Below are 46,173 nucleotides of genomic sequence, written 5' to 3' on the forward strand. Positions count from 1 at the left end.
AAGGGAACCACGTGAGGCTCACCAGTAGGTGTCTCCACCACTAGGTGTCCACCAGGGGTGCCATGCCCACTAAAGTGGATGACTGCAGGCTCGCGTTCATCCAGAGCTTGGAGTATGTCTTCAGCTTGCACTGCCCAGTGCGAATCTACTTTTAGGGCGTCGCGGTGTTTCGAGGCGCGAATATAGGCGTTCACCTGACGAATCTCGTTTTGCAGATCCAAGGCTTTCTGAGATTTGCGGCCGGGATCAGCACCGAAGAACAGAATCTGGATTTGCTCAGGTAGTTCCTGAAGCTTTGCCAACTCGCGTTCAAGCTCTTCTGCCCGAGCCACCTGTTGGGCGAGACCAACTTGAAGAGAACCGAGCTGGCGACTCTGCGCTTGGGCTCCCTGGAGGGTTTTCCGTTGAAGACGTGCCTGCTCAGCCTTGAGCTTACGAGCTTCGTTAATCTGCTCACGTTCCAGGGCCTTGTCTAGTCGCTGCTGATCGGCAGTGAGGCGAACCATCTCGCGGTTAATCTCTGCGATGATTTTTGCAGCATCTGTCTCGGCCTTGGTTCTTTGACCGTCGTACCGTTGAGCCTGCTGTTGCTTTGTTTTGGCGGTCGAAGCAGACTGAGCCCGGGTAGCCTCCACCGCGGCCTTTCGTGCGGATTCACCATGCTTCGCCGCTTCATGGATTTTTCGCGAGTGTGACTCTCTCAGGCGAGCGATTCGCTGCTGGTGGCCACGCACTAAACTGCGATAGTGATTTGAGCTCATGACTTCCCCCAACCCCATGGCGTTGTAGTGGCAGCTTGGCTTATCCGCGCTGCGCTTGACCAGTATTATTAAGACCCGCCGCCTCCAAATTGAAGACGGCCAGACGGACACCTTCATGGACGACACCCTGGCTTACCTGAAAGATCGTTACAAGGACGAGCAAGCCCGGTTCGATCACTTCGAAAACAAATGCGCTAAGTTCCTGACCGCTGTTTCGGTGGTAATCGCCGCATTGACGGCACTCGTCAGCGCCAAGGGGAGGGTGCTCTTCACTCTCAACGGCCCGTGGGACTTCATTGCGCTTGGGTGCTTTTTCGCTGCAGCTTTCTGTGTGGTGTGCTCGTGGGGCCATGCCCTGAGCGCCTTGAGGATTCGAGACTGCCCAACGCTACCTTCCAGTCGTACGACTGTAGAATGGCTTAAAGCGGCTGATGCACCAGATCACCAGCAGCATGTCTACAACTGCTACACAGATACGTTGGAAAAATTGAAGTCAGCCATCGACGAGAAATCCATACCTCTAGATTTTGCCTACAACGAGATGGTCTGCGCCGCCTGGGCGTTGTCACTGTTGGCAGTAATCAACATCGGCAAGGAGCTATTTGCATGAGCAATGATCAGAAACCCAAGAATCAGGAAAACAAGACACCGCCGCCGCCAACCACTGAGTATCACCGACGCTCTGAGGAACGCCCTGTGAACCGAAAAGATCAGACAGACCGGCGGTAACCAACAACTCCTGCTGAATCGGGTGCTGTGGGCCAGGGAATACTACTACCCAATCCGCCGTGCCCTCAGCAATCTGCAATCAGCCGAGGCAGCCAAGTCGTCGGCTGGTTGTAGCACATCTGACCCAGGCAAAGATTTCCCTTGATGGCGATCGTAAGCGGAGCGCGCAGGCGTGAGGATGTAAGCCCGCCAGGGTCAAGACGCGCGCCCAGCGGGCGGCTTGATTCACGACAGCCGTGCTCGTAGAGCCACGCCAATTGAAGGCAGCGAAGCCATATCTGGCGATCTCTCATGAAGATTCAACCAGTGACTACCTGGAACGTTTGACCCATTCGCGACGACGCTGAGCAACGAACTCGGCCCCATAGGTCTTCCAAGTAAATATCGTAGATCTTCGAATCGTGGTGAATGTCATGCCTGCGAAATTAGTTTCGGCTCTCGCGATCGCCGAGTCAGCACAAACGCTAGCCGCACTTGATAGCCGTTTGCGAAATTGTTTGAGGTGCGACTCGAGCGTATCAGTCGCATAACTGATGCTGCCGTCATTCGAAGGGAAAGCCGGTAGTACTGGCAATGGTTCACTAAAATCAATTGAGTACCATCCGAGGTAACGCTCCAGATGAGCCGAAAATTCGGAGGTAAGTTCCATTACAGCGCCAGATGGCAGACCGTTCGCGAAAGTCCAGCCACTTTCTGAGTTCCTTTGAAACTGGCTCAAGGAGTGTACATGCGAAATTTTTATACGGGAAAATCGGGCAATTGCCATGTAGAAGAGTATCTGTTCTGACCGTAATACCGGAACGACACCGTCCATAAGTTGCTGGAATGCCCATTCCAGCTCGTGAGGCTCGTGGGTCACTAATGGCCGGCTTTCAGCTAAGGTTTTGAAGAGACCAGTCGGGGCGGTTTGGGCGCAGTTCACTCTTAGCTGGGAAGTTGAAGCATTGCCTGTGTGGCTATTTTTAACGTCGTTTTTGGCGCTATTTCTGGCTGTCGTTGGAGCTTTTCCTACAGAACGGGCTGATGAGCCCCTGTCCGAAAAATTTGCCGAGCGATTGTCGGAGACGGTTTCGGCGGTGGTATCCGAGATGTAGAAATCGAAGAAATCCCTCACGATCTTAGCGCACCGCTGCATGTCTCTGCGGGTAGGCTTGGCAGCGCCGGCACTGTCAATATGTCGGTAAAAGAGCTTCCATCGCTCGTTGATGGGCCGGGTTTTGAAGGCCTGTCCTGCAGTCCCTCCATATTTGGTGTGTGACGCTGTTGAACACCATGAAATCGGGGGATGGCATAGGAATTCGAGAAACTGCAGGAAATGCGGCGTCTCCCAGGCCAAGAGTGAAATGCCAGCATTAAAGCTCCAATTCAGCATCTGCTCGAGGAATCGGCAGGTCTGGGTATAGAGAGACTTGGCCCAAGCTGGGGCCCACCGGTGTGATGAATATTCCAGGAAATGCGAGCAGTACAGGATGCTCAGGTACGCCTGGCAGGCTGGATCGACGTCGTCGAGTCTACGTCGGACGGCTAGGTTTTCCGGAACATCGGTTGCGCCAACAGGCTTCCAATGTTCATACGGCGCGAAAATAGGGAATGGAGTGAACGGTACCGCCATAAGCGCTCCCACGAGCTACAATCTCGTTGAGGTATTCGGGATCGGTTTGAAGTTGGCTTCAGGTTAGCAAAGAAAAATGAAAGGGAAATGGATGCTGTATTTATAGCGTTAATCTAGTTCGGCAGTGCGTGACCTGATCAGTGACATGGAGTGGTAGCTAAGTTGGTGATGGTCACTGTTTTGGTGAAGATGTTTAGGTCATTAGTCCACCAGCGTCGTGATGGGAAAGCGGTATAGGAATGAATTGGGCGGCGGTGAATACTGATAGTGCTTCGCAGGTTTGAGAAACGGGAGATGACAAAATGCTTGAGCTCTGGGTGCCATGGATGCTGATTTGCAAGGAGTACGGGGGTTTGTGGAATCGGTTGCGTAGGTTAGTGGAGACAGACAGAGAGGTTGTGAACACCATTCCGTAATACATGATTTAACATAATATACATTACACGTAACAAAGTATTACGAGGTTGGGGTGGTTGCGCACAGCATTTCAATCTCCAGCATCGCTCAGCGCTCTGAAGTAAAAGTTTGAAATTTTGGGAAGTAAATGTTTGAAACGATGGTTTCGTCTCCATTAAAAAAAATTACTTCCTCGTGGTCTAACCCGCGCATTTAGCATTCTATCTGATGAGTTTAGGGTCAGTACGATCGCCCGATGATCTGCACTGGTTCTCCATACCGTGTTCATTTTTGTCTCCATTAATACTCGCGGTCTCCGTTTAAAGGTTTTACTTGCTGGGCCCGCGCGGGTCTATTTCCCCAAAACGACGCTGCGTGAAATCTGAAGCCTGCAGCGCAGAGTTGATGCTCGGATTTCACCGGTTGTCTCTCGTGGTAAGGATCAACGGCTGAGACATTCCATTCAGTTAAGGTCATAGAGCTAGTGCGATTACCTGGCAGCCTAGGGGCTGCAATGCTTACGACACATCCCCACCTGCAATCACGTCGCTGTGTGAAATCTGTAGCGTTCAGCATGGAGTTGGTGCGCTGGTTTCAAGGGCAGCCACTACCGGTATGGGGAAAAGGCAAACGTCGGCCGAATTACATGCAGATACGGAGGGTTTTGCGGTGTTCACCTTGGGCTTGAGGGTTGTGCAGCTTTCCTGCCACCAAATATCCTGGAAGCTCGCCAGAATTCGGCAGATTCAAAAGCTCAGCAAATTGATAGTCCCGTACCGCTGTAAACCACAATTTTGACTTGTTAACTACCGTAGTTAACAAGTCAAAAAACGAGTTAACAGAATGGTACTGAGCCTGCGTACAAGCGTTGATTTGCCTAGCGCCGCTGGGGTTTCAATGCTCTGTATCGCTGCTCGAACTTTTGGGGTTCGCGTTGAGATGGTTAGATCTATTATTGCTTTTGATGCACTGTCGATGATGACCGTAATCATCGGTTTCGGTAGGTGTTGTCCCTCTTCATCGACCATTAAAATATCAAGGAGAAACGTATCAATCACTACGGATTTTTCCAGTTTTGCTACTCCGCAAGATTAGGTTGATGCCACATCAGAGCACATAGCGCAAGTTGCCTGATGGGTGATTTTTGCTCTTGAAGCTAGACTATGTACTACCAGTCGTGATGCCTTCCTAACAACCTCAATGGTAAAGTCATTTGCCAACTCAACTAAACATCTATTTAGTTGAGTTATAAGTCAATATTGAGGCGCCCTCTTTGGTGATCTTCAGGCATTAGCCTTTTTCCGATATCGTCCCGAGCTCTCCCCTGTCCATTTCTTGAACGCACGGTGAAATGCGCTTATCTCTTGGAACCCGACCAGCTTGGCGATTTCGCCGATGCTTCTTGCGGAACTCCGCAGTTGTTTGAATGCTACGCCGAGACGCACTTCATTTTTAATCGCTTGGTAAGCGCTGCCTTCGCGCTCTAACCGGCGACGCAGCGTAGCGTTGCTGTCCAGCGCTGCCTGTTCGGCCATGTCGTGGAGAAATTGCGCGGCCGGGGTCAGCAGAAATTCCGTGTGATACACCGAAAAGTCGGATACGTGCCTTCGATCACCTTCACGCGGATGCCGGGAAAGCGCCGGCGAAACCGATCCAGTGTCAGGGGCCGCAACCCCATCGATGCCGCGCCTGAACAGGCGATCACGATAGAACCCTTGTCCATGCGCGGCTGCTGCCACGGATTGATAGCCTGGAAAAGCATCCGTGCCGGCAGTGGCGCGTTGTTCGGGATGTCTGTCGAGCGGTTTTAAGCGTTTGAGCCGCGACGTAGTTCGGCAGCGGATCACGTTGTGTTGGTGATCACGCTACTGGGAAACGTCTGAGAGCATTTTTCCTAATAGACTCTCTAGGCACTTCAGCTCCTCAGTGGTGAGGCAACCCGTGAATTCATTCATCGCGACGGCCTCCATCGGCGGGAACATCGATCTCAGTGATTCGCCTTTCTCGGTCAGCATCAGACGCACCTGGCGTCGATCCTGACCATCCTGTGTGCGGACGATCAGGCCTTTGCGTTCAAGGCGATCAAGCATTCGCGTCATCGACGCGCTGTGAATGGACAGGTGTCGACACAACGCCACCGCCGTGTCATCGCCGCGACCTACGATCCGCAACACTTTGAGTTGTGCGGCGGTGATGCCCAGCGGCACCAGGTGCCGATCTAATAGCCGGTCTTTCAGCGCGGCGGTCTGTCCGAGCAATATTCCGAGGTGGACTGTTTTGAAACTGGCGGCTGAAAAATTGGCCATGTGCTCCCTCCTCTTTCAATGCATGGGCAGATCGTTGTGGATTTTCCCGCCGCGCTCAATCAATCAGCTCTCGGGTACCAGAATCTTTTGAATGGCAGGACCGATGATCCTCACCAGTTCTTCTGGTTCTGCGGCAACCATCATTGGCACGCCGATGATGCGTCGGCTGACCACCATGCCGACCAGCAAGGACGCCGCGAGGCCGGATCGCAGCTTAGCTTCAGGTTCGAGATGCTCGTGAGTACCACCCAGCAATCGCGATTGAATGAAGGCGCGTAACTGATCGCGTGCCTGGTCATTGACGAACGCGCCACGAAGCGTGGCCATCAACGGTTCCGATTCTTCCGGGATGCCCTCCCACGCTGTGAGAAACGCACGCACGACCCGCTCGCCCAAATGCTCGTCCGGTCCTTCATAGAGCGCATCGAAACGCTCCAGCGCCGACGCAGGGATCGCCATCACAGCGGCAAAGAGTTCGTCCTTGGAGCGAAAAAACTGCATCACCTGAGCCACATCGACCCCAGCGTCAGCTGCCACAAGTCGGATAGTCGTGCCGGCAAACCCGTCGCTGGCAAAACGCGCACGTGCTGCTTCGAGCACCAGATGCCGCGTGCTATTGGGGCCTGGCCGACGCCCACGACGCGGCGCAGGAGTGGTTTCTTTCTTCATAGTCATATCCAAATTATTACGAAACATCGTCCATATCAACGAGTGTTGAATTATTTTCTCGTCCGCCGTACCTTACTGGAATCGATCCCATAATCAAGAACAATAAGGAATCCAGCATGAGTCTGTCTCCTGCACCTGCACTGAGCCCCGTATTGACAGGTATTTTTGCCGGCCCGATCGCCGGACTCAAATATCAGACCCCCACCCTATCCGGCGTGACCTCCGACAGTGGTGAATTCCACTACCGCGCCGGCGAAGCCATCAGCTTCGCTGTCGGCGGTATCGTGTTGGGCGCCATGCAGGCCGCACCACGCCTGAATCTGGCGCAACTGGCCAATCGTGTCGACGGCAAGATCGATAAGCTGCTCGATCCTTCGGTCACCAACCTAGCCCGTTTCGTGCATACCCTGGATCAACAAGGCAGCATCGAGTCAGGCGTAAAAATTGCGCCGGTTGTGCATGAGCTGATTGGCGCTAAGCCGATCAATTTCAGCCCACCGGTGATGCCGATGGGCCAAGGCGGCGTGGTCGATTTTGCCAACGATCCGAACCTGCTGCAGATTCTCGAAACACTCAACGCTACGCCCGGTGTGTTCACAGACAAAACGCCGCGTACACTGTGCGATGCCGCCACCAGCCGTAACGAATTGCGCCGCAATATTCGCGGCATCATCAAGATGACAGATGTGCGCATTCCCTTGCGCGACGGTTCATACGTTTGCGCCGACGTCTTCCGGCCTGCCGAGTCGGGTAAATATCCGATCGTCATGAGCAAGGGCTTTTACGGCAAGAGCTTTTATCACGACTGCATTTGCAACGAGGCCGACGTTCTGCGCAAGGAGCAGATGGAGGATCGTTATTTTTCCGGCAATCCGGATGGCGCCCAGTACGAAAATCACGAGACCGTCGACACCTCGGTGTGGGTTCCTGAAGGCTATGTGTGCATCCGCGTCGACGCGCGTGGCGTGTGCAAAAGCCCGGGCCTGCAAGCGCCCTTCAGCGTTCAGGAAGCCGAAGATTATTACGACGCCATCGAATGGGCAGGCACTCAGCCTTGGTCCAATGGCAACGTCGGTTTGTGGGGCATGTCGTACCTGGCGATGGCCCAGCACAGTGTGGCCAGCCTGCAACCTTCGCACCTCAAGGCGATGATTGCGCAAGGCACCGACGCGGATATCTACAACGAAGCCCTGTACGGCGGTGGCATCTTCGGCTCCGGCTTCTGGAACTGGTGGTGGAAGATCTGGTCCGGCAACAACCACTGTGGCGAACGTCCGGAAACCGACTGGATGGCCCGCGTGCTGGCGACGCCGTTCAACGACATCAACGCCTATGGCCCGCGCGGCAGCATCTTCATGCGTCCGGACATGAGCAAAGCCACTGCCCCGGTGTGGATCGTCGGCCCGCAAGTCGGTGCGATCATTCACCAACTCGGCAGCAGCGAAACTTACATCCGTTCCACCGCTGCCAAAGCGCGCAAATTCGATTTCGCAGATGCCTGGTTCCCGGACTCCTACAGCAACAAATCGATCGCCGAACACATGCGCTATTTCGATTACTGGCTCAAGGGCATCGACAACGGCGTGATGGATGAAGCGCCGGTGCGAGTGCAGGTGCGAACAGGCAGCGGAGCTCACTTCGTCCTGCATGAAAACGAGTGGCCGATAGCGCGTACAGAATACCGTCGCTGGTACCTCGATGCTCGCCCTTCAGACTGGCAAAACGACGGTCGTCGTCCCAATGCGCTGCGCATCACCGAGTCACTGCCCACCGAACAAAGCCGCGCCGAATACGATGCGCACCTTGATCTGGGCACGCCAACCCTCGCACCGGCAGGCTCCAGTGACGGCACGCCACGCTGGTCGACCGGCATCTCGTTTGTCAGCGAGCCGATGAGCGAAGACATGACCCTCGCCGGCTACATGAAGGTCGGGTTGTGGGTGGAATCGACCAGCGAAGATATGGACGTATTTGTCTCGCTGCGGGTTCTTGATGAGCAGGATCGCGAAATCCGTTACGAATCCGTGGTGCTGCCGGTGGATCCGGTGCACATCCATCCGGTCGGGCATGGCTTGTTGAAAGTGTCCCGCCGTGCGCTGGATGCCGAACGCACTACCGAATATTGGCCGGTGCACACCCACCTGGAGAAAGACTGCGCGCCGCTGCAGCGAGGAGACATCGTGCCGGTTGAAATCGGTCTGAACCCGAGCACCGCGAGGATCCGCAAAGGCTGCCGTTTGCTGGTGGATATCCAGCCTTATGCGCCGGCCGGCGTACCGGTTCGTGCCTATGACAAGAGCTACCACGTCGATGCCGTGAACCGCATTTACACTGGGCCGGAGTACCCGAGTTTCCTGCAACTGCCGATCGTTCCCTGACCGGTCAAGCGTTGTAGCCTTGAACGGAACCATGGTGTTCACCTGACGTAATGAGGTGAACACCATGCCCCCAATCAATCAGTGGCGATTGCACACTTTGGCGGTGGCAGCAGCGTGTGCTGAATCGCCGGGGCAACCGCCGCCACCAGCGTCTCCCGATCGGTCGCGGCAAGAATCGGCACGCCGATGATTTGTCGTCCGGTCACTATTCCCACCAACATGGACAACGCCAGGCCTGCGCGCAGGCGCGCGTCTTGACCAAGCGATTCGCCTGCGCCTGCAATCAATCGCGACTCAATGTAGTCGCGTAGTTGATGACGCGCCTGCTCGTTGACCATCGCATTTCTGAGCATCGCCATCAGCGGTTCCGACTCTTCTGGCGCTCCCTCCCACGCCTGGAGAAACGCGCGAACCACGCGCTCCCCAAGATGCTCGTCGGTGCCAGCGAAAACGGCGCCGAGCTTTTCCAGAGCCGATTCCGGAATATTCATCACCGCCGCAAACAGCTCGTCTTTTGAACGGAAAAACTGCATGACCATGGACACGTCAACGCCGGCATCGGCGGCCACGCGGCGCATCGTGGTCGCACCGAAACCGTCGCTGGCAAAACACGCGCGTGCCGCTTCAAGCACCGTTTGGCGGCTGTTGCCCGAGCCAGGACGCCGCCCGGTTTTGATTTCTCGGGCATCCGCTGTGGTGAGTTCTTCATTGATTTTCATGGCGCCGATATTTCCCTGTGCGTGGTCATTTTTCTTTGTTCAGTGTGTCGAGATACATGCTATACATAAAAACTCAACACGTGTTGAGTTAATCAAAAATCAGACCTACACTCGCGCCGCTGCACTGCGCAAATCCAAGATCTGCACTACAAGAGGACCTCTTCATGAGCGATACCCTGCAGACTTTTACCCACGCCACAGCGTTGTTTGCTGGCGATAGCGGACACGATGCCTGCACGCTGCATACCGGTGTGTTTTCCGGTCCGGTTGCCGGGCTCAGATATCAGACTTTTACCCTTAACGGGATGACGAACGAATACGGTGAGTTCCACTACCGCAAGGGCGAGCGGGTTGCCTTTCTGGTGGGCAACACACCGATCGGTTCCGCACTCGGCGCACCCCGACTCAATCTGGCAGACATCGTCAGCCGCGTGGACGGCAACATCAACAAGTTGCTCGACGCTGGACTGACAAACATTGCACGCTTCCTCTGCTCGCTCGACCGCGATGGAAACCTGGACGGTGGCATCTGCATCGACCCGGCAGCACACGAAATTATCGGCCAGTATCGCCTCAATTTCCGCCACGATATTTCCTTTGCCGGCCTCGCGCTGAACCCGGTGCTTGAGTTCGAACAGGATCCTTTGATCGCATCGGTGCTCGCCGAGCTTTCGGCCGCCGGCGTCTTTACCGATCGCACACCGCGCCAGCTCTGCCATGCGGCGACGGCACGCAATGAAGTCCGGCGAAACATACTCGGTATTCTGCGTTTCAAGGACGTCAGAATCCCCCTGAAAAACGGCCTGCACGTGTACGCGGACGTGTTCCGTCCGGCCAAGCCTGGCCGCTTCCCGGTCATCATGAACTGCGGCCCTTATGGTCGGGCGTTCTACCATCACTCGATTGCCGACGACGCCGATTTTGTCGCCCACGAGGACATGGAGGAGCGCTATTTCCACGGCAATGCCGAAGGGCAAGTGTTTGAGAATCACGAAACAGCCAACTCGGTGGATTGGGTGCCGCATGATTATGTGCTGGTGCGTGTGGATGGCCCGGGCTCAGGCAAAAACCCGGGAACACTGGCGCCATTTGGCATAGAAACCGCCGAAGCCTTTCGCGATGCGATTGACTGGGCCGGAATACAGAATTGGTCAAACGGTAATGTCGGGCTGTGGGGGATGTCGTACTACGCGATGAGCCAGCACGCAGCGGCAAGCCTAGAGCCGCAACATCTGAAAGCAATGATCGCCATCGGCACCGATGTTGATCTGTACGACGAGGTCGCCTATACCGGCGGCATCCTCAACGAGGAGTTCTTCAGCCACTGGTACAAGGCCGGCGTGCTGGCCGCGGTGTGTGGCGAGCCCAATGCAGTCGACTTTATCGGCATGCTCAAGCAGGCCACGTTCAAGGACTCGGATACCGCCAAGGCGTTCGGCCCACGCTCGACGATTTTGATGAACCCGGACATGAGCAAGGTGAAGGTGCCGCTATGGGCCATCGCCTGCACAACGCACATGGCGCACTTCCATCAGCTCGGCAGCAGCGAGGCTTATCTGGCCACGAACACGGCGTCGAAGAAGATCGATTTCTGGGAAGACTGGTTCACCAAAGCCTATTCGCGCACCGCGATCGCCGATCATCGGGCTTTTTTTGACCATTGGTTGAAAGGCATCGACAACGGCATCATGGACACCCCGCCGGTGCGTCTTGAGATTCGAAGTGGCAATGGCGCCTCCTATATTCAGGAAGAACAAGAATGGCCAATCGCAAGAACGAACTATCCGCAATGGTTCTTCGACGCCACGCCATTAGACTGGCAAGGCGACGAGCACCGCGACAACTTTCTGCGTCTGTCGTTGACCCCTCCGGTCGTCAGCGGGCAGGCAGATTATTCCGCGCAAATTCCTCTTGAACTGCGCACGGGCATCCCGCCGTGCTTTCTTCCCGTCAAACCCCCTTCAGTACTGGAAATATGGAAAACCGGGATTTCGTTCATCAGTGATCCCGTGACGCAAGACATGGTGTTCGCGGGGTATGGAAAAGCGCGGCTGTGGGTGTCTTCCACCAGCGAGGACATGGACATCTTCGTGAGCCTGCGTGTACTCGATGAAAACGGCCTGGAAGTCGACTACGCCGGCCCGACCACAATGGGCATGAACGTGCCCAACTATCCCTTGGCCAAGGGCTGGTTGAAGGCGTCGCATCGCCAAGTGGATGCATCTCGCACGACCGAGTACACGGTCAAGCACACACACCTCAAAGCCGACCATGCACCGCTCGAAAGCGATGAAGTGGTGATGGTGGAAATCGAGATCATTCCCAACACAGCGTTGATCCGCAAGGGTTACCGGCTGCGTGTGGACATACAGCCTTTCGACGGCGTCGATCATGGCCCCCGGCACGGATATGACAGTGCCTGCCACGACGGCGCGCGCAATACGGTCTACACCGGGCCGGATCGCCAGGGTTTTATTCAGCTTCCGATTGTTCCAGCGAAAGCACCATTACACCTCTAACAACAATGAGTACAGGAGATAACCATGACGCTCGAAGAACTTGCCGCGCGCACCGAAATTCACGATGTCCTGCTGCGCTATTGCCGTGGCCTCGACCGGATTGACATGTCACTGGTGCGTGGCGCTTTCCATAAAGACGCCTACATCCACTTTCCCGAAAGCCTTCATGTCGGCGGCACCGAGGGATTCTTTCAGTTCCTGACTGACGAAATGCCACGGTTCAACCGTACTCAGCATTTCCTCGGAAATAGCCTGGTCGAATTCGACGGCCCCGAGATTGCGTTCGTTGAAACCTACCTACAGGCTGACCACGCCGCTTCAGAGCGTCATCACTGGAACGGCGATACGGTTAAATTATGGGCGCGCTATTTTGATCGATTTGAACGTCGTGACGGTGTTTGGCTGATTGCCGAGCGGCGTCTTATGGTCGACTTGATGTACCGCTATCCCAAGGGAAACTGGTTCGACGATCATCCAGACGCTTCCGGCAGTCCGCGTGACGGCACCGATCGGGTATTGCGCAAGGTGGCCGGTTATTCGGGCACCCCGATCGGGCAAAAATCACTCGCAGACGCTTGATCGACGAACTCCAGAGGGGCAATGCCCCTCTGCACCCTCCCCCGTAAAACCGCCGCGATTATTGCAACCTGCGAACGGCCGGCTGGTTGCCAAACCGGAAACGGCTGAGCAACTGAATGTGCTCCTGAGTCACCTGTTGGATTGCACTGATCGCCGCCATCATCAGCGCTGAAGGCGTTGGCCGCGCCGGTTGCACCAACAGCAGCTCCAGCGTCAGGCCGGCACCAGCAAAGGGGTTGATCCTGAAGTCCCGCTCTGCGGGTTCAACACTGAAATCGTGAACGAATAACAGGCCTGGAAGAATCGCCATCCACTCGCTCTGCCTGATCAGGTCGAGCGTGGCCAGCACCGCATCGAGTTGGTAACAGGGGCCCGGCCCCGAAAGAGCTTCCAGTTGTGATCCGATCCACTGCGCATACTCGCGACTGTCAGGGGCCAACAGCTTGAACCCCGTCAGCTCGTCGAGCTCAATCAGTTCGCCATGCTCGAAGCCACTGTCATGGGTAATTGACGAAACCAGAAACGCAGGCGTGGCGGCAAATACTGTCGTGGACAGATCCGCCGGTGGCTGCGAAATCGATGGAATGATCGCAAAGTCGAGTTCGCCGGCCCGCACCATGTCGATCAGCATATTGCTGGGGGCGTCGATCACCGCGATTGACGCGTTAGGGTTCTGCGACATCAGGCGCAAATAGGCCGGCGCGAGCTGATAAGTCGCCAGTGTCGGCGTTACCCCGAAACGAACTTCGCCGGCCAGGCCCTGCTCGAAGGTGTCCAGCGCCTGCAGTGCCCTGGAATTGGCTGCCACCACCTCCAGGCAATGCTGGTAAAACGAGGTGCCTGCTGCGGTAGGTTCTACGCCTTTCTGTCGGTCAAACAGCTGCACGCCAAGCATTTCTTCGATCTGTTTGATGTGCTGGGAAATGCCTGACTGAGTGGCGAACTCACGTGCCGCCGCCGCGGTGAACGATCGAGTCTCGTACACCGCCACGAACATTTGCATCTCCCGCAGACCGGGTAGCGAGTCATTCATGGCGCGATATCTCATTGAAGTCTGCGTTTGACGACTGCTCGCCATGGGCGATACGGATCGGTATCGCGTTGATGTCTTCGGTGGCCTTCTTCAAAAACCCGATGAAGTTCTGGGCAATCGTCGACAAGGGTTTGCGCGCCGGCTCTACCAGCAGCATTTCGTTCCAGAGAATTGGATCGGCCAGCGGGTTAAGCGTGAAGCGCTTGCGCCGCAGATCGTCGGCGATAAACAGCCCGGAAATAATCGCCGCCCAGTGGCTGGAGCGCACCAGATCCATGGCGCCCAGCATGGACTCGAACCAGTTGAGGCGCTGCACGACTTGCACCTTGTGATCGATCAGGTACTGCTCCAGCAGCGGTCGTCGCCCGATCGGCAGCACCAGATGCAAATCCTTGATGTCGCTCAGGCGCACCGGTTCGCAGTGCGGTAAACCTGAATCAGGTGAGGACACCAGAAACGCCGGTGTTCTCGTGAACAACGATGTACTCAACCCGACCGCCCCGCCACCGCCGTCGTAAGACATGCGTTGGGTGATGGCGAAATCCAGCATGCCACGGCGTACTGCGGTCGCAATCACGCTGCCTGCGCCTTCGGTAAGGTGCACGGAAACGTTGGGGTAAGCGGCTTCAAAAGCCAGCAGTGCGCGGCTGAATACCGAACGCGTCATGGTCGGAATCATGCCTATGCGCAGCGAACCGTCCGACGGCTCTGCGCGATGACCGACCGCGTTGCAGGCGCTTTCGTGCTGACGCAGCAACTGCACACATTGTTGGTAATAGGCATGCCCGGCGGGCGTGGGAATAATCGTGCGATCGCGGGCGAACAGGCGCACGCCCAATTGATTTTCCAACTGCCGAACGTGCGCAGACACGCCGGACTGTCCCAGCCCTTCGCGGCTGGCAGCGACAGTGAAGGAGCCTTCCTCGTACACGGCAACAAACATGCGGATGTGCATCAACTTGGGGAGCATCATGCGCGAAATCGTCTCTTATTATTGCTTGCTGAACACCGTCAGCAATTTATAGGTGGCTCGTACTCTATCCATATCGGGAATGGCTTGCCAGCCCTGATCCAACCTCGATTAACGGGCGCAAAATCACCGGTTGTGGACAGGCGAAAGAAGGGATTAACGAGGATGACGACGGCAAGACTGCGCTTGCCGATCGCCCATCAACCGGAGGGTGACGCGGCTCAGCAGGTTTTCATCATGCCGCCATCGACAGCCAGCACCTGTCCCGTCACGAACTGTGCGTCCTCGCTGGTCAAAAACAGCATCGGCCCGACAATATCGTTGGGCACCGCCATTCTCTTGAAGGCCTGTAAATTGACGATGCTATCGCGTACGACGTCGGGTATATGGCTGGTGCCCGGTGTCGCGGTCAGTGCGGGCGCGAGCGTATTGACGGTAATGAAGTCCTTGCCCAGATCATTCGCCAGTCCTCGGGTGAAGCCAATGATGCCCATCTTGCTTGCCATGTAATGGCTGACGCCAACGGCGTTGGTGACGATCGATGTCGAAGACACGTTGACGATGCGCCCCCAGCCATTAGTGCGCATCATCGGTACGAAGACTTTTGCGCTCAAAAACATACTGTCCAGATTGATTTCAAAGGTGCGTCGCCAGGTTTTGAAGTCCAGCGCATCGAAGTGCACATTGGGGTAGATCCCGGCGTTGTTGACCAGAATGTCGCAGCGACCGTAGTGGTTTTTGACGACCTCGCCGGCAGCGATCCAGTCGGTTTCCTGGCTGACATCACAATGAATGGCAATGGCTTGGCCGCCCGCCTCCTCAATCAGCTCGCAGGTTTGCGAAAGATCGGCGATGTCCAGCAGGGCCAGAGCGGCGCCTCGTTGTGCCAGTTGAATCGCCAGTTCCTGGCCAATGCCCTTGGCGGCGCCCGAAACAACGGCAACGCGATTTTTATGGGTTTGCATGGTTTTTTCACCTCAAGCATCTCGGGATTCATTGCAAAATGGCCAGCGTAAATTGCTCACTCTTCTGATTTCCAGATGATGCTGGACATTCCACCGTCTACCGCTATATCGGTTCCAGTGATATACGACGCTCTGTCGGATGCAAGAAACAGAGCGGCTTCAACAATCTCCTCAGCTCGGGCCGGGCGGCCCAGTGCCGCGTGTTTCCACAGTTGTCGCGCTGTCGGTAAGCCGTATTCATCAAGCGCTGGAGAGGGCTGCGCGTCTGGATTAGCAATCAGCCCTGGACTGATACTTACCGAACGTATGCCGTATGGTGCGCCTTGGGCGGCAAGCATACGCGTAAGTGCGTGTACGCCTGCATTAGCCACACCGTGCGCAACTGCAGGAAAACCGGATAGCTCAAGATGGCCGGCAATCGACGCCACGTTGACTATTACTCCTTTTTGCTGTTTCAGCATTTGCGGCCAAACCGCGCGAGCTGCCACGTAGGCGATCGTCAACTCGTTGCGAATGGTGTAATTCCAATGCTCAATCGAGGCATCTTCAAAAGCGGCAATGCTGACACCTGCGGCATTGTTATAGAGGACATCGATTCGCCCCCAGCGCGATATGGCTTCATCTATCCATCGTTGTGCATCAATGGGGCTGGCCAGATCGAGAGGTTCCAGCGAAAAAAAATCTCCACCCTCCTCTCTCACCAGTCTGCAGGTTTCTTCAGATCGCTGGATTGCGACATCGCAGCCAAGTACTTTCGCGCCTTCTCTGGCAAACATTTGGGCAGCTATCCGCCCCATACGCCCGCCGGTTCCTGAAATCAGTACGACTTTGTCTTTGAACTCAGGCATCGCAACGATCCTGTAACGGTGGAAATTTCAATTTCGAAGCAGCTCCGAAATCGCGTTCGACGGACTCGTATTCAGCCACCAAAACGCGGCTCTGGCAGCCCTTGCACACCCAAACCACGAACCGCGAAAAGACTCCCGCGCATCACGTTGTCACCCGGATAGCGCGGCAACGGTGGCTTGGCCATCGAAGTGACAAATAACGTGTCCATGTCAGGCCCGCCGAAGTTGACGCTGGTGACCTTCTTCACCGGCATTTCGATAACCCGATCGAGGCTGCCGTCCGGCGCAAAGCGGCACAGCTTGCCGGCGTAGACCTGAGCATTCCAGAGGTAGCCTTCGGCATCGACCGTGGAGCCGTCGGTGGTCGTCGTTTCGGTGAAGCCTGCTTTGGTGAACGTGCGACGGTTGGCGATGCCACCAGTTTCGAGGTCGTAGTCATACGCCCAGATTTCACCGGAAAAAGTATCGGAGAAATAGAACGTCGACCCGTCGGGGCTCCAGCACGGCCCGTTGGAAATCGCAAAACCTGAGTCGAGCGTATGCACCGACAGATCCGGGTCGATGCGAAACAGCGTGCCATCAGCGAAGCCCTCGCGGGTGTCCATGCTGCCGACGATGAAACGCCCACGGGCGTCGACCTTGCCGTCATTCAAGCGGTTATGCGGCTTGTCAGCCTCGGGATTGACGATCAGCTCGGTCTCGCCCGTGTCGAAGTCGAGGAAGTGAAACCCCGAACCCAGCGCCACAATGGCACCGCCATTACGACGCAGCGCCATCGAACCGATGGTGTCGGGCATTTCCCACGTACGCACCTCGCGCCCGTCAGCGGTGCAGCGATAAACGCGACCGCCGACGACGTCGATCCAGTACAGGCGCTGCTCCTGCACATCCCATACAGGGCCCTCACCGATGGTGGTTTTTACGTCCACCAGAACATCGATCTGCATGTTATCTCCTGGATTTTCCTGAACTGGAATGAGGCGATCCGACCCAAGCTGAACCGCGATATTGAACGGAGCTGCTTAGGCTTTTGGCGGTTCGGCAATTGTGATGAACACGCCGTAAGGGTCTTTGAAGCTGAACCAGGTCATGGTCAGGTTTTGCCCAGGCTTGCGGATGATGATGTCTTTGGGCTCGCAAACCACGTCGACACCTTCGTACGCGCTGATCTTTTCAAAAGCTTCGCGAGTGTTTTCAACCAGCAGTGCAAGACGGGTAATCCCGACCTGATTCATCAAGTCATACGGGCCATCGCCGATGATCGTTGCCGGTTTGGTGTACTCGATCAGGTTGATTTCGGTGGCGTGCTTGGCATCGGCGCCTGCGGTGAGGATGTGATGGGCGTAAATGCTGATCTCATCTTCGGCGAAACCCAGCAGCGGGCCATCCGCTTCATCGGTTCTGGTTTCGAAGGTCGAAACAAAACCCAGTACATCGCGGTAGAACTTGAGGGCCTGATCAACGTCCGGGACGGTGATGCAAACGTGAAGCAGTTTTTTAACCAGTGCGTTCATGACTTTTACCGCCCTTTAATTAGCCGTTCCAGGTGTTAGTGAGGTCGTAACGCGTTGCCCATTGGACGTCATACACCTTGTCGCCCCAGGTCTTTGTCTTGTCTTCACCGGCTTCAATGCGCGACGGGCTCTTCATCCAGTCTTCGAATTTTTCCTGGCTGTCGAATTCATAAATCGTCAGGTACGTCGGGCACGGCTGGGTGGTTACGCCGACGTGATAGGTCTCCTCGGCCAGTTTGAAGCGGCTGACTTTTCTCACGCAGTCGCCCTGCATCAACATCGGTACATGCACGTCGTCGTACCAAACATTGAACTTGTCTTCGTCTTCCGCTGAGCAATTGATGCCCACTGTCCAGATAACGCTCTGGTCATTCATGGTTAAGTTTCCAATATAAAAAGTTGCTCTTCGCCAGAGCCCCACAGTGGAATTTCGGGCAATAGAAACCCCAGACCACTTCCGTCAAACAATCGGAAGTGGATCCGTCGTTGCTATTAACTGATTACTTTTTGGCGATGGCTTCGAAGAACCGGACCTTGCCTTCTTCGCGATGACTGCGCAGCGTGTGGGTGGTCATCACTGGATGCTGTTCATACGCGGGTTCAGGCACATTCGGGTTGCCTGTCCAGGAAATCAGTCGGCACACGCGATTGCTGATGCGCCAGCCCTTATCGGTGCGCACCAGAATATCGTCGTACCAGCCACGGCCAACCCAGTCAGGGCCACCCACTGCCGAATCACGGGACAGCAGCCAGTCACCGTAGGTCAGCGCGTAGGCCGTATCGCCCTCCACGTGTACGCAGGAACCGGTCATGGTGTGCATGTGATTGGTCAGTGTTTCGTGGAAGTCCTTGAAGGCGAACTTCAGCGCACCGACCGACTTCCAGACCGCGCCGGCCGGCCCGAAATCAGCGTGGGCATCCTCGGTAAACACCTCGTCCAGCAAGTCCCAGGCGTGAGCGTCCAACGCGACGCCATACAGGTTGATGACATCAATAATTTCGGACTTGTCTTGTGTGACACTCATTTAAATTCTCCGATTTTTCCGAGTAATAAATTCTACAAACACGGGTTACTTGCAGTACTCAATCACTTCCAGAACGTTGTCGAACGGGTCTTTAAACGTCAGGATCTTGAATTTGCCGCCGGTTGGCGCGATCACCACTTGTGGCTCGCACAGGAAAACGATGTCGCCGCGCGCCTTGAGCTTCTCATGAATGGCATCGGTGTCGTCTACACCAAACGCCATACGGTTAATGCCAGCGTGGTTCAGCGGCGCGGAAGCGTTTTTGTTGACCACGGTTTTTGGCTCGACGAACTCGATCAGGTCGATAACGGTGGCGTTGTCCTTGTCTTTGCCGACGAGGTGGTCGGCATGGATTTCAATGATCTGGTTCGGGAAACCAAGGATTTCACCGGGCGCCCTTTCGTGGCGCAATTTGCCGATGGACTCAAGGCCGAGCACGCCACAGTAGAACTCAAGTGCAGCATCGATATCAGCGACGGTGATGCACACGTGAAACAGGCGATTGATATAGCGATCCATGGTGTTTCCTTATTTTAGGTGGTGTGAAAAACAGGTTGATGGGTTACGGCAGGCATCTTTCGAATACCGGCTTCTCGGGTTTGGTTGCGGATAAGGGTGCTGAGGCCGCTGGCGGCGGTGCTTGTTCGGTGACCTCGACGACGGCTCCGACGCGTGCGCCGGGCAGCAGAAACCGCGCCAGTGCCGGGATCAGTACTAGGGCGCCGAGCATGTTCCACAAGAACATGAACGCCAGCAGCAGACCCATGTCGGCTTGGAACTTGATGCTGGAGAAATGCCAGGTCGCGACCGCCGCCGCCAGGGTGATACCGGTCAGCAACACCACTCGGCCGGTGAACTGCAGCGCCGTGGCATAGGCTTGTTTCAACGTGGCACCGGCACGCATTTGCGCAAGCGTTACGCTCAATACGTACAGCGCGTAATCCACGCCGATGCCGACGCCAAGGGCGATCACCGGCAAGGTCGCCACCTTGACGCCCATGCCCAGCGCGACCATCAAGGCTTCGGCCAGAATCGAGGTGAGCATCAGCGGCAGCATCGCCACCAGCACCGCTCGCCATGAGCGGAACGTCACAAAGCACAGCAGCGCCACTGCCCCGTAAACCATGAACAACATCTGGTACCAGGCCTTGTGAACCACGATGTTGGTGGTCGCGTCGATCCCGGCGGAACCGGCCGCCAACAGGAAGGTGGCGTCCTTGTCATTGTTTTTGGCGGCAAAGCGCTCGACCAGATCGACCACTTGCTGCAAGGTCTCGGCGCGGTGATCACGCAGGTAGGCGTACACCGTCAACAGGTTGCATTCTTCGTTGTACAGTTCACGTGGCGCCCGGGCGGTGATGGTGTTGAGCATGCTTTGATTGCTCGACAGGTCGTACCACAGCGGACTGCCCTCGTTCATGCCGACCATCAGGCGCCGTTGCAGCCGCGCAATCGACTGCGTGGATTCGACGCCGGGCAGATCCATCAACGCCCATTCCAGTTGGTCGACCCGACGCAATACGTCGTACTGGCTGCAGTTGCCTTCGGATGTCTTGACCATGATCGCGAAGAGATCATTGCTCGCGCCGTAGTTTGTAGTCAGGTAGCTGACGTCGCGGTTGTAGCGCGAGTCGGCTTGCAGCTCCGGAGCGCCAGGGTCGAGATCGCCCACCTTCAGTTGCGTGCCGACGGCAACGCCGACCACCGCAAGCACCAGCGCCGTGACGATCGCCGCCGTGGCACGACGGCCTTCGGTGAAACGCACCAGCCAGATAAAGAACGCACTGCTCTCCCCGGCGGCGGTTGCCGATTCCCGGCGCACGGCGCGCTCGGCGGCTTTACGGCTGACACCGACGTAGCTCAACAACACCGGCAGCAGGATCAGATTGGAAATCACCAGCACCAGCACGCCGAGGCTGGCGGCGATGGCCAGTTCGCGGATCACCGGAATGTCGATCATCAGCAGCACCGCGAAGCCGACGGCGTCCGCCAACAGTGCAGTCAGGCCCGCGAGGAACAGGCGGCGAAAGGTGAAACGTGCCGCGACGTAACGGTGTGTGCCCCGACCGATGTCCTGCAGGATGCCGTTCATTTTCTGCGCGCCATGGCTGATACCGATGGCAAAGATCAGAAATGGCACCAGCATCGAATACGGGTTCAGCGAGTAACCCAGCAGCGGCAGCAGGCCCAGTTGCCAGAGCACGCCGGTCACCGAGGTGATCACCACCAGCGCGGTGCTGATCACGTCACGGTTGTACAGAAAAACCATTGCCGCACAGATGATCAGTGCGATGAAGAAGAAGCCGATCACCTCCTGCATGCCATCCATGAGGTCGCCGGACAGCTTGGCAAACCCGGTGATGTGAATGGCCACCTCGTCACTGCTGTACTTGGCGCGCAACTGCTCAAGCTGCTTGGACAGCGCCGCGTAGTCCAGCGGTTTGCCGGCCGCGTCATGTTCCAGCAGCGGCACCTGAATCACCGTCGAGCCGCCGTTGACCGCGACCAACTGGCCGATTTCGCCCGAGCGCTGCACGTTCATGCGCAACTCTTCGATTTTGGCTGGCGAGCCGTCGTAGTGCGCAGGGATCACCTGACCACCGTCCAGTCCGTCTTCGGTCACCGCGGTCCAGCGTACGTTTGGCGTCCACAGCGATTTCATGAACGCGCGATCCACGCCTTGCAAGGTGAATACGTCATCGTTGATCTGGCGCAGCGTTTCCAGATAACGCGCGTTGTAGATGTCACCTTTGCGTGCCTCCACGGCGATGCGCACCGAGTTACCCAGGCCCGTCAGCTCTTTTTTGTGTTCCAGATAATTGGTGATGTACGGGTGGCCGGTCGGAATGGTCTTTTCGAAGCTGGCATTGAGCTTCAGGCTCAGCGCGCTGAAGCCCAGCAGGACGGTGACCAGCACGCACAAACACAGCACCAGGATGCGGTGGTTGAACACGGCGCGTTCGAGCACATTGCCCGAGCGCGGATCAAAGTCTTCGAGCCGGCAAGCGCCGGTCTCAGCAAGTTTCACTGTGGTCATGTCATTGAACTCTTATAAGGCGCGTCGAGTGAGCGTTCAGGCGGATGTCGTCAACCAAGCCGGGAGACTCCACCCATGCTGGTGGCCACCAACCCTCCGTCTGCAGCTTCGACCAGCGAGGTCAGCGGCACGCGTCGCGGCAGTTGCTGTTCGGCGAAATGGACACCACCGTCGCGACTGGCAAGCACTCGCCCACCCTGCGCCAACAGCATCACCCGACCATCGCGCAGCTCAACGCTTGAAAGAATCGTCAACGGCGCCGCCAGCTCGATGGCGTTCACGGTTGGACTGCCCGAGTCGATGCGACACGCAGCGCCCAACAGCCCGGCAAAGACAAAACTTCCACCGCGCGTGGCTGTTGCGGTGAACAGAGTGCGTTCGGAAGGTGCCGTCAAGGCCGTGAAGCTAGAGCCATCGTCGTCGCTGCGCATCAGCACGCCCTGCTCGCCCGCCACCACCCAGGTCTTGGCATGGTGGGCAACCACATACAGATGCATGCTCATGGGATTGACCAGACGCTCGCGACAAGGCGTCCAGGTTTTACCACCGTCATCGGTGCTGGCGGCGAGGCCGAAGGCGCCCACCACCATCCCGTGCAATGCGTCGGCAAAACAGATCGACAGCAGCGGTTTGTCTGCACCGTCATCCACCAGACGCTGAGCCTGCTGGACGCGGTGTTCGCGATCGGCATCGGTATCGGGCAACGCCTGCGCCTGAACGAGACTGGCCTGTGCCAGGGCGATTCCATCGGTCTGAATGGACCAATTCTCACCACCGTCAGAGGTATGCAACACAACGCCACTGTGGCCAGCGATCCAGCCCTGACGGGCATCGACAAAACTCGCTGATGTCAGCGTCACACTGACCGGTACGCGGGCCTGGCGCCAATGCCGGCCGCCGTCGTCGGACAGCACGACCATGCCGCGTTCGCCCAACGCCACCAAACGCTCACCGGCCACCACCACGCGGGTCAGCACTGCCTGTGCTGCCCGTGGGGTCATGGTCGCCGGTTGGCCGAGCAGCCCAGGCATGGCTGCCGAAGCGAACGCTACCGTGGTAGAGGCCAGAGTCGGGGCCAACAACACTTGCAAACCCAGGCCCAACCCCACCAGCAACAGCCCGCGACGGGATACGTCGACGCCTTCATTGTTATTGTTATTCATACCGGTCATCTCATCAGGTTCATCGTTCAAGCCAAATACAGTCTTTAGCGCACGCCCTCTCCAGACAGGGACTCAGGCGTGAAGATGCGGTCTGGCAACGTGGCCTTCAGGTCGACTTGTTTGTCACGCGGGAAATAGGCCGAGGCGAAGTAGCCGCCGCCGATCAGGTCGTACGACATATAGCCTGCGACGATGGTGCCGGGACCTGCCGGGAACACGGTTGGCAAGTTGTACGTCACTTTCCACAGTTGCCCCTGGGCGTCCCAACGTTCGCCGGCGACAGCGATCCAGGTGTCTTCATCCAGATACACGCGCAGACGCGGAATCACGTGGCGCTGACCGGCCTTGAGCGTGCCCTCCACCACCCACACCCGATGCTGCTCGAAGCGCACGAAGTCCGGGTTGACGGTCTTTTCAGACATGAGCTTTTCCAGCGACGGCGCCTGGTGATAGCTGTTGGTGTTGTACGGCACGTACATTTCTTTCTTGCCGACCAGCTTCCAGTCGTAACGTCCGATGGACGAGGAATACACCTCGACTTCGTCGAAATTGAGGATGCCGCCCGCCACCGGGTTCGGTACATCGCAGCAGGTCAGCGGCAGACGACGGACGCGACGCTGGCCGGTCAGGTAGACCCAGGTTTTAGACTCGATGTCGTTGATGTTGACGCGTTGCAGCAGGATCTCGCCGGCACGGATCGGCGGGCCGGACGTGTCGACGCGACGCACGACAATGTTGGAGCCGGCGGCCTGCCATTTCTCCAGGTTGCTGTTCTGGTCGTAGTAAGGGAACGAGCTCTTGGCGACGTTCTGCGAGACCGGAATCACTTTGCCTTCTGGCGTTACGCGAGCCAGGCTAGGCGTGGTCTGGTAGCTGGGGGTTGTCCATCGCAACAGGTGGTTCCAGATCGCCTCTTCCCCGTTTTTCGGAATCGGGAACGGGATGCCGCCGTAGGTGCCTTTCGGGAACGGACCGAGTTCGCCAGATGGATCCATTGTCGCTCGAGTGGCGTTGGCTAAGGTGTTGTCGTATACCCACTGCGGCGCCGCTGCGGTGCGCCGGGTTGGGAACACCTGAACATTGAAGCTCGGAAACTTCTTCAACAGGCCCAAGGTGCCTTCGGTCAACTTGTCTTTGTACTGATCGGCATTCTGCGCCGTGATAGTCAGCAGAGGCTTATCCTTGAACAGATCCGGAATCGCCGCTGAGTTGTACGAGTTGTCGACCGGATACCCCCCCTCCCAAGGCGGAATCGTCCCGTCCTTGTTGCCGGCACGCTCGGCGCCCAGAGGCGTCAGTGTGGTCTTTAGCTTGGCGGCTTCGTCTGCCGAAACAGCGGCCTGGACAACCGGTGCCGTCAGTACGGCGCACGTCAGAGCCAGCAAGGTCATGCGATTGAACATGGTCATTATTGTTTTCCCTTAGAAGGTGCGACGCAGCGAGACTGAGACGAAATCACGATCTTTCAAGGTCTGCGCGAAGGTGTACGTGCCGTTGACGCTCGGGTCGCTCGAGGCATACGTGGCGGTGTTTGCGCCGCCGTAGTAATGGGTGTACGCCATCGTGAAATCCCACACGGTCAGATAGTTACCGGCCAGCGTGAAGGTCATGTCGCCGCCATCGTCTGGCCCCATGATCGCCACCGGGGATTTGCCATTGTTGTAGCCAACGGTGAAGGAAGGCGTGAGGTCGAGGCCGTCCATGACGTTGCGCTGCGGTATCGCGTACAAGGCCCGCACCGCAGCAGCGCGTCGATCCAGATCCGGATCCATGGCCGAGCAATTACTGGTGCAACTGGTCAGTTGGTTGTAGGCCACTTCCATGCTGAATGAAGGTTCGTCGGACATGAAGTTGCGCGGCATAGTCCAGATCATCGACACGTTGGCATGCGCCGAATTACCGATGGCATAAAACGCGTGGTTGTTGTTGTCCGCCTCTTGGGCTCCAACCTCCACCGGCAGGCTGGTCAACGGCGTGTCGCGACGTACGGAGATCTCTCCGGCGTAGTTGATCGTATCCACTGTCGTGGTGGCACTGATACCGAACGCCTTAATGTCCTCGGGGTACACCCATTGGTATGTTCCGAACCCGGCACCTGTGACAGGGGTGCGTCCTGCGTGTGAATAAAGCACAGGCGTTTTGGCGTGGTAGCGGATCGCGTAGGCACCCAGTTCCCAGTCGCCCAATTGCGTGCGCAGTCCAAGACCGAACTGGCCGCTATCCTTAGCCTTGATGTCAGCACCGCGCGACAAACCGATTCCCGGTAAACCTGGTGCGAAACGAATTCGTTCGCCGCCATCGGCGATGAAGTCGTTGACCGAGAAGTAGCTACCTGCGGCCGGCAAGCGAGTAGCTTCCCAGTCGTATTGGTAGTAACCCATCAGGGTCAGCGCTGGGGAAAACTGGATCTGCCCGGAAAACTGGCCCACCGGCCTGATGATTTCTTTGGTGGTCGATCCAGGTACCGAGGAAGCCTTGACCGCGTCCACCGGAGACTGGGTACCGGCAATGGCATTGGCGCCGAAGAACAGACTCTCGCCCCACAGCACGGTGTGTTGGCCCAAACGGCCACTGACTCGCGCGTCTCCGACGTCAGCACCACCAAAAACGAAGGCATCGAGAATCTCGGCCTGACGACCGTGCAGATCGCGGGTGTCGTGGGTGAAATGGTCACTGGGCACCGACAACGAGTTGTTGGTCGCTGGCGAGTTGTTATCGTTTTTCTGGTTATAGACGTCGTCGTACCAGGCCGCGCCGCTCACGCGCAGGCCGTAATCGTCGTGAATCACCAGATCCATCTCGGACAGCACATCGAGACGGTTGGAAATCAGCCGGCCTTTCTTGAAGTTACGGTCGCCATCGTCAGCGTTGAGCGCCGCCGGTCCCTTGCCGCCACCCGGCGTGGCAGGAACGTTTTGGGTCAGCGTGTCATCCTGATCCTTGAGACGCATACCGGCAGAGTATTTGAACGTGTTGTCCCAGCGCAGTTTGATGTCAGGGTTACCCACATCAATCGGTGCGGCCAGCGTCGAGCCTGCCGCCATCAGGCTGGTGGCAACCAGCATGGAGCGAAGACTCTGGCGATACAAAACGTCGTGCGGCACTGCAAATCTTATTTTTATTATTTGCATTTTTGCTACCTAGAGGGATTGTGTGACGCATGAACTCCGGTTGCTGATCTGCCCGATTACATGAACGTTGGCCAGTCACAGCGACCCACAAGAAAAACCTCCCATGAAGTTGTGGTACCGGTTGAATTCATGCACGGACGAATCATGTGCAGGCAACACAGAGTCTTGGTTTGAGATAGTTTTATTGTCCTCAACCCTGACTGTGTATCTGTGTTGGCCCGAGTATATGCAGGCCCTTTTCGGCCTGAACAATGATAAAACCCGCTACACCGCAGCCAGAAAACTGATGGTGCAATGAAGGCGCGGATTCTTTGGGGGAAGGCGCAAAGAGGCACGGCTGCGAGCGCCGAAAAGGCTTGCAGACAAGGGGGAAAGACGCAGGAAATCTGATCGGGATCTGGCAGGACTGGCAGAGATGGCAGAGATGGCAGAGATGGCAGGGAAGAAATTGTGGCGAGGGGATTTATCCCCGATGGGCTGCGAAGCAGACCCAAACCCTGCCAATGCGATGTCTCTGAAAAACTGCGGTGGCTGATTCAGGGCTGCTTCGCAGCCCATCGGGGATAAATCCCCTCACCACAGGATTCGCTTTAGATGTTGTCGGTAGTCAGGTGCAGTGCCATTTTGTCGAAGAGCAGCTTCACCCGCGTCAGCTCCAGTCGCGCCGTCGGCACCATGATTTTCACCCAGCGTTCCACCAGCGGGAATTGCTCCAGCACAGGCACCAACTCCCCCGCTGTCAGAGCATCGGCAACGATCGGCAAGGCCAGTTGCACAATCCCCTGGCCATCGCGGGCGGCGGCGCACAAATAGCCTTCATCGTTGGTGATTAGTCCCGGACGCACGTCCACTTCTATGCGCCCCTCGGGCGAGTTGAACGCCCAGATTGACCCGGCAAGGGAAAACGACAGACAGGGATGATCGACCAGGTCGCGGGGATGCAACAGCGCTTCACATCGCGCGAGATACGCCGGCGCCGCACACATCACCCGAGGAAAGGGCCGGATGACCTGCTCGACCACATCCGAGTAGGCCATCTGATCCATGCCGACCGAGATATCGAAGCCCTCCTCCGCCGGATTTCCGCCTCGGTCGGACGCAACTATTTCCAGCTGCACCATCGGATGCTCAGCACGGTAACGGGTAAACAGATCGCCAAGGCCCTGGCGGATCAACACCGCCGGGGCTTTGATTCTGATCGGGCCTTCGATGGCGCCGGGGCTCAAGATCGCGCCACTGGCCATGTCGCTGTATGAGCGCAACAGTTGCCGGGCATGAGTCAGGTAGCTTTGCCCGGTGTCAGTCAGGGTCAAACGGCGGGTTGAGCGATCGAAGAAGGTGGTTTTGAAATCCCATTCGAGCTCGTCAACCCGCTTCATGATGACCGAGGGTGAGGTGTACAAGGTGCGCGCAGCGGCTGAGAAGTTACCGGTGTCGGCGGTGACGACGAAAGCCTTCAGCTTCAACAGCATGTCCATGGTGGAGCGCTCAATATCAAGTAATGAGTTCGGACTCAATCGCGCGACGGATTTCAACGTTCGCCCACAGACGATCGTGGTGCGCCTGACAACTTTGCCCCAGCTTTCCGATGCCGTTGACCACGCACCAATGCTCCAAATAGAAGAGCGCGAAATCGGCGATGGTCATTTTTTCGAAAAGCCAGTCTTTGCCGTTGATCTGTCGTTCTGCCCGGTCGAGCCCGGCCTGGAATATCTTCAGACCCTGCGCTTTCACCGCCGCATGATCTGCTTCGCTCGGCGCAAACTTCTCTGGCCGGCGAGCGCGAGTGTAGCCTTGCATGTGCACGGTAGATACCAAATATTCCGTCATTTCCAGCACACGAATCTCGCCTTCGATGTCCGTCGGGATCAGCTCTCGCTCAGGGTTCGTCCGGGCGAGATAGAGCGCGATTACAGGGAATTCGGTGAGCAGCGAACCATCGTCGCGAATCAGCGCGGGGACTTTGCCCTTGGGGTTGATCTGCGTATACGCCGCAAATTCTGGCGTACCTGCTCGCGCTGCTTTCTCGATTTCGAACGGCTTGCCGATTTCAGCAAGCAAGGCGTGGATGCCGATCTGGCAGGCTCCGGGCAAAAAAAACAGCTTCATAACATGTTCCTTATTGTGAGGTCGGCGTGGCAGCGCGGTGACTAGACGATGAACGTTTCGAGGACGCCGATACCGTCGATGCCCGCCTCCACCCGGTCACCCGGTTTGAGGTACCACTCACGCGGATCGGGCTTGTGGTGCAAAGCCACGCCTTCTGGCGTACCGGTGCTGATCAAATCGCCGGGCACCAGACCGAAACGCGACCAGAACGCGACCATTTCGGCGAAACCGAAAATCAGATCGCGGCAGTCGGAGTGCTGGCGCAACTCGCCATTGACCTTCAGCCACAACACCAGGGCTTTGGGATCCGGTACTTCGTCGGCGGTCAGAATGTAGGGGCCGATCGGACCAAACCCTGGAAAGTTCTTGCCGAGCATGATCATGCCGTTCTGCATCTCGCGCAGTTGCCATTCCCGTGCCGACAGGTCATTGAAAATGGTGTAGCCGAAAATCGCGCTGGCAGGATCGATGTCGCGGCGCGCGTCGATCGCCTTGCCGATCACCAGCGCGATCTCAACTTCGTAGTCGAAATCGAGCACATCGTCGGGTCGCTTCACCTGACTTTTATGCGGCACCAGCGTGCGCCCGAGTTTGATGAAACCGGTCGGGAAATCGCTGTGCAGTTTGCTGGCGTTGTCGGCATTGCCCTTCATCGACTCCAGCTTGTGCCGGCCAAAATTACGCCCGGCGCAGAAGATCGATTTTTCCGGCACAGGCGTAAGCCACTCAACGGTATTAGGGTCATCCAGCCACAGCGGATCCTGACGATCCGCCGCCCACCGGAGCAAGTCGCGGGTGGCGTCCATCGCGGCTGCGCCGCCCTCGATTAGAGCCATCACCGATGTAGGTGTGGTTGGGCCGTCTCGCACCGCCGCCGCCTTGGCGACATCTACAAGAAATTCAAACCCCGACGCGGCAGTGACGATCCCGAGCCGTTCGGGCCCTGCGGATGATTGATAGCGTGCGATCTTCATGCGTCGAGCCTGGCCAGAAGATGCTTGAGTAACTGCACTTCACTCGGGTCGAGCTTGCCCTGCACATCGGCCTCGCTCGACTTGCGGATGGCGATCAGTTCCAACACCGCGTGACGGCCATCGGCAGTCAACCTGACGGCAATACGACCGTCACTTGCGTCCACCTCCTCCAACAGGCCTCGTGTGATGAGCTGTTGCACGATCGCAGCGGAAATGCCCTGACCGCGTAACTTCTCGCTGCGCGCAACGATTTCCGGCATGCACAAGCCATCTTCACGACCGATGATGCTCAGCACCGCATATTCCTCGGCCGTCCACTGCCGCGATTCGAGCTTTTCAATCACGCTTTGGCGCGTGCGCAGGTAAGCATTGGAAACCTGATACAGCAGATCATCAGACGACAGGTTGCTGAACTCGTCTGCCGATTCAACGGCGGCGACGGCTTGCTTTGGCAGCAACATGCCGTAGCGGCCGCCATGGAACACCAGTGGCTTGCGCGCCGAATGGCCGAAATCGACAATCTCGCCGACAAAAATGACGTGATCACCGCCCTCGTACTGATAAGCGAGTTTGCAAGTGAAGCGCGCCATGCAGTCGGGTAGCAACGGCACGCCGTCCGGGCCACGATCCAGCGTGAGTCCTTCGAAACGGTCAATGCCTTTGCTCGCAAAGCGCGACGACAGCGCTTCCTGGTCCGCGGAGAGGATGTGCACGGCGAAGTGCCCGGTGTTGCGGAAGGCATCCATGTTCAACGAGGTGCGCGCCAGGCTCCAAAGCACCATCGGCGGATCCAGCGACACCGAAGAAAAACTGTTCGCGGTCAAACCAATATCGACGCCGTCAGGCCCGGCCGTGGTGACAATCGTCACGCCCGTAGCAAAGGAGCCAAAAGCGTCACGCAGCGCACGGCTGTCGAAGCTCGGCCCGGCTTTGGAAGGATCTGTTTGAGTTGCTGTCTGTGTCGTCATGGTGAATGCCTCCAGTCTTCTTATTATCCAAACCGTCACGCTGCGAAGGGCCACCGAAGTGGCCCTGCTCCGCTACTTGGCGGCTCTGACGCGGGCTTTGTCCGCCAGATAAGTTTCCAGGGTGACCAACGGGCCGCGCTCGTGATCGAGCTGTTTGGTCGCAATGCCGCTGAACGCGGTGGTCTCGTTGAACCAGCATTCCTGCGGCGGCATTCCCCAGCGCAGCGCCAGGCCGGGCTTGCGCACGTCCCACGCAACAGGCTCGACCTCGATATCGATCAGCAGGTAGTGATCGCAGAACAACTCGACTCGATGGCCATCGGGATCGCGCAGGTAAACGAACAGCACACCGGCCGGGCCATGCCGACCCGGGCCTCGCTCCACGACATCGCCCATGCCCAGATTGCCGGCGATATCGCAGGCGCGCAGGATGCTGTGGGAGTCAGATACGGTGTAAGCAAAGTGGTGCAGACGCGGCCCCGGGTTTTCCAGAAACACGATGTCTTGGGTGCCGGGCTTGCGGAACATGAAAGTCGCAATCAACTTCTCGTCCAGCGCCATGTATTCGGAGATGCGAAAACCCATTTCTGCATAGAAATCGGTCTGCTCCTGCACGTTCGGCACTTGAATCTGGTAGTGGTCGAAGCGCATCGCCGCACCACCCTTGAAGTCCTGAAATTGTGTGTACACGCGCGGCGTCGTGGTCATCGTGGCGCAAAGCTGCACCGGGGTTCCGGCCGGGTCGTTGACCAGCAGCGTGCGGCCCTGATGCGGCACTTCGATCCAGCGTGCCGGCAGGCCTTTGGACTTATAGAAATGCGCGGCCTTGTCCAGCTCTTCTTCGGTGTACACCCGGAAGCCGATCGCTTCGGCAGAATGCTCGCCGTCGTGGCGCTTGATCACCAGACTGTGGTGGCAAACCTCTTCCAGACCGCGGAAATACAGGGTGTCGGCATCGCGTTCGGTCAGTACCAGGCCAATGACCTGCTCGTAAAAATCGCGACTGGCTTCCAGGTCACGCGAAGTAATGACGGCGTGACTTGAGCGGGTGATATTGAACGGCGGGTAATAGACCGGTGTTGGCAATGGCATGTTAATTCTCCTGATGTCTTTTCAGAGCCGAGTGAAATCGGCCTCGTTGCTCAACTCGAGGGGGCCAGTCAACCGACCGGTCATGTTGTACCAACCAATATTGAACAGCAGCGCCACGCTCTGCTTTTGCCCGAGGCCGTGGTAAACGTCCTCCCAGACCTTGTCGCTGACCTGCGCCGGTGCGCGGGTTGCGTCCCGGGCCAGGCGCAGTACGGCCTTCTCCAGATCGGAGAACAGCGCGCTCTTTTCAAAATCCCACAGCGCTTGCATCTGTTCCTTTAGCACGCCTTCCTTGAGGGCTCGATTCCAATGCGGATCGTGTTCGTAATGGGTGCCCATGGTCTGGCACGCCATAACGATGGCCATCTCACGCAATTTCGGATCAATGCCACAGCCGTTGCGCACCGCGTCGGCCATGGGAATGAAAACCTCGAGAATCTCCGGGCAAGTCGCCAGAGTGCGAAAGATCTGCGCATTCGGCGCGTGGCCACGCTTGGCGCGCAGCAGGGCAAAGGCTTCGGGTTCGTCGTCGGGGGTGGGCAGCTGGATACGAGGCATACAAAACTCCGCACATTATTGTTTTAGTCAGCCGCCGCAGCGTGGCTATCAAGACCGCTGCGGAAGCTTTCGCTTATTGGCCGTTGATGCGCTGATCCCATTCGCTATTGCGATCAAGGAACGCCCACACACGGTCTTGCGCCTCGCGCGCACCGGGATAACGTTCGCCACGCATTTGCGCGTTGCGCCATGGATCGCCCGAAAAAAACTTTTCGTACAGGTTCTGGCGTCCCGCGAACGATGAGCAGGACGCGTCCCAGGCCAGCCGCAACAGCTGCATTTTGCGTTCGGCGGGGATATCGGCCCCAGCGCAATAACGTTCGATGGCCGGGCCGTTTTCGCTGTAGAGATCCTCGACCGTTGGCGCGACCACCACGTTGCCAGCACCCAACAATTGCAGGATTTCCAGCGCTCGCGCATGCATCGCCGGGTATTGCGCGCGCACCACATTCAGCGGTTGCTCGTACGGCACGACGGTGCCGCCGGGGCCCGGCACGCAGTCGATTTCAGCGACGCGAATCATCGCGCGCAGGGTTTCGACGTAAGCGACCAGTTCCGACAGTTGCACCATGACGTTGGGGAAACGGCTGTGGTTCACTTCGGTCAGGTTGTAGGCGATGCCCAGCAGGAACTCCATCTTCGCCAGTGAGCGCGTGGCGGACTGGTGCGAACCGTGCGGGCCGGAAGGCGACTTCATCGCCGATTCAACCGCTTTGATGCTGCGATACATGAACACCCGTTCCCACGGGATAAACGCCTCTTCGAACCACAGCACGGCGTCCATTTCGTCCATGCGCCCGGTCAGCGGGTCGTTAGCGAACCGGCCCTTCGCTGGCAGCGAAGGACGGCAAATCATCTTCATCCCGGGGGTGTCGATCGGTGCTGCGAAACCCACCGCGTAGGCTTCGGCATCCGCCACCAGCGGGAATTTCGCCGCCGCCGGCATGATCAGCACTTCGTTGGCCAACGGGCCGAGGGTGGCCACCGAGCGTGCGCCGGACACGTAGATGCCGGCATCGGATTCGCGCACCACGCGCATGACCATGTCACCCGGCTGCTCGAACATTTGCAGGCGCTTGTCGATGTCCGGCGATACCAGCGAGTGCGTCAGCGCGAGATCGTTTTCGCGGATGAACTCATGGTATTTGAGAATGTTCTGACCGAATTGCTCACCGCCGGCAGCGAACAGTTCGTGCGCCGAGGCATGCGCGCTGACCATGACGTTAAGGAAGTCCGGTGTGCGGCCCATCATGCCGCCGACCGCGTCCATCCAGGTCTTCATCATTTCCCGGCGCAGACGCAGATCGTCAGCCGAACGCGGCAGCATGAACGAGCGACCAACACGCGCACCTGAGGTCGGTGATTCGAAGGTCATCTTGTCCTGCAAGGCTGGATCGCACTGGATGTCATACAGATCAGCGATGGATTGAATCGCGCCACGGAAACGGCGATCCACCGTCACGTCCTTGATGCGCTCGCCATCAATCCACACGGAGCGACCGTCTTGCAGCGAGGCGATGTAATCGGCCCCGTTGCGTACTCCGTTGCGGGCTCCACTCATGGCCATCGGTTTTTTGTTTGCGTTATTTTCCATGGGTCATGCTCCTGCATTTGAAACGTTTGGCCTGCGGCGGGACTACCCGGCGCAAGGCGAATTCGGCTGCGGTTGCCACACCTCGATAGTATTGAGATGGGCCGCTTTTAAGAATTTGTGAATGGGCCGAAGAGTTGTTCCGAAATAGAAAAGAACGACGCTTCAGGTAGCGAGGCCAAACTCCGCCGCCAAGGCAAGAATGTTCCGCGCCCGCGCGATCACCGGGGCATCGATCATCCGGCCGTCGAGCACCACCACCCCGCCGCCGGCGGCGTCACCGAGCTGGCATACGGCTTGCGCCCATTCGATGTCCTGCGCCGAGGGCGTGAAGGCCACCGCGGCTTCGGTGACCTGGCTGGGATGAATCAACAACTGGCCACTGAACCCGTGTCGCCGCGCACGCGCGGCGTAGCGGGCCAAGCCTGATTGATCACCGATGGCGGTGAACACGCCATCGACCGGCGCCGGCAATCGCGCCCGTTTACTCGCAAGCACGAGCATTGCGCGCCAAGGCAGAAACACCAGTTCTTCAGGGTCTGATTCGTCGGGAATCAGATCGAGTTCGACGGCCAGATCCAGCTTGCCGAACATTAACCGCGCGCAACCCGGTGCGCCGGCGATATGGGCCAAGGCGTCAATGCCTTGCACGGTCTCGATGATGCACAACTGCGGTTTGCCGGTGACATGATGGGCATGCTGCACCTGCGCCGCGTTGTCGGCTTTTGGCAGCATCACCGCAGCGATGCCGGTGTGACGGCAGGCGGCCAGATCATGCTCATGCCACAGCGTGTCGGCGGCATTGATGCGCACCGTCACGCGCTCATCGGGATGCTCATCCAGCCAGGCCAGCAAGGCCAGACGCGCCGCCGGTTTGTCGACCGGTGCCACCGCATCTTCAAGATCGACCACGACGATGTCGGTGCCGCTGGCTAGCGCTTTACCAATGCGTTCCGGACGGTTTGCGGGCACGAATAGAAAGGTGCGTGCCCGCGCCAGATTCAATTGTCGAATCGCCATCACACCACCGTCCTGTCATGCAGTTCATCGGCACGGTCGGCGTAACCCAGTTCACGAAGAATCGCCGCGGTATGTTCCCCGAGTGCCGGCACCGGGCCCATGCGCGCGGGATGCTCACCGCCCATGCCCGGTGGTTGCAGTGCAGGTATCGGGCCTGCGGGCGTGTTCACGGTAGTCCAGCGCTGACGCGCGGCGAGTTGCGGATGGTTCCAGATGTCGTTCATGGTGCTGACGTTGGCATTGGCGATGTCAGCGGCATCGAGGCGAGCCATTACATCATCAGCGCTGAGACTGGCAAAGTTGTGCTCGATCAATTTGCTCAAGACTTCGCGGTTGGCAGTGCGCAGCGCATTGCTGGCAAACCGCGCATCCGTGGCGAGTACTGCGTCACCCAACAACTTTTCGCAGAACACCGCCCATTCGCGTTCGTTCTGCAGGCCGAGCATGACGGTACGGCCATCGCCGGCGCGGAACGGCCCGTAAGGGTAAATCGTCGCGTGCGAAGCACCCGTACGGCGCGGTGGCTCCTGCCCTTCGTAGGCGTAGTACATCGGGAAGCCCATCCACTCGACCATCGCATCAATCATTGCGATCTCGATGCGCCGGCCACGGCCGGTTTTGCCGCGCTCGATCAGCGCCGCAAGGATATTGGTGTAGGCGTACATGCCTGCCGCAATGTCGGCGATGGAAATGCCGGCCTTGACCTGTTCTTCTGGTGTGCCGGTGATCGACAAGAAGCCGGCCTCGCTCTGAATCAGCAAGTCGTAAGCCTTTTTCTCGGTGTACGGGCCGCCCTCACCGTATCCCGAAATGTCACAGACGATCAGCTTCGGGTTTTTCGCAGCCAGTGCTTCGTACGAAAGCCCCAATCGGCCAGCCGCGCCCGGTGCAAGGTTTTGCACCAGCACATCGGCTTCGGCCAGAAGCTTCATCAGAACCTCCTGTGCCTCGGGTTGTTTCAGGTCGAGCGCAAGACTCTCTTTCGAGCGATTGACCCAGACAAAATGCGAGGCCAGCCCATCGACACGCGCGTCATAGGCACGGGCAAAATCGCCGCTGCCCGGACGCTCGACCTTGATCACCCGTGCGCCCTGATCAGCCAGATGACGCGTGGCCAAAGGTGCTGCGATGGCGTGCTCGAGCGAGACCACCGTGATCCCTTCTAGCGCAAGTACCGGTTGGGTAGATGCCATAACGGAGTCCTCAGAAAGAACGCGGCAGCCCGAGCAAGTGCTCGGCGACGTAGGAATAGATCAGGTTGGTCGAGATCGGCGCGACCTGGTACAGCCGGGTCTCGCGGAACTTGCGCTCAATGTCGTATTCATTGGCGAAGCCGAAACCGCCGTGGGTTTGCAGACACACGTTGGCGGCTTCCCACGAGGCCTTGGCGGCGAGGTACTTGGCCATGTTGGCCTGGGCGCCACAGGGTTGGTGCGCGTCGAATAGCTGGCAGGCCTTGAAACGCATCAGGTTGGCGGCCTCGATCTCGATGAAAGAGTCGGCAATCGGGAATTGCACGCCCTGGTTCTGCCCGATGGGACGGTCGAACACCACGCGTTCGTTGGCGTATTTGACGGCGCGCTCCATGAACCAGTAACCGTCACCGATGCATTCGGCAGCGATCAACGTACGCTCGGCGTTAAGCCCATCGAGGATATATTTGAAGCCCTTGCCCTCCTCGCCAATCAGGTTTTCCTCAGGGATCTCCAGGCTGTCGAAGAACAGCTCGTTGGTCTCGTGATTGACCATGTTGGGGATTGGCTGCACGGTGAGGCCCTTGCCGATGGCGTCTTTGAGGTCGACGATGAAAATCGACATGCCTTCAGACTTGCGCTTCACCTCGGTCAGCGGCGTGGTGCGTGCGAGCAGGATCATCAGATCCGAGTGCTGTACCCGCGAGATCCAGACTTTTTGCCCGTTGACCACGTAGCGGCCGTCTTTCTTCACGGCGTTGGTTTTGATCTTGGTGGTGTCTGTTCCCGTGGTTGGCTCGGTGACCGCCATCGACTGGATGCGCAACTCGCCGGCGGCAATCTTTGGCAGGTATTTTTCTTTCTGCGCGGTGCTGCCGTTACGCAGCAGCGTGCTCATGTTGTACATCTGCCCATGGACTGCGCCGGAGTTGCCGCCGGAACGATTGATCTCTTCCATGATCACCGACGCCTCGGTCAACCCCAGTCCCGAGCCGCCGTATTCTTCCGGGATCATCGCCGAGAGCCAGCCCGCGCTGATCAGTGCATCAACAAAGGCCTCAGGGTAGGCCCGCTGCTCGTCGATCTTGCGGTGGTATTCGTCTGGAAACTCACTGCACAAGGCACGGACGGCGTCGCGGATTTCCTGGTGTTCATCGGGGGCGTAGAGCATGGTCATGTCGGTTTCCTGTCTTGTTTGTGGTGATCGCGGCGCAGCAGTGCTCTTGGCGCTCCTGCACAGCGGCACCTTTTTTGAAAACGCTTGGGTGTCAGTCGAACGTGACTTCAGCTTTCATCGTCGAGCGCCTGTTGCAGTCAGTCCAAAGATCGGCGCTGCCCGGGCCGGTGAGCTGTCCGCACACTGCAAAGTCCGCCGTATCGAACAGCGGGCCGATCGCGCGGAAAGCGAAGCGTCGTATACGCTTGTTCGGGTGCGCCGCGCGAAAGGCTTCGAGCAGCAATGTCGCGGCCAGCGGGCCCTGCACGATGAGGCCCGGATAGCCTTCTTCCAGCGTGGCGTAGGGCTTGTCGTAGTGAATGCGATGGCCGTTGAACGTCAGTGCCGAATAACGGAACAGCAACACCGGGTCGGGATTAATCAGTCGTCGGAATTCGCCTTGGCGCTCCGTCGCTTCGCCGGCAAGGGGCGCTCCTGCAGGCGCTGGTTGGCGGTAGACAATGTCCTGTTCCTCCACCACGCACACACCACTTTCACCAGAAATTTTGTGTTCGACGGTGACAAACAGCAGCTCGCCATTGCGCCCGGATTTGCGTTCGCAGCGCAGGATGCGCGAAACCCTGGTGACGGCTTCCCCGACGCGCAGCGGCTGCTCGAAGCTCAAGCGTCCGCCCGCCCACATACGGTTGGGCAGGTTCACTGGCGGCAGGAAACCGCCGCGTTGCGGATGGCCGTCGACGCCGATTTCGCTGTGTCGGGCATTTGGCGAGAAGTACACCCAGTGCCACAAGGGCGGCAATTCACAGCCTTCCTGCAGGGTGTCGGAATCGAGGTCGAGCGTCGCTGCCAGAGCTTGCGCAGTGCGTTGATCGATACGATCGCTACGCAGTTCCTCGCGGCCCACCCAATCGCTCAAGTCCGCGAGAGTCGCCTCATTACAGGCATTCATGGTCATCTCCTTCACGCCTCTTTACGCCGTGCCGCCGGCAAGTCGGTGCAGCTGCCGTGGGCAACCTCTGCCGCCATCCCCACGGTTTCACCCAATGTCGGATGCGGGTGGATGGTTTTGCCGATGTCCTCGGCGTTGGCGCCCATTTCGATAGCGAGGCACACCTCGCTGATCAGATCACCCGCACCGGTACCGACGATGCCGCCGCCGACCACGCGATGGGTGTGTGCGTCGAACAGCAGCTTGGAGAAGCCTTCATCGCGACCATTGGCAATGGCACGGCCAGATGCCGCCCATGGGAAAACCGCCGTCTCGACCTTGATGCCTTGGTCTTTGGCTTCTTGCTGGGTCAGGCCGGCCCAAGCCACTTCGGGATTGGTGTAGGCCACGCCGGGAATTTGCAACGCATCAAAGCGGCTGCGGGCCAGTTCGGCATTGTTCAAGGCTTCGCCTGCCGCGACTTCAGCGGCGACATGGCCCTCGTGAACGGCTTTGTGGGCCAGCATCGGTTGGCCGACGATGTCGCCAATCGCGAAGATATGCGGCACGTTGGTGCGCAGTTGCTTATCGACGGGGATGAAACCGCGCTCATTGATATTGACGCCGGCCTTGTCGGCATCGAGCTGGTTGCCATTGGGTTTGCGCCCGACCGCGACCAACACCAGGTCGTAGCACTGCGGTTCTGCGGGTGCTTTTTCACCCTCGAAGGTCACCCAGATGCCCTGCTCGCTTGCCTCGGCTTTCAGCGTGCGCGTGTTCAACATCAGGTGATCGAAACGATGGCTGTTGTGCTTTTCCCAGACCTTGACCAGGTCGCGATCCGGGCCTTGCATCAAGCCGTCCAGCATCTCGACCACATCGATACGTGCGCCCAGGGCCGAATAAACCGTGGCCATTTCCAGGCCGATAATCCCACCGCCGACCACCAACATGCGTTTAGGCACAGACCTGAGTTCCAGAGCACCGGTTGAGTCAACGATGCGCGGATCCTGGGGCATAAACGGCAACTTCACGGCCTGACTGCCGGCGGCAATTACGCATTGTTTGAAGCGAATTACCTGTTTCTCGCCCGTCTGCTCCTGCCCGGAGCCGGAACACAGAGCGACCTCGATGCGCTGCGGATCGAGGAATCGGCCAACGCCGCGCACGACCTCGACTTTGCGCCCCTTAGCCATGCCGGCAAGGCCGCCCGTGAGCTTGTTGACCACCGAATCTTTGTGCGCGCGTAACTTGTCGATATCGACCTTTTGGGCACCGAAGTCGATGCCCAGTGACGCTAGATGCGGGACTTCCTCCATGACCGAAGCGATATGCAGCAGCGCTTTGGAAGGGATGCAACCGACGTTCAGGCACACGCCGCCCAATGAGGCGTAGCGCTCGACAATGATGGTTTTCCGGCCCAGATCGGCCGAGCGGAACGCGGCGGAGTAACCGCCGGGACCGCCGCCGAGCACCAGCACGTCGCACTGCAGCTCTGTGCCGCTGGCGGTTGCGGCCGCTGCTGTTGTTGGCGTTGGCTGAATCGCCGACCCATTCGATTCCAGCGTCAACAACACCGCGCCTTCACCGACCTTCTCGCCAACCTTGACTCTAATTTCCTTGACCACACCGGCGGCAGAAGACGGTACATCCATGGTCGCCTTGTCGGACTCCAGCGTGCAGAGCGGGTCATCGACGGCCACCACATCGCCAATCTTGACCAGTATTTCAATCACCGGCATGGCAGCGGCATCGCCGATGCCGGGCATCTTCACTTCAATAAGCTGACTCATGGGCATTCCCTCACAGCGTAATTCGACGGAAATCTGCCAACAGAGCCGCCAGGTGCTGAAGGAAACGTGCCGCCGCCGCGCCATCGACGACGCGGTGATCCCATGACAACGCCATGGGCAAAATCAGCCGCGGCGCGAAGGCGTTGCCATCCCACACCGGTCTGATTTGCGCGCGAGTGACGCCGAGGATTGCCACTTCCGGCGCATTGATAATCGGCGTAAAACCGGTGCCGCCAATGCCGCCCAGGCTGGAAACGGTGAAGGTGCCGCCGCTCATGTCGGCGGGCCCCAACTTGCCGTCCCGAGCTTTTCGCGCCAGTTCGGCGCATTCCGTGGCGATTTGGCCGATGCCCTTTTTGTCAGCATCGCGAATGACCGGCACCACCAGACCGTTCGGCGTGTCAGCGGCGAAACCGATGTGGAAGTACTGCTTGAGAATCAGGATCGGCGCGCCGTCTTCGTTGCCCAGCGAACTGTTGAACGACGGGAAGGCATTCAAGGTGGCGACCGCGGCCTTGATCAAAAACGCGAGCATGGTGTATTTGATCGCGTCCTTGCCGCCTTCCAGATTGAGCTGCACGCGAAATGCTTCCAGCTCGGTAATATCGACTTCTTCGTTGTTGGTGACGTGGGGGATCATCACCCAGTTGCGCGCGAGATTTGCGCCGGAGATCTTTTTGATACGCGACATCGCGACCTTCTCGACCGTGCCGAATTTGGCAAAGTCGATGTCCGGCCACGGCAGCAGATTGAGCCCACCGGATTGATCGGCACGCGGCGCGGAACTGTCCAGACGCAGCAGAGCGTCTTTGACGAAACGTTCGATATCTTCACGAAGCAGTCGCCCGCCCTTGCCGGTGGCAATTGCGCGGCTGACATCCACGCCCAGTTTTCGCGCATAGCTGCGTACCGAAGGGCTGGCGTGGGGTTTCGGCCCAGAAATACTCACCACTGGCGCAGGCGCTTTGGCGACGGCTGGCTGCGGAGTAACGTAGGCGATGGGTTCGGCCGCGACCGGGCTAATGACCAGCGGTTGCGCAACAGGCGCTTCATCAATCGCCATCTGCAACGTGAGGATCGAACTGCCCTTGGAAACGCGATCGCCTTCCTTGATCGTCACCGCCACAACGGTGCCGGCGCCTGGGCTCGGCACGTCCATCGAGGCCTTGTCCGACTCCAGCGTCAGCAGTGGGTCATCGAACGCTACTTTATCGCCCGGTTTGACCAATACCTCGATCACGGGCAGGTCTTTGAAGTCCCCAATGTCAGGGACATGAATTTCTCTGATTTCACTCATGACGTACCGTCGCCCAGAAATAGATCCGTTGCGCACTCACGCAACGGAGGGAGCGCTCATTGAGCGCGTGCGAAGAGAAAACCGCTTAGCGTGTCCACGGCGCCGGGCTATCACCTTTCAGGCCATAGCGTTCAATGGCCTCGGCCAGCACCTGACGCGGCAAGCTGCCGTCACGCACCAGACCGTCCAGTGCAGCCAGCGCCACTTGATGGCGATCGACTTCGAAGAAGCTGCGCAACGCAGCCCGGGTATCGCTGCGACCAAAGCCGTCGGTGCCCAGGGCAATGAAGCGTGCATCGACGTAACTGGCGATCAGTTGCGGCCAGGCGCGCACATAGTCGGAGGCGACAATCACCGGCGCGTTGCCTGCCAGCGAGGCGCACAGATGGCTGACTTGCTCAGGCTCAGTTGGATTCAGACGATTACGTCGCTCCACTTCCCGCGCTTCTCGTGCCAGTTCGCTGAAACTGGTGACGCTGAAGACCTCGCTCGACACCTGCCAGTCAGCTGCCAACAGTTCAGATGCCGCGATGACTTCGCGCAGAATCGTGCCGGAACCCAGCAGCCGCACGGTTCCACGCGACGCAGGTGCATGTGTCACGGCGTAGCGATACATGCCGCGAATGATTTGATCTTCCACACCGGAGGGCAAAGAAGGCTGGGCGTAGTTCTCGTTCATCACGGTGATGTAATAGAACTCATCGACATCGCGTTCCATCATCTGGCGCATGCCATGGTCGACAATCACCGCAAGCTCACCCGCGAACGCCGGGTCGTAGGCGCGGCAGTTGGGAACGGTGGCGGCCACCACATGGCTGCTACCGTCCTGGTGTTGCAGCCCTTCCCCGCCCAGCGTCGTGCGTCCGGCGGTGGCGCCGAGCAAGAAACCACGTGCGCGTTGGTCGGCCGCGGCCCAAATCAAGTCCCCGACCCGCTGGAAACCGAACATCGAGTAGTAGATGTAGAACGGCAGCATTGGTTTGCCGTGCGCGCTGTAAGACGTCGCGGCAGCGACCCACGAAGACAATGCACCAGCTTCGGTGATGCCCTCCTCCAACAGCTGGCCGTCACGGGCTTCGCGGTAGTACAGCATCGAACCGGCATCTTCTGGCTCGTACAGTTGCCCGAGCGGTGAGTAGATACCGATCTGACGGAACAGGTTGGCCATGCCAAAGGTACGCGCTTCATCGGCGACGATCGGAACAACGCGCGGCCCGAGTTCTTTGTCTTTGAGCAAACCGCCAAGCATGCGCACCACGGCCATGGTGGTGGACATTTCCTTGCCGTCAGCTTCAAAAGCGAAACGTGCGTAGTCAGCCAACGCCGGGATGGCGACGTGCTCGCAACCCTTCTGCCGCGCCGGCATGTAGCCGCCTAGCGAAGTTCGGCGCTCACGCAGATAACGCATTTCCTGGCTGTCTTCGGCCGGGCGATAGAAGCGCAGTTGCGCGACGTCATCGTCCGAGAGTGGCAGCGCGAAACGGTCACGGAAAGCCTTCAGCGCATCGATATCGAGCTTCTTGGCCTGGTGCGAGGTCATCCGCGATTCGCCGGCGCCGCCCATGCCGTAACCTTTTTTGGTTTTGGCAAGGATCACGGTTGGCCGGCCCTTATGCGCTTTGGCTGCGGCGAACGCTGCATGCAACTTTCGGAAATCGTGACCGCCACGCTTCAACGCATCGATTTCGGCATCGGACATGTGCGAGACCAATTCTTTGATCTCTGGATCCTGCTGGAAAAAGTGCAGCAGGTTGTAGGCGCCGTCCTTCGAACCCAGCGTCTGATATTGACCGTCGACGGTTTGGGCAAAACGTTGCAGCAAGGCGTTGTTGGTGTCCCGCGAAAACAACGGATCCCAGTCCGAGCCCCAAATGACTTTGACCACATTCCAGCCGGCGCCGGTGAACAACGCTTCGAGTTCTTGAATGACTTGACCGTTGCCACGCACCGGGCCGTCCAGACGCTGCAAGTTGCAGTTGACGATAAAGGTCAGGTTGTCGAGTTTTTCCCGCGCCGCGAGCGTGAGCCCGGCGATCGATTCGGGTTCGTCCATTTCACCGTCACCAAACACGCCCCACACATGACGGTCGGCGGTTTCGGCCAAGTTGCGGTGTTCGAGGTAGCGCATGTAGCGCGCTTGATAAACCGCACTGATCGGACCAATACCCATCGAGCCGGTCGGGAACTGCCAGAAGTCCGGCATCAACCAAGGGTGTGGGTAGGAACTCAAGCCGTAGCCGCCGACTTCCTGGCGATAGTTGGCCAGTTGTTCCTCGGATAGCCTGCCCTCCAGGAACGCCCGGGCGTAGACACCCGGCGCCGAGTGCGGCTGATAAAACACCAGATCGCCGCCGTGACTTTCGTCGCGGGCACGGAAGAAATGGTTGAAACCGACCTCGAAGATTTCTGCGGCAGACGCATAACTTGCGATATGCCCACCCAGATCCCCGTAAGCCTGATTGGCGCGCACCACCATGGCCAATGCATTCCAGCGAATGATCGACGTGATCCGTTCCTCGACAGCAAGGTCCCCTGGGTAGGGACCCTGCCGTTCAATCGGAATTGTGTTCCGATACGCCGAGTACGGGTGCACATGCGAGGTGATGCCAAGTGCTCTTGCGTGTTGCTCTAACTGTTTCAGCAGAAACTGGCCGCGCTCGGAGCCGCCATCGCGTACGACGGCTTCCAGCGACTCAAGCCACTCCTGCGTTTCATCCCGGTCGCTATCCAGTGAAGCCAACGACCCAGGGATCGAATTTTCATTTAGCGAACTCATATCTGCCTCCACTCTTGTTGTTGTTTGCTTAGAGATGAACCGACAGAACGTGCCGCCGTACTCAGCCTCATAACTGCAAATGAACCTGTTTCAAGACACCGTGCGAAAACCACCAACGGCTGCGTTGAGCGCGCCGCTCACCTGTTCCAGGCCGCGCACCGAGGCGTCGAGCAAGCCGCTCGCAGCAGTGCTTTGCTCAGACACTGCACGTACTCGTTGCATGCTTTCGCCAACCTGTTCTGCCACGGCGCTCTGCTGTTCGGCCGCCGCCGCGATCTGCTGACTCATCTGTTCGACGGTCGACACCGCCGCCGCAATTTCCTGCAGCGCTTGTGACGCTTGTGCGGCGAGTACCACGCTTTCGCCGGTCAGCACTTGACTGCCCTGCAACCGGCTGGCAGCGTGTTCAGCGACGATTCGCAACTGTTGAATGATTGCGGCGATGTCGTCAGTGGAGGTTTGCGTGCGCCGGGCCAGGTTACGTACCTCGTCGGCGACCACGGCAAAACCTCGACCGTTTTCGCCGGCCCGTGCCGCTTCAATCGCCGCATTCAGGGCGAGCAGATTGGTCTGCCCGGCAAGGGCACTGATCACGTTGAGTACCTTGCCGATCGCTGCGCTCTCGTTGAGCAACGAACCCATGGCGTCGGAACAGCCGCTCATTTCTACGGCCAGGTGACCGATCTTGCTGGTCGCCTGATGCACCAGTGCTTCGCCTTTGCGCGCTTGATCATTGGCCTGTTCGACGGCGTGGCGGGTCTGGCTGGCATTGCGCGTAACGTCTTGGGCCGTTGCGGCCATCTGTTGCATCGCGGTGGCCGCCAGTTCGGTTTCTTCACGCTGCGATTCGACGCCTTGACGCGTGCGCTCGGTGACCTGCACCAGACTGTCGGCGGCGTGGTTCAACTGCCCGACGCCTTGGCCAATCCGACCAATCAGCCCGCGTAAACTTTCCAGCATGACGCCGACGCTGCCGAGCAACTGGCCCAGCTCATCACGGCGTCCTGCGGCATCGATATGGGCGCTGAGATCGCCTGACGCTACACGGCGAGTCAGTTCAACCGCTTGGCGCAGCGGTTGCAGAATCAAGTGACGAATCAACAGACTCGCGCCGATGCCAAGGGCGAGCGCCAACAGCACCATCCCCGCCAGCAACCGCGATACCCGCTGACCCATTGCCTGCGAGGCTTGAACCTGTGTGGCGCGAACTTCGCGGAGCAATTGACTGACTTTGTCAGCTGCGCCGTTCATGGCCACCTGGCTGTCGCTCGTTTGCTCACGGCTTGCGGCGTAACCATTGAACGCGGCGCGGTATTCATCCAGCGCTGTACGAGCCTGGGTCAGCGATTCGCGCTCGGTGCCTTCGAGGCGCAGTTCGAGGTTTTCCATGTAAGAGCGCAGTTCAATGACACGCGCTTCCCAGGCGTTACGCTCTTCGGTGCTGCCTTGCAGAGTGAAATAGAGTTCGCTGTCACGCAGGTTCGCCAATTTGTCGCGCAGCGTGGAGGCTTGCTCCAGTTGCAGCATGCGTACCGCGTCCGCCGGCTGAGTTCGCGAGGCCAGCAAGTTGACCGCGTCGAGTTGATCGAGCATTACCACGGTGAAACGCTCGCCCACCACTTGCGCCAGTTGCTGCATGCGCAGGCGAGCCTCGCGGGCATCGCGCTGCGCCTGGGCATACCGTTCGAACTGGGCGAGATAATCGTGGGTGGCTTCTTTGGAGGCGCCCTGCCCGCTGTCCATTTGCGATTTTTCCAGCAACGCCACCAGCTCGGCGGTAAGCCGGGCGACCTTATTAGCTTCGTCCTCGGCCAGGTTCAGGCCGAACGCCTTGACCGCGACCTGCGCTTGCAGAATCAACGACTCAACGGCGGCGACGTCGTTCATCTTCCTGGCGCGGGTTTCGAATACGTTGAAGGCGTAAAACGCAGTCGCGGCTACGGCTAATGTCGACAACAACACCAAGCCAAAACCCAGCCACAGTTTGCTGCCAACCGACAGGTTGCCGAGTGCGCGGCCCATCACCGGAACGCACCTTGGCACGCTGGCGAGGCAAATCTGAACCCGAACGGAAACGGCAGAGAACACCAAGGCAAACTGAGCATATGAGGGCTTCTTTTTGTTGTTTTTTTGGATTCAGAGGCGCTGCATTTCTTACGTTTGGAGCCTATCGCGTAGGCATGTGGCTCGGCCAATGGCCAATAAAGATGGGCGTCAGTTGAAACGCTAATAGCCTTGGATTTACGCGGGAGCCGCCGCATTGCACGAGCGGCTCATGGACGACTTTTTACAGAGTTCCTGTAGGAGCTGCGGCACGCTGCGATCTTTTGATCTGTGTTTTTA

Annotated in this window: 37 protein-coding genes and 1 pseudogene (1 of these 38 running past the window's edge); 4 read left to right on the forward strand and 34 right to left on the reverse strand. The window is 58.2% G+C overall.

Annotated features, from left to right (window positions below):
• A protein-coding gene (locus QMX93_RS01680) for a hypothetical protein (RefSeq protein ID WP_282351923.1) crosses the window boundary here: on the reverse strand, window positions 1–878 show its 5' portion. It extends 325 nt beyond the left edge of the window; only the first 878 of its 1,203 coding nucleotides appear in the window; it begins with the start codon at window positions 876–878; the stop codon falls past the left edge of the window.
• Between QMX93_RS01680 and QMX93_RS01685 the strand changes: the two genes are divergently transcribed.
• Entirely contained in the window at window positions 877–1,371 is a 495-nt protein-coding gene (locus QMX93_RS01685; protein ID WP_282351927.1) for a hypothetical protein, read from the forward strand. The genes QMX93_RS01680 and QMX93_RS01685 overlap by 2 nt on opposite strands.
• Window positions 1,372–1,800: 429 nt before the next feature.
• Here the strand turns inward: QMX93_RS01685 and QMX93_RS01690 are convergent, their stop codons facing one another.
• The 4 genes and pseudogenes from QMX93_RS01690 to QMX93_RS01705 all read right to left on the reverse strand — a co-directional run bounded on the left by QMX93_RS01690 (window position 1,801) and on the right by QMX93_RS01705 (window position 6,473).
• Window positions 1,801–3,102: a hypothetical protein gene (locus QMX93_RS01690; RefSeq protein ID WP_282351929.1), complete on the reverse strand. Its 1,302-nt coding sequence runs from the start codon at window positions 3,100–3,102 to the stop codon at window positions 1,801–1,803.
• Between the two features lie 1,679 nt (window positions 3,103–4,781).
• Window positions 4,782–5,015: pseudogene (locus QMX93_RS01695) on the reverse strand (AraC family transcriptional regulator); the annotation flags it as partial.
• A 348-nt stretch (window positions 5,016–5,363) separates the two neighbouring features.
• Window positions 5,364–5,804, reverse strand: a complete 441-nt coding sequence (locus QMX93_RS01700; protein ID WP_282351932.1) for a MarR family transcriptional regulator — start codon at window positions 5,802–5,804, stop codon at window positions 5,364–5,366.
• 63 nt (window positions 5,805–5,867) lie between these two features.
• On the reverse strand, window positions 5,868–6,473 hold the full coding sequence (locus QMX93_RS01705; RefSeq protein ID WP_282351934.1) for a TetR family transcriptional regulator: 606 nt from the start codon (window positions 6,471–6,473) through the stop codon (window positions 5,868–5,870).
• 116 nt (window positions 6,474–6,589) lie between these two features.
• On the opposite strand from QMX93_RS01705, the gene QMX93_RS01710 reads away from it, so the two are divergent.
• The gene (locus QMX93_RS01710) at window positions 6,590–8,851 is read left to right on the forward strand and encodes a CocE/NonD family hydrolase (RefSeq protein ID WP_282351936.1); all 2,262 of its coding nucleotides are present in this window, start codon (window positions 6,590–6,592) and stop codon (window positions 8,849–8,851) included.
• 74 nt (window positions 8,852–8,925) lie between these two features.
• Here QMX93_RS01710 and QMX93_RS01715 read toward each other — a convergent pair whose 3' ends face one another.
• On the reverse strand, window positions 8,926–9,570 hold the full coding sequence (locus tag QMX93_RS01715) for a TetR family transcriptional regulator (RefSeq protein ID WP_282351938.1): 645 nt from the start codon (window positions 9,568–9,570) through the stop codon (window positions 8,926–8,928).
• 164 nt (window positions 9,571–9,734) lie between these two features.
• Between QMX93_RS01715 and QMX93_RS01720 the strand changes: the two genes are divergently transcribed.
• Both QMX93_RS01720 and QMX93_RS01725 read left to right on the forward strand, forming a co-directional pair.
• A complete protein-coding gene (locus QMX93_RS01720; RefSeq protein ID WP_282351940.1) occupies window positions 9,735–12,089 on the forward strand; it encodes a CocE/NonD family hydrolase in 2,355 nt (784 codons plus the stop codon).
• 24 nt (window positions 12,090–12,113) lie between these two features.
• A complete protein-coding gene (locus QMX93_RS01725; protein WP_282351942.1) occupies window positions 12,114–12,668 on the forward strand; it encodes a nuclear transport factor 2 family protein in 555 nt (184 codons plus the stop codon).
• A 58-nt stretch (window positions 12,669–12,726) separates the two neighbouring features.
• Here the strand turns inward: QMX93_RS01725 and QMX93_RS01730 are convergent, their stop codons facing one another.
• From QMX93_RS01730 to QMX93_RS01865, 28 genes are all read right to left on the reverse strand, one after another.
• Complete coding sequence (locus QMX93_RS01730; protein ID WP_282351943.1) at window positions 12,727–13,701, reverse strand: LysR family transcriptional regulator; 975 nt, start codon at window positions 13,699–13,701, stop codon at window positions 12,727–12,729.
• Entirely contained in the window at window positions 13,694–14,674 is a 981-nt protein-coding gene (locus QMX93_RS01735; RefSeq protein WP_282351945.1) for a LysR family transcriptional regulator, read from the reverse strand. Before QMX93_RS01735 ends, QMX93_RS01730 begins: the two co-directional genes overlap by 8 nt.
• 218 nt (window positions 14,675–14,892) lie before the next feature.
• A complete protein-coding gene (locus tag QMX93_RS01740; RefSeq protein WP_282351947.1) occupies window positions 14,893–15,636 on the reverse strand; it encodes an SDR family NAD(P)-dependent oxidoreductase in 744 nt (247 codons plus the stop codon).
• 56 nt (window positions 15,637–15,692) lie between these two features.
• Window positions 15,693–16,484, reverse strand: coding sequence for an SDR family oxidoreductase (locus QMX93_RS01745; RefSeq protein ID WP_282351949.1), 792 nt, complete (start codon window positions 16,482–16,484; stop codon window positions 15,693–15,695).
• A 71-nt stretch (window positions 16,485–16,555) separates the two neighbouring features.
• Window positions 16,556–17,431 (reverse strand): SMP-30/gluconolactonase/LRE family protein, encoded by an 876-nt coding sequence (locus tag QMX93_RS01750; RefSeq protein WP_212551028.1) that lies wholly within the window; start codon window positions 17,429–17,431, stop codon window positions 16,556–16,558.
• Between the two features lie 75 nt (window positions 17,432–17,506).
• Window positions 17,507–17,998: a VOC family protein gene (locus tag QMX93_RS01755; protein ID WP_282351957.1), complete on the reverse strand. Its 492-nt coding sequence runs from the start codon at window positions 17,996–17,998 to the stop codon at window positions 17,507–17,509.
• Window positions 17,999–18,017: 19 nt separating this feature from the next.
• Window positions 18,018–18,374, reverse strand: a complete 357-nt coding sequence (locus tag QMX93_RS01760) for a DUF4286 family protein (RefSeq protein ID WP_017337777.1) — start codon at window positions 18,372–18,374, stop codon at window positions 18,018–18,020.
• A gap of 124 nt (window positions 18,375–18,498) precedes the next feature.
• Window positions 18,499–19,023, reverse strand: coding sequence for a nuclear transport factor 2 family protein (locus tag QMX93_RS01765; RefSeq protein ID WP_017337776.1), 525 nt, complete (start codon window positions 19,021–19,023; stop codon window positions 18,499–18,501).
• A gap of 45 nt (window positions 19,024–19,068) precedes the next feature.
• Window positions 19,069–19,542, reverse strand: coding sequence for a VOC family protein (locus QMX93_RS01770; RefSeq protein WP_134421495.1), 474 nt, complete (start codon window positions 19,540–19,542; stop codon window positions 19,069–19,071).
• A 43-nt stretch (window positions 19,543–19,585) separates the two neighbouring features.
• Window positions 19,586–22,060: an MMPL family transporter gene (locus QMX93_RS01775; RefSeq protein WP_282351975.1), complete on the reverse strand. Its 2,475-nt coding sequence runs from the start codon at window positions 22,058–22,060 to the stop codon at window positions 19,586–19,588.
• Window positions 22,061–22,110: 50 nt separating this feature from the next.
• Window positions 22,111–23,223 carry a YCF48-related protein gene (locus QMX93_RS01780; RefSeq protein WP_282351977.1) on the reverse strand — a complete coding sequence of 371 codons (1,113 nt, stop codon included), beginning with the start codon at window positions 23,221–23,223 and terminating at the stop codon, window positions 22,111–22,113.
• A 44-nt stretch (window positions 23,224–23,267) separates the two neighbouring features.
• Window positions 23,268–24,632: a DUF1329 domain-containing protein gene (locus tag QMX93_RS01785; protein WP_282351979.1), complete on the reverse strand. Its 1,365-nt coding sequence runs from the start codon at window positions 24,630–24,632 to the stop codon at window positions 23,268–23,270.
• Between the two features lie 12 nt (window positions 24,633–24,644).
• Window positions 24,645–26,288 carry a DUF1302 family protein gene (locus tag QMX93_RS01790; RefSeq protein ID WP_212551024.1) on the reverse strand — a complete coding sequence of 548 codons (1,644 nt, stop codon included), beginning with the start codon at window positions 26,286–26,288 and terminating at the stop codon, window positions 24,645–24,647.
• A gap of 656 nt (window positions 26,289–26,944) precedes the next feature.
• Window positions 26,945–27,832: a LysR family transcriptional regulator gene (locus QMX93_RS01795; RefSeq protein WP_212551023.1), complete on the reverse strand. Its 888-nt coding sequence runs from the start codon at window positions 27,830–27,832 to the stop codon at window positions 26,945–26,947.
• A gap of 16 nt (window positions 27,833–27,848) precedes the next feature.
• Window positions 27,849–28,463 (reverse strand): glutathione S-transferase N-terminal domain-containing protein, encoded by a 615-nt coding sequence (locus QMX93_RS01800; RefSeq protein ID WP_212551022.1) that lies wholly within the window; start codon window positions 28,461–28,463, stop codon window positions 27,849–27,851.
• 41 nt (window positions 28,464–28,504) lie between these two features.
• A complete protein-coding gene (locus QMX93_RS01805) occupies window positions 28,505–29,437 on the reverse strand; it encodes a fumarylacetoacetate hydrolase family protein (RefSeq protein ID WP_282351985.1) in 933 nt (310 codons plus the stop codon).
• Window positions 29,434–30,405, reverse strand: a complete 972-nt coding sequence (locus QMX93_RS01810) for a flavin reductase (protein ID WP_282351988.1) — start codon at window positions 30,403–30,405, stop codon at window positions 29,434–29,436. Before QMX93_RS01810 ends, QMX93_RS01805 begins: the two co-directional genes overlap by 4 nt.
• Window positions 30,406–30,477: 72 nt before the next feature.
• The gene (locus QMX93_RS01815) at window positions 30,478–31,497 is read right to left on the reverse strand and encodes a VOC family protein (RefSeq protein ID WP_134421489.1); all 1,020 of its coding nucleotides are present in this window, start codon (window positions 31,495–31,497) and stop codon (window positions 30,478–30,480) included.
• 21 nt (window positions 31,498–31,518) lie between these two features.
• Window positions 31,519–32,055 (reverse strand): carboxymuconolactone decarboxylase family protein, encoded by a 537-nt coding sequence (locus QMX93_RS01820; protein WP_282351990.1) that lies wholly within the window; start codon window positions 32,053–32,055, stop codon window positions 31,519–31,521.
• 73 nt (window positions 32,056–32,128) lie between these two features.
• Window positions 32,129–33,649, reverse strand: coding sequence for a 4-hydroxyphenylacetate 3-hydroxylase N-terminal domain-containing protein (locus QMX93_RS01825; RefSeq protein ID WP_017337763.1), 1,521 nt, complete (start codon window positions 33,647–33,649; stop codon window positions 32,129–32,131).
• A 162-nt stretch (window positions 33,650–33,811) separates the two neighbouring features.
• Window positions 33,812–34,666 carry a CoA ester lyase gene (locus QMX93_RS01830; protein ID WP_212551019.1) on the reverse strand — a complete coding sequence of 285 codons (855 nt, stop codon included), beginning with the start codon at window positions 34,664–34,666 and terminating at the stop codon, window positions 33,812–33,814.
• Window positions 34,666–35,859 (reverse strand): CaiB/BaiF CoA-transferase family protein, encoded by a 1,194-nt coding sequence (locus QMX93_RS01835; RefSeq protein ID WP_282351995.1) that lies wholly within the window; start codon window positions 35,857–35,859, stop codon window positions 34,666–34,668. The genes QMX93_RS01830 and QMX93_RS01835 overlap by 1 nt, the downstream gene beginning before the upstream one ends.
• A gap of 10 nt (window positions 35,860–35,869) precedes the next feature.
• Window positions 35,870–37,030, reverse strand: coding sequence for an acyl-CoA dehydrogenase family protein (locus QMX93_RS01840; RefSeq protein WP_127195642.1), 1,161 nt, complete (start codon window positions 37,028–37,030; stop codon window positions 35,870–35,872).
• 97 nt (window positions 37,031–37,127) lie between these two features.
• Window positions 37,128–37,985, reverse strand: a complete 858-nt coding sequence (locus QMX93_RS01845) for a MaoC family dehydratase N-terminal domain-containing protein (protein WP_282351997.1) — start codon at window positions 37,983–37,985, stop codon at window positions 37,128–37,130.
• Window positions 37,986–37,996: 11 nt separating this feature from the next.
• Window positions 37,997–39,757, reverse strand: coding sequence for a dihydrolipoyl dehydrogenase (gene lpdA, locus QMX93_RS01850; protein ID WP_282351999.1), 1,761 nt, complete (start codon window positions 39,755–39,757; stop codon window positions 37,997–37,999).
• Window positions 39,758–39,767: 10 nt separating this feature from the next.
• Window positions 39,768–41,054, reverse strand: a complete 1,287-nt coding sequence (locus QMX93_RS01855) for a dihydrolipoyllysine-residue acetyltransferase (protein WP_282352001.1) — start codon at window positions 41,052–41,054, stop codon at window positions 39,768–39,770.
• Between the two features lie 85 nt (window positions 41,055–41,139).
• A complete protein-coding gene (gene mdeB / locus QMX93_RS01860; protein WP_282352004.1) occupies window positions 41,140–43,830 on the reverse strand; it encodes an alpha-ketoglutarate dehydrogenase in 2,691 nt (896 codons plus the stop codon).
• A gap of 90 nt (window positions 43,831–43,920) precedes the next feature.
• The gene (locus QMX93_RS01865) at window positions 43,921–45,852 is read right to left on the reverse strand and encodes a methyl-accepting chemotaxis protein (protein ID WP_282352005.1); all 1,932 of its coding nucleotides are present in this window, start codon (window positions 45,850–45,852) and stop codon (window positions 43,921–43,923) included.
• Between the last annotated feature and the right edge of the window lie 321 nt (window positions 45,853–46,173).

This window comes from Pseudomonas sp. PS01303, assembly GCF_029959385.1.
Classification (GTDB): domain Bacteria; phylum Pseudomonadota; class Gammaproteobacteria; order Pseudomonadales; family Pseudomonadaceae; genus Aquipseudomonas; species Aquipseudomonas rustica.

What these genes read in the sequence shown, in the direction of transcription:
- QMX93_RS01705 (WP_282351934.1), bottom strand. Translation starts at nt 6,473, where the DNA reads ATGAAGAAAGAAACCACTCCTGCGCCGCGTCGTGGGCGTCGGCCAGGC.
- QMX93_RS01840 (WP_127195642.1), bottom strand. Translation starts at nt 37,030, where the DNA reads ATGCTCTACGCCCCCGATGAACACCAGGAAATCCGCGACGCCGTCCGT.
- QMX93_RS01685 (WP_282351927.1), top strand. Translation starts at nt 877, where the DNA reads ATGGACGACACCCTGGCTTACCTGAAAGATCGTTACAAGGACGAGCAA.
- lpdA (WP_282351999.1), bottom strand. Translation starts at nt 39,757, where the DNA reads ATGAGTCAGCTTATTGAAGTGAAGATGCCCGGCATCGGCGATGCCGCT.
- QMX93_RS01700 (WP_282351932.1), bottom strand. Translation starts at nt 5,804, where the DNA reads ATGGCCAATTTTTCAGCCGCCAGTTTCAAAACAGTCCACCTCGGAATA.
- QMX93_RS01745 (WP_282351949.1), bottom strand. Translation starts at nt 16,484, where the DNA reads ATGCCTGAGTTCAAAGACAAAGTCGTACTGATTTCAGGAACCGGCGGG.
- QMX93_RS01735 (WP_282351945.1), bottom strand. Translation starts at nt 14,674, where the DNA reads ATGATGCTCCCCAAGTTGATGCACATCCGCATGTTTGTTGCCGTGTAC.
- QMX93_RS01830 (WP_212551019.1), bottom strand. Translation starts at nt 34,666, where the DNA reads ATGGCGATTCGACAATTGAATCTGGCGCGGGCACGCACCTTTCTATTC.
- QMX93_RS01780 (WP_282351977.1), bottom strand. Translation starts at nt 23,223, where the DNA reads ATGAATAACAATAACAATGAAGGCGTCGACGTATCCCGTCGCGGGCTG.
- QMX93_RS01715 (WP_282351938.1), bottom strand. Translation starts at nt 9,570, where the DNA reads ATGAAAATCAATGAAGAACTCACCACAGCGGATGCCCGAGAAATCAAA.
- QMX93_RS01820 (WP_282351990.1), bottom strand. Translation starts at nt 32,055, where the DNA reads ATGCCTCGTATCCAGCTGCCCACCCCCGACGACGAACCCGAAGCCTTT.
- QMX93_RS01815 (WP_134421489.1), bottom strand. Translation starts at nt 31,497, where the DNA reads ATGCCATTGCCAACACCGGTCTATTACCCGCCGTTCAATATCACCCGC.
- QMX93_RS01710 (WP_282351936.1), top strand. Translation starts at nt 6,590, where the DNA reads ATGAGTCTGTCTCCTGCACCTGCACTGAGCCCCGTATTGACAGGTATT.
- QMX93_RS01720 (WP_282351940.1), top strand. Translation starts at nt 9,735, where the DNA reads ATGAGCGATACCCTGCAGACTTTTACCCACGCCACAGCGTTGTTTGCT.
- QMX93_RS01795 (WP_212551023.1), bottom strand. Translation starts at nt 27,832, where the DNA reads ATGGACATGCTGTTGAAGCTGAAGGCTTTCGTCGTCACCGCCGACACC.
- QMX93_RS01770 (WP_134421495.1), bottom strand. Translation starts at nt 19,542, where the DNA reads ATGGATCGCTATATCAATCGCCTGTTTCACGTGTGCATCACCGTCGCT.
- QMX93_RS01835 (WP_282351995.1), bottom strand. Translation starts at nt 35,859, where the DNA reads ATGGCATCTACCCAACCGGTACTTGCGCTAGAAGGGATCACGGTGGTC.
- QMX93_RS01725 (WP_282351942.1), top strand. Translation starts at nt 12,114, where the DNA reads ATGACGCTCGAAGAACTTGCCGCGCGCACCGAAATTCACGATGTCCTG.
- QMX93_RS01730 (WP_282351943.1), bottom strand. Translation starts at nt 13,701, where the DNA reads ATGAATGACTCGCTACCCGGTCTGCGGGAGATGCAAATGTTCGTGGCG.
- mdeB (WP_282352004.1), bottom strand. Translation starts at nt 43,830, where the DNA reads ATGAGTTCGCTAAATGAAAATTCGATCCCTGGGTCGTTGGCTTCACTG.
- QMX93_RS01810 (WP_282351988.1), bottom strand. Translation starts at nt 30,405, where the DNA reads ATGACGACACAGACAGCAACTCAAACAGATCCTTCCAAAGCCGGGCCG.
- QMX93_RS01825 (WP_017337763.1), bottom strand. Translation starts at nt 33,649, where the DNA reads ATGGAAAATAACGCAAACAAAAAACCGATGGCCATGAGTGGAGCCCGC.
- QMX93_RS01760 (WP_017337777.1), bottom strand. Translation starts at nt 18,374, where the DNA reads ATGAATGACCAGAGCGTTATCTGGACAGTGGGCATCAATTGCTCAGCG.
- QMX93_RS01790 (WP_212551024.1), bottom strand. Translation starts at nt 26,288, where the DNA reads ATGCTGGTTGCCACCAGCCTGATGGCGGCAGGCTCGACGCTGGCCGCA.
- QMX93_RS01765 (WP_017337776.1), bottom strand. Translation starts at nt 19,023, where the DNA reads ATGAGTGTCACACAAGACAAGTCCGAAATTATTGATGTCATCAACCTG.
- QMX93_RS01785 (WP_282351979.1), bottom strand. Translation starts at nt 24,632, where the DNA reads ATGACCATGTTCAATCGCATGACCTTGCTGGCTCTGACGTGCGCCGTA.
- QMX93_RS01845 (WP_282351997.1), bottom strand. Translation starts at nt 37,985, where the DNA reads ATGAATGCCTGTAATGAGGCGACTCTCGCGGACTTGAGCGATTGGGTG.
- QMX93_RS01775 (WP_282351975.1), bottom strand. Translation starts at nt 22,060, where the DNA reads ATGACCACAGTGAAACTTGCTGAGACCGGCGCTTGCCGGCTCGAAGAC.
- QMX93_RS01690 (WP_282351929.1), bottom strand. Translation starts at nt 3,102, where the DNA reads ATGGCGGTACCGTTCACTCCATTCCCTATTTTCGCGCCGTATGAACAT.
- QMX93_RS01740 (WP_282351947.1), bottom strand. Translation starts at nt 15,636, where the DNA reads ATGCAAACCCATAAAAATCGCGTTGCCGTTGTTTCGGGCGCCGCCAAG.
- QMX93_RS01755 (WP_282351957.1), bottom strand. Translation starts at nt 17,998, where the DNA reads ATGAACGCACTGGTTAAAAAACTGCTTCACGTTTGCATCACCGTCCCG.
- QMX93_RS01800 (WP_212551022.1), bottom strand. Translation starts at nt 28,463, where the DNA reads ATGAAGCTGTTTTTTTTGCCCGGAGCCTGCCAGATCGGCATCCACGCC.
- QMX93_RS01805 (WP_282351985.1), bottom strand. Translation starts at nt 29,437, where the DNA reads ATGAAGATCGCACGCTATCAATCATCCGCAGGGCCCGAACGGCTCGGG.
- QMX93_RS01750 (WP_212551028.1), bottom strand. Translation starts at nt 17,431, where the DNA reads ATGCAGATCGATGTTCTGGTGGACGTAAAAACCACCATCGGTGAGGGC.
- QMX93_RS01865 (WP_282352005.1), bottom strand. Translation starts at nt 45,852, where the DNA reads ATGGGCCGCGCACTCGGCAACCTGTCGGTTGGCAGCAAACTGTGGCTG.
- QMX93_RS01855 (WP_282352001.1), bottom strand. Translation starts at nt 41,054, where the DNA reads ATGAGTGAAATCAGAGAAATTCATGTCCCTGACATTGGGGACTTCAAA.